General features: G+C 34.2%; 52 protein-coding genes and 1 pseudogene (1 of these 53 only partly in view). 36 read left to right on the top strand and 17 right to left on the bottom strand.

Annotation, left to right across the window (positions count from 1 at the left end; all coding sequences use genetic code 11):
• Positions 1 to 1,188, bottom strand: the start of a protein-coding gene (locus BUA72_RS13185; RefSeq protein ID WP_139259609.1) for an RHS repeat domain-containing protein. Its footprint begins 1,824 nt before the window's first position; the window shows 1,188 of its 3,012 coding nt (coding positions 1-1,188); its start codon is at positions 1,186 to 1,188; its stop codon lies beyond the left edge, outside the window.
• Between the two features lie 5 nt (positions 1,189 to 1,193).
• The gene (locus tag BUA72_RS13180) at positions 1,194 to 2,735 is read right to left on the bottom strand and encodes a T9SS type A sorting domain-containing protein (protein ID WP_072923318.1); all 1,542 of its coding nucleotides are present in this window, start codon (positions 2,733 to 2,735) and stop codon (positions 1,194 to 1,196) included.
• 710 nt (positions 2,736 to 3,445) lie between these two features.
• Here BUA72_RS13180 and BUA72_RS24840 point away from each other — a divergent pair.
• From BUA72_RS24840 to BUA72_RS13155, 6 genes and pseudogenes are all read left to right on the top strand, one after another.
• The gene (locus BUA72_RS24840; RefSeq protein ID WP_410493310.1) at positions 3,446 to 3,622 is read left to right on the top strand and encodes a hypothetical protein; all 177 of its coding nucleotides are present in this window, start codon (positions 3,446 to 3,448) and stop codon (positions 3,620 to 3,622) included.
• The gene (locus BUA72_RS24835) at positions 3,547 to 4,113 is read left to right on the top strand and encodes a helix-turn-helix domain-containing protein (RefSeq protein ID WP_410493327.1); all 567 of its coding nucleotides are present in this window, start codon (positions 3,547 to 3,549) and stop codon (positions 4,111 to 4,113) included. Before BUA72_RS24840 ends, BUA72_RS24835 begins: the two co-directional genes overlap by 76 nt.
• Positions 4,114 to 4,131: 18 nt before the next feature.
• Positions 4,132 to 4,331: pseudogene (locus BUA72_RS24830) on the top strand (integrase core domain-containing protein).
• A 112-nt stretch (positions 4,332 to 4,443) separates the two neighbouring features.
• Positions 4,444 to 5,829, top strand: coding sequence for a pentapeptide repeat-containing protein (locus BUA72_RS13165; protein WP_072923316.1), 1,386 nt, complete (start codon positions 4,444 to 4,446; stop codon positions 5,827 to 5,829).
• Between the two features lie 20 nt (positions 5,830 to 5,849).
• Positions 5,850 to 6,821, top strand: a complete 972-nt coding sequence (locus BUA72_RS13160) for a hypothetical protein (RefSeq protein WP_072923315.1) — start codon at positions 5,850 to 5,852, stop codon at positions 6,819 to 6,821.
• On the top strand, positions 6,811 to 8,697 hold the full coding sequence (locus tag BUA72_RS13155) for a hypothetical protein (RefSeq protein ID WP_072923314.1): 1,887 nt from the start codon (positions 6,811 to 6,813) through the stop codon (positions 8,695 to 8,697). The genes BUA72_RS13160 and BUA72_RS13155 overlap by 11 nt, the downstream gene beginning before the upstream one ends.
• Positions 8,698 to 8,716: 19 nt before the next feature.
• Here the strand turns inward: BUA72_RS13155 and BUA72_RS13150 are convergent, their stop codons facing one another.
• Positions 8,717 to 9,145: a hypothetical protein gene (locus BUA72_RS13150; protein WP_072923313.1), complete on the bottom strand. Its 429-nt coding sequence runs from the start codon at positions 9,143 to 9,145 to the stop codon at positions 8,717 to 8,719.
• An 8-nt stretch (positions 9,146 to 9,153) separates the two neighbouring features.
• The gene (locus BUA72_RS13145) at positions 9,154 to 11,184 is read right to left on the bottom strand and encodes an ATP-binding protein (protein WP_072923312.1); all 2,031 of its coding nucleotides are present in this window, start codon (positions 11,182 to 11,184) and stop codon (positions 9,154 to 9,156) included.
• A gap of 487 nt (positions 11,185 to 11,671) precedes the next feature.
• Between BUA72_RS13145 and BUA72_RS13140 the strand changes: the two genes are divergently transcribed.
• Positions 11,672 to 14,683 (top strand): AAA domain-containing protein, encoded by a 3,012-nt coding sequence (locus tag BUA72_RS13140; protein ID WP_072923311.1) that lies wholly within the window; start codon positions 11,672 to 11,674, stop codon positions 14,681 to 14,683.
• A gap of 114 nt (positions 14,684 to 14,797) precedes the next feature.
• Here the strand turns inward: BUA72_RS13140 and BUA72_RS13135 are convergent, their stop codons facing one another.
• The 5 genes from BUA72_RS13135 to BUA72_RS13110 form a co-directional block, all read right to left on the bottom strand.
• Positions 14,798 to 15,067 (bottom strand): hypothetical protein, encoded by a 270-nt coding sequence (locus tag BUA72_RS13135; RefSeq protein WP_072923310.1) that lies wholly within the window; start codon positions 15,065 to 15,067, stop codon positions 14,798 to 14,800.
• A gap of 78 nt (positions 15,068 to 15,145) precedes the next feature.
• A complete protein-coding gene (locus tag BUA72_RS13130) occupies positions 15,146 to 16,360 on the bottom strand; it encodes a DUF3945 domain-containing protein (RefSeq protein ID WP_175548900.1) in 1,215 nt (404 codons plus the stop codon).
• 760 nt (positions 16,361 to 17,120) lie between these two features.
• On the bottom strand, positions 17,121 to 17,660 hold the full coding sequence (locus BUA72_RS13120) for a hypothetical protein (protein ID WP_072923307.1): 540 nt from the start codon (positions 17,658 to 17,660) through the stop codon (positions 17,121 to 17,123).
• 281 nt (positions 17,661 to 17,941) lie between these two features.
• Entirely contained in the window at positions 17,942 to 18,352 is a 411-nt protein-coding gene (locus tag BUA72_RS13115; protein ID WP_139259608.1) for a hypothetical protein, read from the bottom strand.
• A gap of 538 nt (positions 18,353 to 18,890) precedes the next feature.
• The gene (locus tag BUA72_RS13110) at positions 18,891 to 20,645 is read right to left on the bottom strand and encodes a T9SS type A sorting domain-containing protein (RefSeq protein ID WP_175548899.1); all 1,755 of its coding nucleotides are present in this window, start codon (positions 20,643 to 20,645) and stop codon (positions 18,891 to 18,893) included.
• An 80-nt stretch (positions 20,646 to 20,725) separates the two neighbouring features.
• Between BUA72_RS13110 and BUA72_RS13105 the strand changes: the two genes are divergently transcribed.
• Positions 20,726 to 21,271 carry an NUMOD4 domain-containing protein gene (locus tag BUA72_RS13105; RefSeq protein WP_139259607.1) on the top strand — a complete coding sequence of 182 codons (546 nt, stop codon included), beginning with the start codon at positions 20,726 to 20,728 and terminating at the stop codon, positions 21,269 to 21,271.
• Positions 21,272 to 21,870: 599 nt separating this feature from the next.
• Here the strand turns inward: BUA72_RS13105 and BUA72_RS13100 are convergent.
• Both BUA72_RS13100 and BUA72_RS13095 read right to left on the bottom strand, forming a co-directional pair.
• The gene (locus tag BUA72_RS13100; RefSeq protein ID WP_072923303.1) at positions 21,871 to 22,809 is read right to left on the bottom strand and encodes a glycosyltransferase family 2 protein; all 939 of its coding nucleotides are present in this window, start codon (positions 22,807 to 22,809) and stop codon (positions 21,871 to 21,873) included.
• An 88-nt stretch (positions 22,810 to 22,897) separates the two neighbouring features.
• The gene (locus tag BUA72_RS13095; RefSeq protein ID WP_072923302.1) at positions 22,898 to 23,950 is read right to left on the bottom strand and encodes a threonine aldolase family protein; all 1,053 of its coding nucleotides are present in this window, start codon (positions 23,948 to 23,950) and stop codon (positions 22,898 to 22,900) included.
• A 977-nt stretch (positions 23,951 to 24,927) separates the two neighbouring features.
• Here BUA72_RS13095 and BUA72_RS13090 point away from each other — a divergent pair.
• The 11 genes from BUA72_RS13090 (at position 24,928) to BUA72_RS13040 (ending at position 34,212) form a co-directional block, all read left to right on the top strand.
• Entirely contained in the window at positions 24,928 to 25,221 is a 294-nt protein-coding gene (locus BUA72_RS13090) for a hypothetical protein (RefSeq protein WP_072923301.1), read from the top strand.
• Between the two features lie 11 nt (positions 25,222 to 25,232).
• Complete coding sequence (locus BUA72_RS13085; RefSeq protein ID WP_139259606.1) at positions 25,233 to 26,063, top strand: hypothetical protein; 831 nt, start codon at positions 25,233 to 25,235, stop codon at positions 26,061 to 26,063.
• 2 nt (positions 26,064 to 26,065) lie between these two features.
• Complete coding sequence (locus tag BUA72_RS13080; RefSeq protein ID WP_072923299.1) at positions 26,066 to 26,896, top strand: hypothetical protein; 831 nt, start codon at positions 26,066 to 26,068, stop codon at positions 26,894 to 26,896.
• A gap of 172 nt (positions 26,897 to 27,068) precedes the next feature.
• Positions 27,069 to 27,491 carry a transposase gene (locus BUA72_RS13075; RefSeq protein WP_072923298.1) on the top strand — a complete coding sequence of 141 codons (423 nt, stop codon included), beginning with the start codon at positions 27,069 to 27,071 and terminating at the stop codon, positions 27,489 to 27,491.
• A gap of 29 nt (positions 27,492 to 27,520) precedes the next feature.
• Complete coding sequence (locus BUA72_RS13070) at positions 27,521 to 27,853, top strand: hypothetical protein (RefSeq protein WP_072923297.1); 333 nt, start codon at positions 27,521 to 27,523, stop codon at positions 27,851 to 27,853.
• Positions 27,854 to 27,869: 16 nt separating this feature from the next.
• The gene (locus BUA72_RS13065; protein WP_072923296.1) at positions 27,870 to 28,106 is read left to right on the top strand and encodes a hypothetical protein; all 237 of its coding nucleotides are present in this window, start codon (positions 27,870 to 27,872) and stop codon (positions 28,104 to 28,106) included.
• A 396-nt stretch (positions 28,107 to 28,502) separates the two neighbouring features.
• Complete coding sequence (locus BUA72_RS13060; protein ID WP_072923295.1) at positions 28,503 to 30,335, top strand: zinc-dependent metalloprotease; 1,833 nt, start codon at positions 28,503 to 28,505, stop codon at positions 30,333 to 30,335.
• 162 nt (positions 30,336 to 30,497) lie between these two features.
• Positions 30,498 to 30,755, top strand: a complete 258-nt coding sequence (locus tag BUA72_RS13055; RefSeq protein ID WP_072923294.1) for a hypothetical protein — start codon at positions 30,498 to 30,500, stop codon at positions 30,753 to 30,755.
• A gap of 385 nt (positions 30,756 to 31,140) precedes the next feature.
• Positions 31,141 to 31,935: a LuxR C-terminal-related transcriptional regulator gene (locus BUA72_RS13050; protein ID WP_072923293.1), complete on the top strand. Its 795-nt coding sequence runs from the start codon at positions 31,141 to 31,143 to the stop codon at positions 31,933 to 31,935.
• Between the two features lie 236 nt (positions 31,936 to 32,171).
• Positions 32,172 to 33,512 (top strand): chromate efflux transporter, encoded by a 1,341-nt coding sequence (gene chrA, locus BUA72_RS13045; protein WP_072923292.1) that lies wholly within the window; start codon positions 32,172 to 32,174, stop codon positions 33,510 to 33,512.
• Positions 33,513 to 33,852: 340 nt separating this feature from the next.
• The gene (locus BUA72_RS13040; RefSeq protein WP_072923291.1) at positions 33,853 to 34,212 is read left to right on the top strand and encodes a prevent-host-death protein; all 360 of its coding nucleotides are present in this window, start codon (positions 33,853 to 33,855) and stop codon (positions 34,210 to 34,212) included.
• A 176-nt stretch (positions 34,213 to 34,388) separates the two neighbouring features.
• Here BUA72_RS13040 and BUA72_RS13035 read toward each other — a convergent pair whose 3' ends face one another.
• Complete coding sequence (locus BUA72_RS13035) at positions 34,389 to 34,997, bottom strand: DUF4142 domain-containing protein (protein ID WP_072923290.1); 609 nt, start codon at positions 34,995 to 34,997, stop codon at positions 34,389 to 34,391.
• Positions 34,998 to 35,307: 310 nt separating this feature from the next.
• On the opposite strand from BUA72_RS13035, the gene BUA72_RS13030 reads away from it, so the two are divergent.
• Positions 35,308 to 35,595, top strand: coding sequence for a hypothetical protein (locus tag BUA72_RS13030; RefSeq protein WP_072923289.1), 288 nt, complete (start codon positions 35,308 to 35,310; stop codon positions 35,593 to 35,595).
• Between the two features lie 103 nt (positions 35,596 to 35,698).
• The gene (locus tag BUA72_RS13025) at positions 35,699 to 36,019 is read left to right on the top strand and encodes a hypothetical protein (RefSeq protein WP_072923288.1); all 321 of its coding nucleotides are present in this window, start codon (positions 35,699 to 35,701) and stop codon (positions 36,017 to 36,019) included.
• A 102-nt stretch (positions 36,020 to 36,121) separates the two neighbouring features.
• Here BUA72_RS13025 and BUA72_RS13020 read toward each other — a convergent pair whose 3' ends face one another.
• Entirely contained in the window at positions 36,122 to 36,718 is a 597-nt protein-coding gene (locus BUA72_RS13020; protein ID WP_072923287.1) for a Crp/Fnr family transcriptional regulator, read from the bottom strand.
• Between the two features lie 531 nt (positions 36,719 to 37,249).
• On the opposite strand from BUA72_RS13020, the gene BUA72_RS13015 reads away from it, so the two are divergent.
• Together BUA72_RS13015 and BUA72_RS13010 are read left to right on the top strand one after the other, a co-directional pair.
• Positions 37,250 to 38,668: a DUF3945 domain-containing protein gene (locus BUA72_RS13015; protein ID WP_072923286.1), complete on the top strand. Its 1,419-nt coding sequence runs from the start codon at positions 37,250 to 37,252 to the stop codon at positions 38,666 to 38,668.
• A 49-nt stretch (positions 38,669 to 38,717) separates the two neighbouring features.
• The gene (locus tag BUA72_RS13010) at positions 38,718 to 40,805 is read left to right on the top strand and encodes a type IA DNA topoisomerase (protein ID WP_072923285.1); all 2,088 of its coding nucleotides are present in this window, start codon (positions 38,718 to 38,720) and stop codon (positions 40,803 to 40,805) included.
• Between the two features lie 67 nt (positions 40,806 to 40,872).
• On the opposite strand, the gene mobC is transcribed toward BUA72_RS13010, so the two are convergent.
• Complete coding sequence (mobC, locus tag BUA72_RS13005; protein ID WP_072923284.1) at positions 40,873 to 42,873, bottom strand: conjugal transfer protein MobC; 2,001 nt, start codon at positions 42,871 to 42,873, stop codon at positions 40,873 to 40,875.
• Positions 42,874 to 43,041: 168 nt separating this feature from the next.
• Between mobC and BUA72_RS13000 the strand changes: the two genes are divergently transcribed.
• Positions 43,042 to 44,049 carry a PDDEXK nuclease domain-containing protein gene (locus BUA72_RS13000; protein WP_072923283.1) on the top strand — a complete coding sequence of 336 codons (1,008 nt, stop codon included), beginning with the start codon at positions 43,042 to 43,044 and terminating at the stop codon, positions 44,047 to 44,049.
• Between the two features lie 33 nt (positions 44,050 to 44,082).
• Here BUA72_RS13000 and mobB read toward each other — a convergent pair whose 3' ends face one another.
• Positions 44,083 to 45,363 (bottom strand): conjugal transfer protein MobB, encoded by a 1,281-nt coding sequence (gene mobB / locus BUA72_RS12995; RefSeq protein ID WP_072923282.1) that lies wholly within the window; start codon positions 45,361 to 45,363, stop codon positions 44,083 to 44,085.
• Between the two features lie 7 nt (positions 45,364 to 45,370).
• Complete coding sequence (gene mobA / locus BUA72_RS12990; RefSeq protein WP_072923281.1) at positions 45,371 to 45,802, bottom strand: conjugal transfer protein MobA; 432 nt, start codon at positions 45,800 to 45,802, stop codon at positions 45,371 to 45,373.
• Positions 45,803 to 46,464: 662 nt separating this feature from the next.
• On the opposite strand from mobA, the gene BUA72_RS12980 reads away from it, so the two are divergent.
• The 12 genes from BUA72_RS12980 to traN all read left to right on the top strand — a co-directional run bounded on the left by BUA72_RS12980 (position 46,465) and on the right by traN (position 56,887).
• A complete protein-coding gene (locus BUA72_RS12980) occupies positions 46,465 to 47,232 on the top strand; it encodes a ParA family protein (RefSeq protein WP_072923279.1) in 768 nt (255 codons plus the stop codon).
• Positions 47,233 to 47,244: 12 nt separating this feature from the next.
• A complete protein-coding gene (locus BUA72_RS12975; protein ID WP_072923278.1) occupies positions 47,245 to 47,646 on the top strand; it encodes a DUF3408 domain-containing protein in 402 nt (133 codons plus the stop codon).
• A gap of 3 nt (positions 47,647 to 47,649) precedes the next feature.
• Positions 47,650 to 48,285: a conjugal transfer protein TraD gene (locus tag BUA72_RS12970; protein ID WP_072923277.1), complete on the top strand. Its 636-nt coding sequence runs from the start codon at positions 47,650 to 47,652 to the stop codon at positions 48,283 to 48,285.
• Positions 48,286 to 48,935: 650 nt separating this feature from the next.
• Entirely contained in the window at positions 48,936 to 49,241 is a 306-nt protein-coding gene (locus BUA72_RS12965; RefSeq protein ID WP_072923276.1) for a DUF4134 domain-containing protein, read from the top strand.
• 11 nt (positions 49,242 to 49,252) lie between these two features.
• Positions 49,253 to 49,573 (top strand): DUF4133 domain-containing protein, encoded by a 321-nt coding sequence (locus BUA72_RS12960; RefSeq protein WP_072923275.1) that lies wholly within the window; start codon positions 49,253 to 49,255, stop codon positions 49,571 to 49,573.
• A gap of 12 nt (positions 49,574 to 49,585) precedes the next feature.
• Positions 49,586 to 52,093: a TraG family conjugative transposon ATPase gene (locus BUA72_RS12955; RefSeq protein WP_072923274.1), complete on the top strand. Its 2,508-nt coding sequence runs from the start codon at positions 49,586 to 49,588 to the stop codon at positions 52,091 to 52,093.
• A gap of 49 nt (positions 52,094 to 52,142) precedes the next feature.
• Positions 52,143 to 52,748 carry a DUF4141 domain-containing protein gene (locus tag BUA72_RS12950; protein ID WP_410493326.1) on the top strand — a complete coding sequence of 202 codons (606 nt, stop codon included), beginning with the start codon at positions 52,143 to 52,145 and terminating at the stop codon, positions 52,746 to 52,748.
• 1 nt (position 52,749) lies between these two features.
• Positions 52,750 to 53,742: a conjugative transposon protein TraJ gene (traJ, locus tag BUA72_RS12945; RefSeq protein ID WP_072923272.1), complete on the top strand. Its 993-nt coding sequence runs from the start codon at positions 52,750 to 52,752 to the stop codon at positions 53,740 to 53,742.
• Between the two features lie 16 nt (positions 53,743 to 53,758).
• On the top strand, positions 53,759 to 54,382 hold the full coding sequence (gene traK, locus BUA72_RS12940; protein ID WP_072923271.1) for a conjugative transposon protein TraK: 624 nt from the start codon (positions 53,759 to 53,761) through the stop codon (positions 54,380 to 54,382).
• An 11-nt stretch (positions 54,383 to 54,393) separates the two neighbouring features.
• Entirely contained in the window at positions 54,394 to 54,645 is a 252-nt protein-coding gene (locus BUA72_RS12935; RefSeq protein ID WP_072923270.1) for a hypothetical protein, read from the top strand.
• Between the two features lie 11 nt (positions 54,646 to 54,656).
• The gene (gene traM, locus BUA72_RS12930; protein ID WP_072923269.1) at positions 54,657 to 55,976 is read left to right on the top strand and encodes a conjugative transposon protein TraM; all 1,320 of its coding nucleotides are present in this window, start codon (positions 54,657 to 54,659) and stop codon (positions 55,974 to 55,976) included.
• 17 nt (positions 55,977 to 55,993) lie between these two features.
• Positions 55,994 to 56,887, top strand: coding sequence for a conjugative transposon protein TraN (gene traN, locus BUA72_RS12925; RefSeq protein WP_072923268.1), 894 nt, complete (start codon positions 55,994 to 55,996; stop codon positions 56,885 to 56,887).
• A gap of 233 nt (positions 56,888 to 57,120) precedes the next feature.
• Here traN and BUA72_RS12920 read toward each other — a convergent pair whose 3' ends face one another.
• A complete protein-coding gene (locus BUA72_RS12920; protein ID WP_072923267.1) occupies positions 57,121 to 57,564 on the bottom strand; it encodes a JAB domain-containing protein in 444 nt (147 codons plus the stop codon).
• Between the last annotated feature and the right edge of the window lie 107 nt (positions 57,565 to 57,671).

Genomic DNA, 57,671 nt, shown 5'->3' with positions numbered 1-57,671 from the left:
ATTTAGTTTAAGTCTTTCATTGTTATTTTCTATATAAGCAAATTCAACTTTATCAACAATTGTGTTACTTTTATCAAGCATAACAATTGAATTCAATTTAAACCAATGTAAAGTATTATTATAATTATTTAAATAATTACCATAAGAATTACTCATCACATATTTTAATGTATTTGCAAGTGATCGATTAAATTCAATAGAACCTTCGTCAAATGTTATCCTTTTCAAATATGTTAATTTGACCCTTTCATAAGAAGTATTTGGTTTACAATTCGGACTTATTCCCTCACACCGACTAAAACCATAGTTAACATTAAAATGTTGTATTAGTGTAGTATTGCTATCTGGTTCATATTCATAATTAATAGTAGCTCCATCAGCGTACTTAATTTTAGTCAAATACCAGCTTTTAACAAATTTACTCGTTATAAGTTTTGGATCCAATTCTGAAAAACTATTTGAATCGTTTAATGAACTATCAAATACTTCCAGAGCATTTTCATTTTTACCAAATATATAAACATTTCCATACTTATCTTTTATTTCAAAACCGTAAATGCATCTATCCTTATCAGGGTAAGTATAACCATTATAGACATATGTAAAGTAGTTATTTTTTATCTCATCAGTGATCGAAAGACTTACATCTTCATTTGCTGATACAATCCATTTACCTTTATGATTTTTATAAAATTTCCCACTAATTCCATTTACTTGAAATAAAAAAGTATCTGGTGCATCATTATTGTTATCAATTAATTGATGCCAATTATCATTATCATATGTTGAATAATAATCGTAATTATTTTTATTAAAGCCGTTATTGGGTACAGGTCCTTTAGCTTCATCAATATTTCCATTTACCTCCCTTGTAACTGCCCCTCCTACATTTAGATTCCACCCTAAACCAGTCCATTGAACAGGTATTTCGGGCTTAACAGAATTTAAATTATATGTCAACGATATAACATTCTCTTTTCTTTTTGTTAAAAACCTCAAAAGATTAATATCAATATTAGGACTGCCAGTCGAGAGGTTTATAGGAATTAAACCATAAGTTCCTAATGAAGCAGCGTTTGGGCTTGTAGAAAAATATTCCTGAGCTATCTGATTTTGTGAAGTGATTGCCTGTCCTTCAATTTTTATTATTAAAAATATAAAAATAATTGTTAATATAAATTTTCGCATTTGTATCATCTTTTTATCAATTTTGAACTTGCCGTTTTATTCGTATCCGTCTTTATCGTCACCAAATAAGCCCCTTGAATCAGATTCTGAGTATTAATCTTCGTGACCTTATTCTTCGTCTTCAAACTCTGAAGCTGTCTTCCACCCATATCGTACAAGATAATATCAGCTTCTTTAAAGTCAAAACCTATTTCTACATAAGCATAATCGGATACCGGATTGGGATAAATTTTAATATCTTGTTTTTCGATCAGTTTATTGATCTGACTGTCTCCAAATTTTACAATCTTCCAGTTCTCTTTTCCAAGTTCTTCAGCACTGGTTCCTGCCAAAATGATGGAGCCGTCTCTGTTTAACTTAATATCTGAAAGTCTTTCCTCCTTCTTCCTGGATTCTCCTTTCACATATTTCCTCCACTCTTCATTACCATCTTGGTTGAGATATAGCATCCAGAAAGTCTCGTCGTCCGATTCTATTTTTCCTTCTGCCTGGGTATAGCCTCCCAAAAGAATTCCTTTTGAAGATTTATCATCGGCTGAATGTAGCACGCTCATGCCCATCAGGATATCTCGGTTTTTGAAATTGTAAGACTTCTGCCAGATCTCTTCCCCTCTTTCGTTTAAAGAAATTAACCAAAGGTCTGTTCCTTCTTCAATGCCTACGGTTTTATTTCCCGATCTTTCTGAACGGCTTTCGCCACCGATGATATAGCCAGTCGAAGTTAAAGCCAGTGTTCTCAAATGATCATCTTGTTTACCTCCAAAATCCTTTTCCCATTCAACCTTTCCGTCCTTGTTAAGTTTGATGATATAATAATCTCCTTCGCCAAAGTTTTCGGTTTTCTTTGAACCGCCCAAGTTGCTTCTGGAATAAATTCCCAACAAAGCACCTCCATCCTTAGTTGGAATTATTTTCTCGACTTCATCGAGTCCCTTTCCTCCTAAAATCGATTGAGAAAGCTCTTTTCCATTTTTATCGATTTTTATAATCAAAACATCCTTTGATCCGTAACCTTTAGTTGAGTTTTGAACATTTCCAGCTACAAAAAATCCGAGATCTGTACTTTGAATGACTGTTCTGGCTTCTTCATCAGATGCTGATCCTAGTGTTTTTTGCCAAAGCTCATCTCCAAATTCGTTAAGCCTTATCAACCAAATATCGGATCCTCCTTTGGAATCTTCTTTTTTATCAAGACCCTTTGACGAATACGAAGTACCTGAAATCAAAAACCCTCCATCTTGTGTTGATACTGAAGCTGACAGGTAGTCGTGATTGTTTCCAGAAAAGTACTTTTGCCAGATTTCCTGACCCTGTTGGTTCAGTTTTACTAAATGGAAGTCATACCCATTGTTTTGTCTATTGTTTTGTTGAATTTTATCACTCTGAATTGAGCTTCCTGTAATTAAGTATTGTCCATCTAACGTAGTTGTTACCTGGCTTAGAAAATCCTGAGTACTGGATTTTATATCTTTTTGCCAGACAATCTCCTGTGCTGACACACCTAAAAATGTACATAAAATATATGCACCGAAGTAAAGTTTTTTCATTCTATATTGTCTTTAGAGTAAGTATTAATTCTAATTTTGCTAATTTAACATTTTTTAACATATATTTTGTTTCATATTAATGTGATTTAATATGAATTTTATCACTTACTAGTGTTTTCTGTTTCATTGGTTTTCAACGCTGATTTAATGCTAATATACTAGTGCAAAGCGACAAATTATGTCGCATTTGCTTCAAATAGAGAATCTTTATATAGAATACTGGGAAGCCTTTAAAAAGAGAGAAAAACTTCATATAATACCTTTAGGTACCTATAGAAGGGAAAAAAAATTAAAACAAAAATCCACGGGAATACTTCCCACAAATAGAAAACTTAATGGTGGTTATAGAATGTTTAGAAAATTCTAAACAAAAATTTTTTATATTATATTCTAATCCAAACAGTCTCACAGAGCGAAGCAGCAACTTTGTTAGGACGTAAGGACTTTCAAAGTTGCGAATGAGCTCCTAACTTCTTCATGTAGTTTATTTTTCCCGCAACTACTCCAGCTTACGCTACTAATAAAAACTCATTAAATTACCTGAGAACATGAGGTTCTCACATCTAAAAAATTAAAAGGGGCTTGGTCGCTGTGGCTAAAGAATTAGAAAACCACGCTTCTTTTTCAACCTTGAATAAATTACTAAGGTGTGTGAATACGTCACCCCTTCGTAGACTAATTTAGTAGAAAACTAATATAGTGTTACGAATATGGAAAAGACAAAAGAAATAACAGATTATTTAAATTATCTAAAAAAAGTTCAAGTATTAAAATATGCAAAAGAACAAGGTAAAAATAAAGAAGCGTATGAATTTTTCGGTATAAAAAGAGCACCTTTTATAAGTGGAAAAAAGAATATGAAAAACAGGGTGAAAAAGGTTTATTAAGAAAAAAGCCCATAGCGTATAACTTTCCAAATCAAATAAAGCCTGAAATTGTTGAAAAAGTATTAGAGCTTCGCAAAGAACATAAATTAGGTACTTGGAGAATAAAATGGTATTTAGAGCGCTACCATGATATCATCATTTCAGAATCTAGTGTTTATAGAATTTTAAAAAGAAATAAAGTAGAACGATTAGATAGAAAAACAACTCGGCGCGCTATGCATAGCGTTAGATATGAAAAACAGACCCCTGGACACCATGTTCAAGTAGATGTTAAGTTTCTAATTTTCACAAATGAAGGTGGAATAAAGATAAAAAGGTATCAATATACAGCAATTGATGATGCAACACGCATCAGAACTTTAAAAGTATACGAGAAACATACGCAAGAAAGTTCCATTGATTTTATAAACTGTGTTGTCAAAAAATTTCCTTTCAGAATTAACACCATACAAACAGATAATGGACATGAATTTCAATCTAAGTTTCATTAGCATGTACAGGATCTAGGTATAAAACTTCGATTTATAAAAGTCGGAACGCCTCAATTAAATGGTAAAGTTGAACGTTCGCACTTAAAGATAAAAAAGAATTTTATCAACTTTTAAGTTATACCGACGATGTAGATTTGAATCAAAAATTACAGCAATGGGAAAATTTTTATAATTTCAATAGGCCACATGGATCTTTTAAAGGAAAAACGCCTTATTAAATATTAAAAGCTAAACTAAAATAATTATCTTTAAAGTCTACGAAGCGATGAAGTACAACAAAAATTCGAATTTAATAATTTGTATTTTGCAAATGACATAGAATGCATAAAAATGAAACAAATTAATGATTCAGAATTTCTGAAAATTCTAAACTCAAATAAAGATACAGTTAAAATAATAGGGCTTCATATACATTTAGAAGATATTTTACATATTGATATAAAAGTGCAATCTTTTTATTTTGAAGACTGCGTATTTACAGGAGAAAGAATTGACTTTTCATGTTTTGACCAAAATGAAAATGAGTATCAATCTATTCAATTTATCAATTGTACAATTTCAAATGATTTATTCATTAAAGATTGTAAGCTTCATACGGTAGAATTTAGAAATGTTGATATAACATCACAAAGTTTTCATATTACCACCGCAGATGTAAAATATCTTAGTTTTTCAGGAAGTCCCGATAATCATAATAAGATTAATTCATTAATGTTAAACAATATTAAAAATGAAGCGGGATTAAATGATTTAGATTTTAGATTAAATGATATTAAAACATTTGTAATTCATAACAGTAGTATAAATACTATTACAATAAATGTAAATAAAATCGATAGGTTATCTTTTGACGGTTTAAGTTGTAATAAATCATTACTTTTTTGGAAGAATGTTATAATAAATGATTCGACTATTAAGGATTCAACTATAAATGAGTTTGTAGGAAAAGGCTCAACCTATGGAAATGGATTGAATTTTGAACAAACAATTTTTAATGGAATATGTCGCTTGGAACAAGTGCCAGACAAAATCACTAGCTCATTAAAATTTAAAGAATGTACATTCGATAAAAGTGTTTATTTTGATGAAAGTTATTTTTATGAGCTTTCTATAAGTGGAACTTTTTTTAAAGATATTGTATCTTTTAACTCAACTACAGTAAATATTGTTAAGTTCAAAAGTGTACACTTTGATAAAGTCGCATTTTTTAATAATTTTAGAATTTTGTTGAAAAACTTGGTTGATATTGGCACAATAAGAATTATAAAAAATCAATTGTCTAAAACAGAAAATAAAATTGATTACTTAGATTATAATGTTATTGAACATAATCGTCTATTAAGTGACAAAAATTTAAGTTTAAATGATAGATGGCTATTGAAACTTAATAAAAAGTCAAATAATTTTGGTAGTAGCTGGATAAAAGCAGTATGGTTCACAATTAAAGTAAGTTGGTTTGGTTTTTTATGTTTACTAATTGCTAACTCCTTTTTAAAAAATAGCGGGTACAATTATGAGGTAAATTTTAATATGAAACTTGCATCATTACAGGAAATAATAAAAGAATGGTTAAAGTTTACATTTTCATTTGACTTGAGAAGTTATCAAAATTATGAATCTAATGGTTTTCTTTTACTTATTTTTTTCTTTTTTAAGATTTTTATAGGATATGGCATTTATCAAACTATTGCTGCCTTCCGAAAACACAGTAAATAGAGTAGACAAAAATACAATATATGTTTAGTGAAAAAATAGAGAAAATAATCGAATGTAATATAATTAAGGCTGACGAAGCGTTTGATTATGAATATTCTCCTTACAGCGAAAGATTTGATAAAATTCACAATCTTTTTTGGTCAATTCTAGGTCATGAATCTTATAATTATAATTTAAAAGATTGTTATTTTTTTTTCGCAAATAATTTTTCTGTAAATGCTAAAGCATGCAGGCATAATAATTATAATTTGATTTCAATTAATAGTGGGTTAGTTGTTTGGTTGATTAAAAATATTATCGAAAATGAGAAGCTAGAAGAATATTACAAAAAACAATATGGAATATTTCAAAAAATTCAGTTTTACTCTTTCGAAGAACTTTCCTTTCAGATGAATCTTTTATTCACGTTTTATCATGAGTTTGCTCACCTGCTCCAACAATCTGATTATTTAGAATTAGGACTTGAAGAAGAATCAAAATCTGATTTTTCATTATATAGACATGCATTAGAACTTGACGCAGATACTTTTAGTGGAGTTTTTATAGCCCGCCATCTAATACAATACTATGAAAAGGATTTTTCTGAATTTGGGATTGAATATTTGGAAAGTATAACAGTTATTCTAGGTTCAAATTTATTCTTTTATTTATCATCTTTTAGTGGAGCAAATAAGCAGTTATATTTCAAGGAGAATTCTCATCCTCATCCGTTTATTAGAGTCATTCGAATTCTTTTTACTATAGGTAAATATTTTCAAGATGATTATAAAATTAAAATTGATAAAATTAGAATTGTTTCCAAAATTGTTGATGAAATATTTTTCTTACAGGATACTTACAAAGTGAATAATTTGTCGAGTTTTCGAAATGAAATGATAGATTCAACAATAGATATACACGAATATTTACAGGAACTTTCAGATTACGATAAACTAAAAGTTCAGTCGGCTATAAAAATATATAACCTAAGACAAGAAACAAATGGGAAATAATGAAAAGATTAATTTTTGGGTTGATTTGTGGAGTAGTATTATTGAAAATTTTTTAAAAAAATCTTTTGGGCTTAATCTGTATAGCCCCCACATTTTAATTGAAGATGTAATTACCGAAATTACCGAAAATTCATTTAAAAATCCTGATAACAAAAAATATTTTTATAGTAAATTAAATTATTATTTTGATAATGATAAGGTTATAAAAAAAAAATTCAATTCTTCCTTCAAGCTGTTAAGAAATGTTTTTAATACAGAACGACATGAAATAGTTTTAGAGCTGTCAAAGAATATTAAACAAGAATTTGAGCAGGGCATCTATTTTAACGAAAATATTATATTACTCAAAGAGTTATTATTATCTGATGTTGAAATAGACCGAAAAGTTATTTCGGAAATAAATTATATTTCAGAATGTATCATCGTTGAATACTTAAAAAAAGGTTATGTATTAAAAGAAATAAAAAAATTTCCTAAATATATCCTTGATGACTACAAAATAATTGATAATAGTAATAAAATTATTGTTACAAATTATCCTCATAAAATTCCAAAAGAGGAATGTAATGAAAATTATTTTAACATTCTAAGGCAATTTTTTGATAATTTAACTATTGAAGATAGGATTGACTCTTTAGCATCTTTTTTTTATAAAGAAACAGAAGAAGTATATTATCTTTTTGTTGTAAAAGGTTTAAAGGGAGAAGTTGAATTAACTATTGGAGATGTAACATTTTATTCAACTAATAAAAAAAGATTTGTTAAGGAGGATTTTCATGATGAGGAAGATTTGCAAAATTCATATGATAATTCTAAAGAAAAATTTATTCAAGCAGCAGTTAGAATTAACTCTCTTTCTCCAATTTCATCGTTAGATAATGCTATAAATATTCTAGAAAATACAATCGATTTAATACGTTGTTACTTCAATGTAAAAACAAGAGTGGAAATTGAAACATCAAATTATATTGTTTGTAAAAATGGTAAAAATATTAATTCTTCATGGGGTACAAATTTTAATGATGAATTTTGGCAATTACAAGAGTCACTAGATTTAAAAAGATTTGAATCTGATTTAATAGAGCTTAATAATTATAATTTTATTTTCTTAGAAAGCAAAAATGAAAAAAATGCTACATCAAAAATAGCTTATGCAGTTCATTGGTTCAGTAAAGCAGAAAATTCAGTTAAACAAGAAGATAAGATGTTAAATTATTGGATTGCTATTGAAAATCTTTTTAATTTAGAATATGACATTTTAGATGATATTCTTACAAAGAAGCATAAGAAAAAGATTGATTTGATACAAGAAATAATATCTTCTATCGAAGTAAAATATTTCTTTTACGAATATGGATGGGAGATGTTTAATCACTATAAACTTTTAGCAAAGAATGATATAGTAAACAAGAGTACAATCAATTTGCCGTCCGAAATTATTGAAAAAGCAAATCTTATTGTTAGGACAGGAGAGAAAATTTACTTGAAGAAATTTATTGATTCAGTAAATGATATAATAAAATATGAGACGAATCCATTTTTTATTGAAAAATTAAAGGATGTGTCGCAATTTTATAATAATAAAGATTATGCTACTCAAAAAATAAATGAACAAATGGAAAATATTCAAAATGACATTTTGATGATTTATAGATTTAGAAATCTTATAGTACATAATGCACATTTTGACAATTCTCTTCTTCCGTATTATGTTTGGAAGATTAAGTCATATTCAAATTCACTAATAAGAAAGTTAACGTATGATTATAAAAAAAATGAAAAAGAATTATCAAAATTGATGTTAAATATTTTTATTGAAAAAGAACTTTTTTTAAATGAATTGAATTCTGGAAGTACAGATTTTTGGAAAGATTAAAGGGAATAAAACCAATTATTTAGATATCTGAAAGTGGCTTAAAATTAAAATGATTTGTAAAAATCAAATCTTTTGTTCCAGGAAGGTAAATGTTAATATCTGTTCCTTCGGAATACTTATTACTATCAAGAATAATATCGTTTGGCCTATATTCCCATGAAATTTGTGTGGAATTTATTTTTTTTAAGTAAATATCTCCCCAACCCACACGGCAATTTGTTCCCCCATAATACAAAAGTATTTTATTATCATCAGATTCTACCCATCGGCTATATATCGTATTTTTTAGCTGATTTGACTGGAACGTATCATTTTGAGTATTTTGAAGAGTAATTCCTAATGAATTTTTTATAATGTACCTAACAGATAATACGTCTTTGTAATATTTATACTGGGGGGGGGATGAATATTTATTGGTGCTTTCATTAATTATTGGATTATTTTTCATTAAAAAACTTATATTACTTTTCTGACCAATTCTTGCGGATTATTTTTCACAGATTCTATTTCGTTTATGAAGTCATCTTTGTATCCTATTTTATCAAGAAGAAATTGATGCCGATGATCAAAAATCTTCACAATATCATCCCAAGTGTAAGCATATATTTCATAATTTTTTACCGCTTGAACTAAAAATTTTTTGCCTTTATTCTTATGTGATTCATACTGATCTTTTATATAATCATCAACATCTTTACCAATCAAAATCAGTTTCCATTTACGTAAATCGCTATTGAATTTCGGTTCTTTTACAATAAATCTGATGTAATTTTCTAATTGGTCATACTGAACTTTCGTCAATATTACACTTGGTCGTTTTAGTTCTACAATGATATTCTCTTCCTCATCTAAAAACCCTGAAGAAGCATTTTTCCTGCAAATAAATATATCTGGCCTTTTTAATTTTTCCTTAGACTCAATAACTGTTCTTTTCCTTTCGTTCTTATTTTTCTGTAGAACCTCATAATCCTCTTCATCTTTATCAAACTTAATTTTTTCTTCTTGCTCTAAGAAGTATAAATAATTGTTTAATGTTTTCTCAAAATTATCGTCAGCAGAAACAAGATGATATTGCTCACCAAACAACCAGTAGTTATTTTCTACTAAAACCTGAATGTGATCGCGTTCGTTTGTAAACTTTTCCAAATCAAAAACTAACCGTTGAATAGTATTGATTGTATTTTTCCTTTTTTCGAGCAATTGTACTAATGCAGTTATATTGCTAATTTTAGTTTTAGAAAGTACTCTTGCCAATTCCTCTCTTTCTTCTTCCGATATTTCAACAATATTTTCTAAAATTTGTAAAATATTTTCACGCTGCTCAGAGTCTAACAATAAATTCAAAAACCCAACTAATGTTTTTTGCTGAGGAATTCTTAGATTTTGAAAAATTTTAGGATTGATACAGTAAAGTTCTTTAACGACAACTTCCAAATCTCTTTTGCGAAGATTGTCATACTGATTACTTCGAAACTTAGGAAAAATATTATTCTTTCTATAATCTTCAATAAGCTTTTCCGCTTTCTTATTCCTAATAAAATTTTTCTCTTCATCAGAAACTATTTTATTTAAAAATATTAAGAGCTTTTTGTAAACAGAATCACTCTGGTTCTTTTCAAAACCTAAAGAAGTTCCTTCATTTTCCGTCCTACTAAATTTGTCAAAATAATCTGATATTACGTAAACTGAGTGACAAAAATCTTGAGTTTTATTATTGAACTTTGTATGTTCTCGACCTTTTTCATCTAGTTCATTATTTAGAAAGTAGTAATAATATCTCTCATTGATTTTGTTTTTCCATAAGATGAAAGAAATATCGAAGGCTTTGCCTTCAATTTCAATTGGGTATTCTGTAATTTTTTCAACTACATTATTATAATCAATTGGAACTTTATTAACATTAATAGCAAAATTCCTGTTTTTATTCAAATATAAAAACCAACCAAATTCTGACTCTAGAAAGCTAGTGAATTCTGAAGAATCTAATAAATCCCCAGTTAAATTTGTGAATGATCCAAAATGAACAGTTGTTCCGCAGCCTTCATTTGTAATTATTGAATCTGACGTTTTGTAATCATCAAGATTAGAACTTACTATTTCGATATTATAACTTAGAAATTTTTGATTATCAGTATCATAATATGTAGTCTTCCACATTGCTTCATCACAAAACTGTTGGAAAGAAAATCTACCTTTTCCTTTCTTACCTTTAATAAATCTATTGTTGTCAAAAGATTTTGCTTTATTAGAATCTAGGAAATATCCAAAAGTTTCATCAATTGTTTTAAATGATATCCCCTTACCGTTATCTTTTATTGAAAATTCAGACAAAGTACCAACTTCATTGGCGCTAAAGAAAATGTCTATAACAGAAGCTTCTGCATCAAAACCATTCCAGATATATTCTGAAATTGATTTTCGAAAATCACTTGGTAAACCGCTTTGTACAATACTTTTAGATGTTATTTGAGTTTTATTTTTTTTCATATTCTCTATTTGTGATCAAAAATGAGCTAGATGGTATTAGTTCTAAGAATTAAGCTGACTACAATCCTTCTAAAATTATCATAATTTTTCCAACTCTAAAAATATGAAACTTTTAATGACTTAAGAAAAATAATGGGTAATAAGATTACACTAGTGATAAGCACCGTACTAAATTAGTAAGTCTAATCTTTGCAAATCTTCAACGAATTGTTTCGAGATTTGTTCATCTTGGGCTACTTAATATAATAAAAATGATTCAACACATCTTCGTTTTTAGGTAAAAATTGAAATAGCACTGGCTTAATTTTATTATTAACACTTATTAAAAACGTAATCTAACATTGCCTTACTCTTTAACAAATATAATAAATGTTAATTTATACAAGAGAAATTATATATCAGGCTTTTTTACGGCATCCCATAAAACCATTTAATATAATTGTTTTAATTTAGTTGGATATGATTATTAATAACCAACCCATCACAAATGAATCAGGAATATATTAAATGGCTCACCTACTGGAAAAAGAATTTATCAGACTCTCTTAATACCCATATTGAAATTGAAGGTTCTCAGCATTTTGAAATTGAGAATTTTAAAATAGAACAAGAATCTATTACTGATCTTCAAAAAGTCAATGCACTCATTGATTTCGAAGAAAAAAGAATCAATGAAAAGAAGGGCATCAAAAGTAAAGAAGATGAGCAGTGGATAGCTATAAATCATGTATTCGTGGTAATTGCTCCTTTCAAACTTAAACCTGCATCCGATCATCTGGTCCATTTAAAAGATAATAAGCCTAAATTTCCTTTTTGGTTTTCCGTATACCTGGACAGAAATGGTAAGCTGTACATTCCTGATGAAATGTTTCCGTTATTTCAAAGAAAATACCTTGAACCCCTTGCTGATGAAAGAACTGAATTTATATTTGGTGCTGTTGAAGATGTTGATCAGGCAACAACTTTAGGAAAGGAGAATTATACAAAATATGCTAAGTACATCCATTACGTAAAAGATATATTTAAAAGCGTCGTCCATCAGGAACTCTCCCAATACCGCGCAGAATCCTATGAAACGATTCTTAATGCCATCGTACTTCTTCCACAAGACGAAATGAATGCAGCTATGGGAATTATAGAACTCTATGAGAAAATTCTAAATCAAAAGAATATTCCACAGCTTTTAGAATCGCTTATTACCTTAAAAAACAATCATCAAAAGCCACCTGTTGCAGTTCTTGATTTAATTGACTCCAATGAGCTCCATCTCGGGCAGATGGGCTTTGATTTCCCGATCTCAATTTCACAAAGAAAAAGTCTCAATACCCTCTTAACTACCAATGATACAATTTTTGCAGTCAATGGCCCGCCAGGCACAGGAAAAACAACCTTACTGCAAAGCATTGTTGCCAATAAAATGGTTGAAAGTGCGCTGCAAGGAAAAGAAGCTCCGGTTATTCTTGCCTGTTCTACCAACAACCAGGCGGTCACCAATATTATAGACAGCTTTTCCCGGTCCAATACCAGAGAAGGAAAACTTCAGGGCAGATGGATTCCGGATGTTGATGGCTATGCTACTTATCTGCCTTCCACAAGAAAAAAGGAAGCTGAATTAAAAGGAATCAATTACAAAAAGTTAAGCGGAGGCGGCCTTTTTGATGATATAGAGAATGTAGAGTTTCTGCAAAAGGCTAAAGACTATTTTTTGGAAAAAAGCAAGGCCTACTTTAATTCTTCTATCCTTAACATCAGTACTGTAACACAGAAACTACGATCAGAGATTTCTGCTATTGAACAGAGCCTTAAGGAGGCTGCAATTAAGTGGAAAGCCTACTTACAATCTGAAAATGTTTTTACATTCGACTATCTTCTCAGTAACCCAAAGCTTTCAAATTACTATAAGGAAGGGATATTAAATGACGATATCCTCAAAAATGATATTCAGGATCTTATGAAAGATGAACAGGACATTATTTCATACTTTGACAATGAACCCTTCTTTAGAAAATTCTTTTGCTTTTTGGGAATAAAATCTGCATTAAAAAGCAGGTCTTCTGAGATAAAAATAATTTTGAGAGATTCTCTTATTGTACTCCCTGAAGCATTTGTCTTCAAGAAAAACTTACTTCTTGAAAAAATAGATTCTAAAATTAATATGGCTAAGAGTATTGTCAGCTCCATCGAGAATTGGAAAGAATGGAAAAACAAAAATCGGATTAAAGGTAACCCTCCAAGAACAGAAGAGGAATACTGGGATTTTGAGTTCTTAAAAATAAACGAAAAAGTAATTGCCAACTGCTTTTATGATGAACTCGATGTTTCACTTCGTCATAAAGCCTTTCAGCTGGCTTTGCATTATTGGGAGGGAAGATATCTTTTGGAACTTGAAAGCAGTCTTTTAGACTCATCATTTGAGGGAAAAGGGAAAGATCCTATGATGATGAGATGGCAAAGACATGCCATGCTTACCCCTTGTTTTGTTAGTACCTTTTACATGGCCCCAAAGTTTTTCAGTTTCTATAAATTTTTCAAAAAAGCCGATGATGGTAAGAACGTATATGATAATCCCCCACTTTTTGACTTTATTGACCTTTTAATTGTCGATGAAGCAGGCCAGGTTTCTCCTGAAGTAGGTATTGCAACATTTGCGTTAGCCAAACAGGCTGTTATTGTAGGAGATGTAAAGCAGATCGAGCCCGTATGGAATGTAACTCATAAAATTGATATTGGCAACCTTAAAAAGAGCGGAATTATACAGGATTATGATGATACCATCTATGAGAAAGAATTTGATCCTAAGGGCTTTCTTTCTTCAACTGGAAGTATTATGAAAATGGCTCAAAATGCCTCTGGATTTAAGGAACCTAATTTACATGAAAAAGGAGTTCTTCTAACTGAACATAGAAGATGCTATGATGAAATCATTAACTACTGCAATGTACTGGCTTATGACGGGCAGCTCATACCTCTGAGAGGCAAAGCAAAAAAAGATCTGCTATTTCCCCCTATGTATTGCATTCATGTAGATGGCCAGTCTACAAAAAATGAAAATGGCAGCAGATATAACAACAATGAAGTCAAAGAAATCGTCGAATGGTTGGTAAAAAATAAACAAGATATTGAAGGAAAGTATGGTCCTATTGAAGAAGCTGTTGGCATTATAACTCCATTTACCGGACAGAAAAACAATTTAAAAGCTGCATTAAAACAGGCAGGATTTAAAACAGATGATTTTAAAATTGGGACTGTTCATGCTTTACAGGGCGCGGAAAGACCTCTCGTACTATTTTCAATGGTATATGGAGATGAGGATAAAGGCACCATGTTTTTTGATCGAGATAACAAACCCAATATGCTTAATGTAGCTGTTTCAAGAGCAAAGGATAATTTCATCGTCTTTGCAAATACCGGGATACTCAATAATAAAGCTAAAACACCTTCGGGAATACTTTCAAAATTTCTTGTGTATGATCATAAAATTCAAACCAGCAGTTCTTAAACTACCCATACAAGAAATATCCTTAATAATGAATTTTTAGTATACTTTTACAGAGTTGAATTTTACTTCAACTATTTATGTTTTAGAGCTTATTTATCCACAGATAGGCTCTTTTTATTTAATATATGGTGAGTTTACTTCAGTGGCCTGATCACAGAATAAGTGGGTAAAATATGATTTAACCTCTGTCTTAGGGTCTATAAATATTTCTGATTCAAGGCGTATTTTAAATTCCCAAATATCCCATTTACGAAGTCCTTGTTGATACGGATTGAATGTACAATGCAACTCGAAATGCCGTTTATTTTCATCCCCATGAAATTCTACAATAACCCTTTTATCATCAGAATGAATTTCTTCCCTTATAGTAGCTTTAAGTTTCATAATCTATTTTTTCAAAGCTATAATGGTAATGCGACAGAATGTGTCGTAAAATAAAATATAAATTGAAAAGTTTCCCCCTCACAATTTCTTCCCTTTCGATTTACTGAAAACCTTCTTAGGGTCCTTCTCCTCCTTCCAAACATTCCTAAACGAAAACTCAAACTTCCCTATCGCTCTATCAAACCTCAAATACCCCTGATATTTCTTCCCATTCTTATCCACCAGCCCATCAACATACGCCGTCTCCCCTGCTTTTAACTTCTCCATCTGCCAGATCTTAAGCTTCTTCCCTCTAAACATCCCAGGAACCTCTGCCTTAAATCTGCTCTTTAATTCTCCTACCCTAAGACTCTTAATATTCTTCTTAAACAAAAACTCCACATATCGCTTATCCGCATTATATTGAACTGAAGCATTAAAAAGCGTCCCTCTTCTAGAAAGCATATTTTCAATGAACAGAGCTCTTCCTTCCCTAAGAACCTTTTTTTGCTCCTCATTCAAAGTCACTCCCTTAATGACCAGCGGAATTCTCATTTCATTTGTTCTTACTGCAATCAAATCATTAGTCAGCCTGTCTCTGGAGATCAGTGACGGAATCTTTTCTCCTGTAATGGGATATACCAAATCCACTAGCCGTCCCATATTCCCGCTCTCCATCAGGTTTCTTTGATCTTCCCAGGTAAACTCATGTCCTAAAAAAGTCTTTGTAAAATCAGGATCTTTTCTTACCGGATAAAACCTGACTTCCAAATTCCCTGCATGAGTCACCCGAAGTGAAAGTCTGGCCTCCATCTGAGTCACCACTGAGCCTATCTTAAATTCAACAGGAACGAGCATAGGTGTTTTATATCCTTTGAGCATCGGCTCCAAAGCACCCATCTCCCTGAGCTTATCTATACTCAAACCAACCTTCATCATCATCTTCCAGTCCACCTGTTCAGGATTGTATAGGTAGCGATCTTCTACCCTATAGTCCGTAACCTTATTTCCGTCCGAAAGACCTCTATGAGCCTCTACAGCATCAATAGAAACTTCATACTCCTTAAGCAATTCTTTCTCCTCCTCTGAAGCCTGATCCACATACTGCTGCAAGTCTACAGCTGTCTGCTGAGCTTCATACTCAGTTACCTTAAAAAATGAAAAATCAGCAGGGTCTTTCAGCTGATGATAGAATTCACTAAACATTTGAGCAAAGGACCTGTCCTCTGTATCCAAATGAAGTATCTGATCAGAACTTATCTCTTTAAAACCGTTGTCTTTCAATTCTCCATTCTGATCTACCCCTTGAACCATTCCAATAGTACTGCTGCTTCGATGTAGTACGAGTAGTGTACTACCAATTTTTTCTACTGCGCTCAGTTCACTATTATTTTCCTTTTCCATAACTATACGTATAAGCAAACCAAGTTATAGAGCAGTAGTCATCCATCGATTATTCGGTACGCTAGGGCATTACTTGACAACGATCGGCGTTATCATTTTTCAGAAAACTTAAACTAATGCGCAGGATGTAATCTATAATAAAAGAAAATATGTTTCCTGTAATAAAAATATAACACAACTTAGTCTTACTATGTAAACATATAATTATAAGCTGTCCAATTTCCCAATACGTTTCACCAATATAGTATTGATGTTTTTATAAATTTGGGAATAATTTAGCTATGGAAATGTATAGCTGTTGATTGAATTTTCGCATTCTTTCTGACATTTAAAAAATTATTATCATTTTCTGAGATTATTTACTTTATTCAGTTTCCATTTTAGCAATGTATTTTTCTTCAAAGTCAGAATAACTGTGATAATAATTCATATTTGATATATCTATTCGAAGCAATTCTTTAGGATTCGTTTTTTTATTAGGAATTAACATAAATTGATCATCACTTTCGTCGATTTTCAGACTTTCAATCGATTCAATTATTACCTCCCCTCCAATATTGCCAAAATAACTTCGTCTATTGGCATAAACCATTCACTTTCATGAAATCCAACAAAAGTTGATCAATTTCTGACTTAGAAAAATAAAATCTGCCATTGTGCGAACCCACTTTTATATGCCGTTTTTTTCATGTCCATATTCTTTCATAAAATCATCACGAAGTTTATTACACCATTTTTCAATTATCGAGGTCAATTTCAAGAATTTAATTTCATTCTTACTTTGAAATAGATTTTTGTCAAGTATATCAACTGTCATATTTAAACTAAAATATCCATTTTTATGATTGATGTTATATGTCGTTTCATTGCGATCAGAAATTCCAAACATATTTTTGCCGTTGTAATAGTTTTCTTTTAGTTTAAGATCACTTTCAAAAAAATCATAGAGTATTTCCCGGACTTTGTAGGGTAATTTTGATTTTAAGTTTAAAAAAATTCTTGCTGATTTATTGGATGTAGAAAAATCTTTTAGATTTTTCTCGTGAAAAAATAAGAATAATTCATAGTCATAATTTTTATCAATATACAAATCTATGGAGCAAAGTTTGTCATAGAATCCTGGTGAAAAACTATATGAAAGCAAATACTTTTCTTTGAGTTTTCTATTTTTATTTTCAGTAGTGTAATTTTTATTAAGCTTGTGAATCATTCTCTGATAAGTGTTGTTTTTTAAAATGGTAAATAACTTAAATATACGGTTAAACTTCCCTGTTTCTTGGAAAAATTAAATTTAATAATTTAATTTGTTTTGACCTTTCCCACTTAATCAATCTATTTATTCCCGATGTTCCTACTTCCACACCTTTTTCATACTTAGAAAAATAAGCTATAAATAAGATAATTTTACAATTATTGCGTCAATATAAAGCTTCTTTTTATTCATAAAATATTGATTTTATAAGATTGTTATTTGGTCCGATAGGAATTTCTTTATTTTATTTCATCTTCAAACTCTAAAAAATCTTCATGAAGACCTTGGATCACCTGTCCTGTAGATTGAAAATTTTCATCGGTCTTCATCAGTGTCCAGCTTATTTTATCTCGATCCGCTTCCTGGTTTCCTTCATCTAACAGTCCAACGACATTGTAAATAATACCTTTAGAGTATGAAGTTAGAAAACTTAATAATTTTTCCTCTCCAACGATGTCTTTTATGGCATCATATTTTTCCTCAACTTCATCATCAAAGTCAGAGGCCATAGTGATATTGTCGTATGTAGATTTTGCGATATCGAATAGAGACTTAAGGATGAGAAATCTAGCAAACTGTGGTATTCCTTCAGTGACTTCGCTGGAAGCCCAACTAGAAGGATTTTTGGCACCTGCGTTGCGCAGTCTCATGACTAAGCTTTCATATTCTTCTTTTTGTAGGTCTGTTAATGTAGATCTCATAGGTTCTTTAAATTTTTTATCAGCAGCATGATGCTGAATATATTCTATTCTTTAATTAAGTACAACCCAAATTGGTGGGTAAATAGATACTGCTTTTCTTTTAAAATGAATGAGCATTTTAATTAACAGTAATGGCGGTCATGTTTACAATCGTTTTTTGAGATTGTCTTTTATTATGTATTCTCATCATCTCCCTCTTAAAAACATTTAAAAGTACCGCTTTTTCCTGCAGCAAACTGTAGACCTTTGCCGAAGTTAGCTCATGTTACTCGCAATACCAAGGACTTCTTGGCTAAAATCATCAATGATACTTAGACTTCAGATGCTTCTGACACATTGCGAAATATTATAAATAGGATTCATGCTCTAGATAATTTTCTCATTCTTGCCAAATAAAAGTTTACAAGGTTTCTTTATAAAAAAGCAACTCACTAAATAGTAAGCTGCTCTTTATGATTATTAAATTCAATTTAAATGATTAAGACTATTATTTTTTGATGATTTTTTTGCTAAAACTTTTTAGAGATCCAGTTACGGTAATAGTATACATCCCTACTTTTAAATTAGTCATATCTAAATCTGTAGAATTTCCGGTCACATTTTTTGTAAGTAACAAACGTCCATCTATATCGAAAACTTTTACATCAAGAATCTCTGATTCAGAATTAATAAAAATCTTATCACTGGTAGGATTAGGGTAGATTCTAATTTTTTCAGCAGTAGCAATATCATCGGTTTTTAGAAATCCGTTTTTATTTAGCTTAATAGTAAATCCATCATAGCCATCAACATTTTCATTGGTTATTGTTGGAAAGAAATTAACCTTATCAGAATATTTTCCGCCTAAAATGATATCATCATTTTTATCAATTCTTACGGCATACGGATAATCATGAAGAACGCCTCCGTAGCTTTTTGCCCAGAGAAACGAACCATTGGTATCTAATGATATCAGATAAATATCATAATTCCCTCCATTAGAATTAATAATAAATTGCTGGTTTGCTGCCGGATTGCAATCCATACTTGTAAGGAAATATCCTGTAAAATAAACACGATCTCCTTTCACAGCAATATCATAAGGCCTTGTCTCCGAAGGAAATAGCTGACCCATCGCATCAAATTGCTTTACCCAAATGAATTCACCTAAAGTGTTTAGTTTTAAAAGATACATACTATAGCCAGTGCCAAGAGCAGTCATTGGGTAAGTGGAATTAGGACTAAAATCAAAATCTACTGTTCCCCTATAGTGTCCGGAGGTGTATACATTTCCTGAATTATCTACCTGAATAGCGTATCCTACATCATAACCATTTCCTGATCCTAATGTCTTTGCCCATTGCAAACCGCCATCCGACAAATTATATTTTGCTATATATGCATCCTCAGAATTGCTTTCAGACTGCAAATTATAGACGCCACTTTGAGGATCAAAATCCACAAGCCCCCTGTAAGAACCTGTAATATATAGACTTTGCCCATCAATAGCGATCTTTTTTACAATATCATCTACACCGGGGTTACCTATTTTTCTTGCCCATGCAAAGTCTCCGTTGGTAGTGATCTTCATAAAAACAATATCATATTTGTTATCTGAAGTAAGATTAAAAGTGCCTGGCCCAGGATCGAAATCTACTGTATTCCAAAAATGCCCAGCTAAGTATATATTACCAGCTGTATCGACTTTCATATTATTGAAGACACTTCCCAAAATATTTTCATCTCCCACTCTTTTAGCCCAAACGAAATCTCCATCAGTGGTATATTTTCCAAGGAAACGAGTCGTAGCACTAGTTGATGAGAGAAGAGGCAGAAAAAATGATCCGGAAGAGCTGGGATCAAGATCCATACGATAATCAAATAGTCCGGTAATATACAAATAGCCATTACCATCTAAAGCAATTTTAGGATGAAGATATTCTGCATTGACAGGATGTACACTCACACCCCGATCACCCCCTATCTGCTTTGCCCATATAAGATTACCTTCGGAACTGTACTTTACACAAAATAGATTCCCTTTTTCTTGCGTAAAATTATTAAGATTATAAATTCCCGGCCCGGGATCAAAATCTACTCCATCAAGAAACCTTCCCACTGCATAAACATTTCCTTCGGCATCTGTAGCTAAATCTGAAACATAATCTTCCGAAATACTTTTAATACGGGCAGCCCAGCTGGGTACCTGAGCCATTAAAGAAGCCTGTATAAAAAAACACATCAATAAATATAAATACCTCATATACATGTTGTTTATTAATTTTCCGCGAAACTAAGATAATATATTAACAAGTGAAAAATATTGAGTCAAAATTTTAGTAAGTGAATTGGCTAAAGTTTTCTTTTACTAAAGCACTTAATCCAGACCCTATGCTTAACCATTCTCTGTGGGAAAAGTTAGGTAAGCCTCTCATTGATAAAGACAATCCTCCTGCATGTCTGAATCTCTCACTCAAAAATCTTCCGGAGGAACATTGGAAGCCCACACCTGAATTTGAACATCGGTATATGATTTCCGATAAAGGAAGAATAAAACTATTGAGTGGCTGGACTTCTGATCATAACATTTTTTACGGTGAAGAACAGATAATGCCTCTTAATTTAATGGGCAAAGGTGATACCCAGTATCTTTATATACGGCTCAACCAAAAGGAGAAAAGAACCCTGCTAATGATTTCCCGTTTGCTTTATTATTGTTTTGTAGAGAAATTTGATATGAATGACAAAACGCTGGTTATTGATAACCACAATGAAATGTTATGGGATATCGATCTTTCAAAACTCTCATTATGTTCCTTCAGTTCATTAGTTAATCGAAAAAAGGAGCATAAAAACCGATCAAAGGAGATGGTACTGAAAAAAGGCTAATAATACGATCTTGTTTTGTCCTCAATGTCCTAATCAAAACTAATATTTCAGTAAGCTAGGACATCATTTGGCAGTGATTGGCTTTAACTCCGGAAATCACTAACCTTATAACATAACTTATTTCTTTCTAGTGCGCTTAAAGAACGTCATAATCTATTTTTTATCCTGCTATAAATATCCATTTATTATCTTTTCTGCACTTTAGATTTCTATAATAAAGTATATTTTGGAAAATTCAGTAAATGCTGGTTTTAGAAAAAAAAATCAATTTAATAGAAGACTTTGCCTTACTTTCGTCCTGTGCTTTAATCCAAATTCAATTAAAGCATTGATAACAGGAAGGGGTTCCTTTGCGTGATCAGTCAGTTTATAGTATACCATTATAGGCTTTGTATTAAGTGTTTTCAGTAATAAGCCTAAACAGTTTCTTAACTTTTTTTTTCCAGATATAAAATTACGACAATAATTATGCAGAAATTATGACCGTTACATCAATAAAAACAAGGACTTAATTATTCCATACCATTGAAGCCGATTACTAAACAACATCCATAGAGTAAACAAATTTATCCAAACGTACAATTTATAAATTGATGAGTTTAAAATAAACTATATCTAAAATTAATATTATAAAGCCCTGACCGTATACTTGGATAATCGGTAAAAAGATACCGTATAATCATTCCCCACTTTTGCAATACAGGTGCTTTTGCAATTTCAAAACTTCTATGCATTCTTTTGACATGAGTTCTTATATCTTCTGAAACCTCCTTCTCGCTCTGCAGCCAGTTGCTCACCTCTCTCCAGAGTATAGCTCTTGATATTGCCGGATTTATTTCTCTGTTATCCACTTTTGTGATTCTGTTACTTTCATGTACACCTCTTATAGCAACAGCCTCATCAATAATCCCGGGATACAGATCGAGATAAAATGACAAACGGAAAAGAAATTCAGTATCTTCATGAAGCTGTAACTCTGGCTTAAACAAAGTCTCCATTTTTAAAAGAGCCTCTTTTCGAACGGTAAGAGTGTCAATACTGAAAAGACCAAAGGTTCCCAACATATTAAGCTGTCCTTTAAAAATATCTTTCGGTTCATATTTTTTATAAACCGTTGTAAGCCTTTCTCCAAATAACCTGTAATACTGTTTTTTCGCTTTCTCAGAATAATAATGTACACCAAGAGCACCATACACTCCCTCAATTTTCACATTCTTAAAAAGCTCTTTTTCAGCAGCAAATCGATTGGGTAGAAAGTAATCATCAGCATCCAGAAAAGCAATAAAATCCCCGGTTGATTCTTCAATCCCCAGATTTCTGCTTGCTCCTGCCCCATGATTTTTATGATCAGTATGCTGAAAAACTTTTACTCTTTCATGTTTTTCAGCTAATTCAATGCAAATTTGAAGTGCATTATCTGGTGATCCGTCTTCAATAAGGATAACTTCATAAACTTCTTTAAATTGTAATGCGGAACGTACGGCATTCGTGACATATTTTTCTGCATTGTATACAGGAATAATGACGGAAATTTTCATTCGATTAATTATAATTTGTGTTAGGGGCATTAATAAATTCATCAAAAACATCAGATGAAATAGAAAATGAAGCTATACTTCAAGTTGATCATATTTTAAAGATCCTGCTGGTATTATACAATTTTAATCTGCTTTCAAGTACATCTAAATGAGAATCTGTAAAATCCTGATGGGTCACAAAGCGTACCAGATTTTTTCCAAAAGGTGAACATAATATATTATTTTCCTTCATTTTAGCAACAAAGGTTACTGCCTCTATATTTTCCGGAAGAACTCCTATCACAATATTAGTCTCAACGGGATATAAGCTGATAATATCTGTATAGGTCATTAATAATTCCCCCACTTTATTTGCCCTGAAATGGTCATTTTTAAGCAGGGAAATATGATGGTCAAGAGCATAAATACCTGCTGCTGCCAATCCTCCGGCCTGTCTCCAGCCTCCTCCCATTGCTTTTCTTGCTCTTCTTGCCTGTTTAATAAACTCAGAGGAACCAATAAGCACAGATCCTACAGGACATCCCAATCCTTTTGACAGGCAAATGGATATGCTGTCAAATACTTCTCCATAGTCCTTAGGGGTTTCTGAAGTTTCAGTTAAAGCATTAAATAGCCTGGCTCCATCTAAATGCAAAATAAGCCCATGATCTTTACATATTGTTTTGATTTTTTTGATCTCATCAAAATTATAAATACTTCCACCTCCTTTGTTTGTTGTGTTTTCCAATACGACAAGTCTGGTTATGGGTTGATGAATATCATTCGGATTATTAATAGCATCTCTGACCATAGTTGCACTTAATTTTCCATAATCTCCAGCCAATGTCCGAACCGAGGAAAAAGCATTCATGGCAATTCCTCCTCCCTCATACAGATAAACATGGGAAAGCTGATCACAAATCACTTCATCCCCGGGTTTTGTATGAACTTTAATCGCCAATTGATTGGTCATAGTTCCGGTAGGACAAAAAAGAGCAGCTTCCCTACCGAACATTGCTGCTACTTTTTCTTCCAGTTGATTCACCGTAGGATCTTCATGGTACACGTCATCACCTAATACTGCATTGTTCATCGCATGTTTCATTTCCGGTGTTGGTAAGGTCAAGGTGTCACTTCTTAAATCTATTACTTCATTTTCCATATTATAAAAAAAATTAAATATCTGTATTGATTATTTTGATTTGTCTGGATTAATGTTCAGGCACTACCCCATTTCTATAAAAAGTTATTGCACGATAGGTACTATAAATGGTTTTATGGTAATTGTATGTGAAACTTCAAAGAACCATCACGGTGCAGTCACTGAATTTCTCAGAGAGATCATTTTCTCACTTATCACTGATGCAGAGGGTTATTATTTTAGTATTTTTTCGACAAAAGTTTATCGGATTACCCGATTCGTATTTACTTTTCCAAGGCAATAATACAAACAAAATTAACTTGTATTATCATTATAGCAATCAGACAGGCCTAAAATGATAGATATCTACTATATGTTTTAGTTTTTAGATATACCTATTTGCCGCAGGTTCAAAATACAGAAGATTCTTAACCGAACAAGTTTGTAATCACGCGAAAAAGAACCATTTAGATGATGTCCGATTATATGACCTACATTGTGAGTTTATTTTTAATCCGTTACTATCATATTGAATCTCAATTACTCTGTTCATCACAGTCTGTTCAATATGTTTCTGATAAACAAATCCCTAGCTATACTTTATTATCAATATAATAACAACATACACCTGCAATAAAAAACAGGAATGTACCAATCATCAAATAGGATTTGTATTGTTAAAACAAACGTAGTATGCCTATCCTTATTTAAAAATCATTTTATTAATTTTATAATTATTCACCACATGTTGAATCCAAAACACCGACCTACAGATCATTTCAAGTTGATTAAAACAAAAAAAAATTGCTTTCATTAATATAATAATAAATTAAAAAAGTAAAAATGATAGATATCTACTATATGTTTTGATTTTCAAGCCTACTAACTTTGCCCTCAAGACAATACCGATATCATTCGGTAAAAAAAACACAAATAACCTATGAACCTAAACAAGCCCTGAGGCTCGTTTAGGATTTGTAATGATACAATTGAAAAAAATGAAAAAAACATTAATTTTGACAGGTGCAATCTTATGCACCTCACATGCATTCGGGCAGGTCGGTATCAATTCTGAGACTCCGCATCCATCAAGCAACCTTACTGTAGCTCCAACAAATTTAGAAGGTAAATACAAAGGTACCCTTTTAAGTCCTATGACAACCAACCAGATCAACAGCATACCCCGCCCCGCCAATGGTTTACTGGCGTATGATACTGAAAAAAAATGTTTAAAATTGAATAAGGGCAATTCCACTCAACCTCAATGGGTATGTATCAACACAAAACAATAAAAATACATTGTATGAAAAAAAATCAATTAAATGCCGCAGTATTACTGATTGTAGGTGTAATGTTAGCAAAAGGACAAGTTGGAGTAGGCACATCAAGCCCGGATCCTTCTACTAATTTACATGTAGCCCCGAGAAACAACTCAAACCAAAACCTAGGAACCTTGTTAGGAACCATGACTACACAAAACAGAAATTCTATTGCTCAGCCGGCAACAGGTCTGATGATATACAATACTACTGATAATTGTTTGCAGATTAATAATGGTACGCCAGGGAGTCCTGATTGGAATTGTCTAAGTGACCAGCCTGATTCTTTCCAAAATATGGTATATGGATATTATAAACCTGTATATCCCGGGATGTTAAGCTCTAATCTTCCTCGTAATTCACAAAGCCCGCCACCGTATAGCCCTACCAGTCCTCAACTCTATGGGTCTAATACAGCAAACGGAAATTTTGCATCAAACAGTATATTTCGTCTGGAAATGTCACAAATAACTGGAGCAACTGCAGGTACCTATGCAGCAATTCTTTATAACCTTTCAGGGGAAGTGATAAGGGTTCATTGTAATACAACTGCAGCATATCAGCCAGTAATTAAGTATAATGCACTTCTTAATAATGGAGCAGGAATGTTCGTCGATGGTAATTATGCGGCTTATTATACCGAGCAACAGAATGTTTATGTGACGATTGCTTACCCACTTAAATGGGAAGGAAGAAGATTTTTATTGGGATGGAATACATTTAAAGAAGATTATGCAACTGTTATGGCTCAGGGAGGAAGTGGAACCGGAAAGCAAAACCAATCTATGATCAGTTATATTATTGAATTAAAATAATTATGAAAACATATCAAATAAATGGAGCAGTATTTCTGATAGCAGGCATAATGCTGGTAAAAGGACAAGTTGGAATAGGCATTTCAAGCCCGGATCCCTCTGCCAATTTACATGTAGCCCCTAGAAACAGCTTGAACCAGAACAAAGGAACATTATTGGGAACCATGACTACCCAAAACAGAAATTCTATTGCTCAGCCCGCAACAGGTCTGATGATATATAATACTACTGATAAATGTTTGCAGATTAATAATGGTACGCCAGGGAGTCCTGATTGGAATTGTCTAAGTAACCAGCCTGATTCCTTCCAAAATATGGTTTATGGATATTATAAACCTGTATATCCCGGAATGTTAAGCTCTAATCTCCCTTCTGATTCACAAAGACCGCAACAGTATAGCCCTACCAGTCCTCAACTGTATGGGTCTAATACAGCAAACGGAAATTTTGCATCAAACAGTATATTTCGGCTGGAAATGTCACAAATAACTGGAGCAACTGCAGGAACCTATGCAGCAATTCTTTATAATGTTTCAGGGGAAACTTTAATTGTTAGTTATAGTACTACTGCAGCTTTTCAACCAGTAATTAGAAACAATCAACTTCTTGGTAATGGAACAGGAGTGTTCGTCGATGGTAATTATGCGGCTTATTATACCGAGCAGCAGAATGTATATGCAACGATTATTTCTCCAAGTAAATGGCAAGGAAGAAAATTTTTAATAGGATGGAATATATTTAAAGAAGATTATGCAGATGTTATGACTCAGGGAGGAAGTGGAACCGGAAAGCAAAACCAATCTATGATCAGTTATATTATTGAATTAAAATAATTATGATCTGAATTATTATTCATATTAAGAAAACACAATCTATATATATTTATTTGATTACAAGTCAATACGGGCTTGTAATCAAATAAAAACAACAAAGACTATACAGAACTAGACACTCATTACCATACAGTTTATCCTGCTGAGTATTTCATAATTTAAATCAAGAATAATGGATTTTAAAAACATACATATCGGTCAGCTCATTCAGAAAAGAGTATTGGAATGTGAAATTGATATCGTTCGTATCTGTAATTTTCTTAAATGTTCAGAAGATGAAATCGATACCATGTATACATTAAAAAGCCTTGATTCTGAACTCCTATTAAGATGGAGTAAACTTTTAGAATATGATTTTTTCAGGATATACAACCAGCATTTGATTTTATACGCTCCGCAAACACCAATAAATCAATCTCATGTAAAAAAAGAATCTGAATTGCCGAAATTCAAAAAAAACATTTACACCAAGGAAATTATTGATTTTATTGTAAACCTTATAGAAAGTGGAGAAAAAACAAGAGCGCAGGTTATTGAAGAGTACAGAATTCCGAAAACTACATTATACAAGTGGCTTGAAAAATACAAATCATAAGAATAAATTCCCTTAAACACAAAATACTCATGGAAGGTAGAGAACCTAATTATGTGAAAATTTTCTCAGATATCATATCGAAAAAATTTCCAAAAAAAATTTCCAGCTGTACGTATTTCCTCGAAAAGGAAAAGCTATCCTCATTGGATGTTATCACTCTTAACCATATTTTATTCCATGACGGTGAAGCAAGTAATGAGCACAAATCTTATGATGATGAAAGCATTGCCAAAATATTGGAATATCAAAGAAAAAATAAGATGACCAACACAGCCATTGCATCCGTATTTAAATTAAGCCGGAATACTTTGGCGGCCTGGAAAAAAAATGCATCGAAAAAAGTAAAAAGAATTCACAAATAACAAACCACTGATCCGTATGAGAGATAAAAAATATTATTTTTCTGATAAGAATCAGAACATCATATCAGAAGATCAGTTGGTTGGAAAAAAGATAGACGATCTCGAATATTTTTTTACTGATTATCAGATCAAAAAATCAGATGCCAACGAGCGTATTTTTATTATGAAAAAATCACTTTTAGGGTTGTTTAAACTAAAACTGCATTTATATCTTACTGAAGATACAGTATATGATTATGCTATTCAAATTTAATCGTCAATTAAAATTATAAAACACTGCATCGGTATATTTTTTTTATTCATCCTTTCATAGCTAAGTGTTGCGACTTAATTTCTTTATATCATATTGTTTGGGATACCGATGCTTTGTTTTATTTAAGACAATAATGGAACAGATCTCTCATCCTGGACTATGGGTTGGGACGTGAGATCAAATCCAAACTCAATTATAGATGCAATCGGTAACAGATTCTCTGGTAAAAAATCATTGTAAATCTGGATATGCATTGAAGGTAATCATTGCCATATTGATATTTCAAGATTTCTAAAAATTAAAGACGACAATCCCTTTTATTATTTGGGTATCAGGCCTTCATGCAAAAAAGGTTTCGGACATATCTATTTTCTTATTATTTAAAAAAAAATCACAATGAAAAAAATTTTAACTATTATTTTATCGTTAGGCACAATAATGATATTTGGGCAGGAATCTTGCGCCTTTGAACGGGTTCAGCAGGAACTAGAAAGAAAAGATCCGGAAGTACGGAAATCAAGAGAAGAGGCAGAAGCACGTCTCTTGAAGATGAATGCAAAGGAATATCTTAATAAAATTGGGGCTACCTCAAAAAACGGGTTGTACACAGGACAAGTCTATGAAATTCCTGTTGTGATACACGTTATAGAGTCCTCTGATCCATCCAACGCTTCTCTTGTACGGACTGATGCACAAATCCAGGAATGGGTAGACAACAGCAACAAGGTATTCGCAACTACGTATGGCAACGGCTATTATCCGGAAGGCCCGGGAAATGATGGTGGAAATGTCATCCCTTTTAAACTTGTGCTGGCCAAAAGAACCCCTCAATGTGCTAGCACTAACGGAATTATAAGGTATAACGGGAGCAGCATTCAGGGGTATGATACCTATGGTGTGAGATCATCTGGACCCAGCGGACCTAATGGACCTAATGAAAACACAATAAAAAATATGGTACCTCATTGGCCTGAGAGCTCTTATTTCAATATATACCTGGTTATTGGTATTGATGGAGATAAAGGGTACAATGGGATTTTAGGCTGGGCATATTATCCTTCAAATCCCAATTCTGCCTATGATAGTTTTATGAAAGTAAGCGGTATTGGTAATCCCTATGTTTTTACACATGAATTAGGGCATGCATTTGGACTGGATCATGTATTTTCCGGAACTTCTGCCATTTCGTCTTCCCCGCAGGCCTCACATTGTCCGGATAACTCTGACTGCACTGTCAATAATGATAAAGTATGTGATACAGAACCTACTGCTAATCTTTTATACGTTTCGCCGTTTCCATCCAACACAAACATTAATCCATGTACAGGATCACCTTATCAGGGGATTCAGTATAATGTCATGAATTATACGGCCAGGCCAAGGAAATTTACTGCGGGGCAGAGGGAGCGTGCTATTGCTATGTTTATGCAGCACCGGTCTAATCTAACAAGATCTTTGGCAGGAACGGCTATTACTCCAGCTTCTCCTGTACCCACATTAACGGCCTCTGCATGTAATCCTACCGGTATAACAAATCCGTCAAATCAATCCATGGGACCAACGCGAGTTCAACTCGGCAACATAGATAATGCATCTGATGCATTTTGGACGTATTCCAATGGACATTATTATGCGGATTACAGTTTACAAAACTGCTTTAGAAGAGAAGTTTTTACAGATATCAGCGTCAATTCCAATCAGCTAAAGATAAGTTTTGGGGGCTCTCCACAATATATAAAGGCCTGGATTGATTATAATAATAACGGCATTTTTGAAGATTCAGAATTGATTGGTGCTTCACCTAACAGACTCAATGCCGGACAATCACCCTATGTGATCAATTTTACGCCTCCCGTTACAGCAACAAGAGACACCTATTTGAGGATGAGAGTAATAGCGGACAGGAATCAGAAAACTCCCTGCGAAAACTTAACGAATGGTCAAACGGAAGATTATTCAGTACGAATTCCGGGAGCCTCATTAAGTACTATTGAGAACGACAAAGCAACTGATGCCGTTCATTATTCGCCAGAGCATAATTCGTTGATTTTAGTCAATAGTGGTTCTAAAAAATTTGGCAGCTACGAAATTTATGATATGAGTGGAAAAATGATTCAAAAAGGCAAGTCCGAAACCAGCTCAATTATATTGAATTTCTATCATAAAGGGACTTATGTTTTAACATTTGTAGAAAACGGTCGGAAAGTTTCTAAAAAATTCATTCAATAAATCGGTATCCAATAATGGGTTCAGAAACGGAACTGGAAAGGAAGACCAATCCCTGCTCAAAAAAAACACATCATTATATATATTTTTTCATGTTACACGCCTTTAACAAGGCCTGTAACATGAAAAATAAAAGACTTTGCAAATAATAAAATTTTTCTAAGGATGAAAAATAAAAAATTTTATTTCAATAAAAAATATTACTTCTATGATAAGCATCAAAACATTCTGCTGCGGGAAGATCAGCTGGTTGGAAAAAAAATGGATGATCTGGATTTCTTTTTCATTGATTATAAGGTACAAAAATTACACACCCAAGAATGTGTTTTTGTTTTGAAGAAATCATTTTTGGGACTGTTTAAATTGAAACTGCATTTATATCTTGATGAAGATACAGTGTATGATTATACGATTAAACAATAATAGGGCATCGGTATGATTCTTTTATCTTTAATTGCTTTACTTTTAAATTTCATTCTATCATTTCTGGATATACCGGTGCTTTTTATCTAAATTTTCTAATTTAAGAGTTGTCAGGATTTAAGGACCAACAAATACTTACAACAATCTCAAACAATATCTTTCTAAATTACGACACCTGACATGCCTTTTGATGGCCTACCGTGTCTCCGCAACCATCCTAAAATGGTTCAATCCAGCTAAAAGCTCTCTTACAAAAAACCATGTTATTACTCATAAAACAGGCATCAAGAAATTGTATGCAGTAAAAGCTATTGATTCGACTCAGTGGCTGCTGGTATAATTTTCGCAATAAAAAAGTAGACTTATATTAATTAGTGAGAATGTTATGAAAAAAAAGATCAATCCAATGGATGAAAAGCAGTTTAATGACTATTTCAATAAAAAAGATGGTCAATTGGCTGCGAATTATTTCGACTTTTTTGAGGACTCAATTGAAAATGCTAAAAAGTTTTCTCTGGGACCCTTCTTTTGGTTTATTGTCAATTCGACAAATATGGAAATAGAACGAACCAGTGAAAATATTGAACAATTTACTCCTTTTAGCAAAGAAGATTGGATGGGATCAAGTACTGAATTTTTCATTAATTTATTTCATCCGCAAGATAGACAATACGTCATGGCAGCATTCGTATTTTCCGCCAATGTACGTTTGCAATTTTTAAGAGAGGGAAAAACCGATGTTGGGTTTAATCATTACGGCAGAATGATTACCCGGGATGGAGATTATCGATGGATATTACTTCAGTCACCCTTTCAAATTATTAGTAACTACGAAATAAAAGCATCTATAGTCATTATTTACGATCTATCCCATTTCAGGATTCAAAATCTGCCACTCCTTTCCATAATGGATTTTAGTGATAATGAAGTCCAGTATTTTAAGCATATCGATCAGGAATTACTTCAAATAGACACAGAAAAGCCTAATATAACCAATCGTGAGAAAGATATCTTAAGCCTTATGGCACAAGGCTTCAACAGTCCAGAAATCGCAGAAAAACTTTTTATCTCTTATAGTACGGTAGAAAATCATAAAAGTAATCTTAGGAAAAAAACAAACACTAAAACTTCTGTAGAACTGATTGCTTACACAATGAATCACAGTTTACTAATACTTTAAATAAAGAGAGGATAATGAAGGGCTCCTCTTAAAAGAGTTCGTGTTATAAAACGAAACCTAAATTGAGCCTGTTTCAAACATTTCTTACGAATTGAAAGATTCGGATTTTTAGTAAGATTAAAATATTATTACATGACCTACAAACCCTATCCAAAACCTTCTATAAGTCTCTGAAATCCTTATATTTGAGTTCATCGATTTTCCAATCATTATCATGCTCCCTAAATATAGAATAAATGCGGCAAACGATAAACGAAAAAAAAGTTCCAAAACCATCATTTTCAGAAGCTGTAAAGTTTTGGTTCATCTTGGGGTGGATCAGCTTTGGAGGAACAACCGGTCATATTACCATCATGCATTCTTTTTTAGTTGATAAAAAGAAATGGATCAGTACCAGCAAATTTTATCATGCCCTTAATGCCTGTATGATCTTACCCGGTCCGGAAGCACATCAGCTATCTATTTACATCGGCTGGAAGCTCCATGGTATAAAAGGTGGTATAATAGCTGGTTTATTCTTTATACTTCCTTCAATGTGTATTTTACTGGGGCTGAGTTTAATTTATGCGCTCTATGGAAATACACCTCTGTTAACATCTATATTTAATGGGTTAAAACCCGCTGTTCTGGCTATCATTTTATTTGCAACATGGAAAGTGAGCCAAAAATCCCTTCTTACTCCTCTGCATTTTTTTGCTGCAGCAATGGCTTTTTCATTGTCGTATTTTGGTCATATTTCAATGCCATATATCTTAATTGGTATTATCATCTTAGGAATTGCTGTCAACCTGATTTTCCCCAAGCTTCTAATCTCAAGAGCCAGAAATAACGAAAAAGAGAATCTCATTCATGAAGATTTATATTTTGTAAATTCCAATCAAAGCAGTTCTACAACATCGTTAAAGAAAATAGCCTTGCAGCTCCTAGTGTTTGTAACCTTGTGGTTAGTCCCGTTTTTATATGTATCTAATTTCATGATAGACCCTGCATTTTGGCAGGATTCATCCTTACTATTTACCAAAGCTGCTTTTTTAACCATTGGTGGCTCATACACCGTTATTCCTTATGCTGCCAACTTAGTAACCAATAAATTGATGTGGTTAAGTAAGGCACAGATGATCGATGGTTTTGCTTTGGCTGAAACTACACCGGGCCCCTTGGTTATTGTACTGTCCTACATTGGATTTATGGCTAGCTACAACCACTTTGGAGGTTCTTTGGTCATGGGCTCTATCGGATTGCTTATAGCTTCATATTTTACTTTTCTGCCAAATTTTATTCTGATTTTCATGGGAGCTCCATTGATTGAAAAAACGCAGAAAAATAGAATGATACAAAGCGTGTTATCATTAATAACGGCAGCAGTGGTCGGTGTTATTGTCAACTTAGCATTTTATCTGGGTGAGGAAATCTTATTCAACAGCCGGCCTATCACCCTATACAATATAAACTGGATTTCACTGCTCTGGGTAATTATTTCACTTGTACTTCTTTACAGGTATAAACTTAATATGATCTATCTTATTCTGATCAGTTTACTGTTTGGTTTATTGAAATACTTTTTGCATTTCATATAAATAAAACCTTAGAATTAAACACCAAATCATAGCAGATTAAGCAGTATTATTGAAGAAAAAATCAATCTTTATTTCTGCTGTGAACACACAAGATATGGCAGACCTACTACTCTATTATTTTTTATAAAAGGGTAACTGATAATCTGGAATACTTGACATAAGCCTCACTAGTTTTTTTAAAACTATAGTACGGGTTATAACTCGGGCATCATTTTCAGAACATCGATTGCTGTTAAAATTCAATACCTACATATAATTCGGACACTAGAAGGAAATAATGAACATCGCCTTATTTTGATTTTTTTTAGATTGTTAATACATTTGTATAAAAAATAAAGTCATGAATTATACACTTGAGCTTAAGACTCAGGAATCTTACTCTAATATTATTTTCAACACGATCGTTTTTGATTCATTTAAGGTGAATATAGTTGAAAGATATACAGGCCGGATGAATTTCAATCCAAAATTATCTTATGCTTTATTTAAAGTCCGAACTCCAGATAATACTATCATTCAAACAAAAGATAACAATGGAAGGCTTAAAATTAAAGGAAATAACTTTGATACTTACACCAAATTGACCGATGTTCTGAAATCTTATGATTACAAAAACAGATTAATTAATAGACAGGAAGCACAAAAAGATTATGTTCATTTCATTTTAAGTTTAGTCATTGGGAATTATGAACTTAATTAATAGTTTCTTGTAGATATTACCCTAAGTAAACATCTGTTTATATAATAAAAACTCTCCTAAAACTAGGAGAGTAGATAATACGAATGCAAATAGTAATGTATAAATCCAGTTCAAAATTATTGGATATACCATTTTCAGTTTATGATTGAGATCATAAAGGCTATATTTTAAGAATATTATTTAACACTAGTCTTCGCTTTTTCAGATTCCATTAAGTGGTGTTCTAAAGTGGGAAGTGTTTTGTTGGCAAAAGACTTTAAGGATGTTTCCTTACCCTCGGAACCTTCTTTTTTAAATTCTTCAATGTCTTTTTTGTGATCGCTAACCATCAGATCAGTGTACATACGGTCAAACTCCACTCCCTTTTTTGCTTTTAGCTCATCATACTTTTTTTGTTTTTCAGCATCCAAACGATCTGGCAGCGTATAGCCAGCTGCTGAGGCCCATTTTTTTAGTTCTTCATTGGCTTTACTGTGATCTTTGACCATCATCTCTCCCAGAGTTTTTACTGTAGCGCCGGCAGCATTAGCAGCTGCTAACTGCCCCATCATAACTTCCATCAGTCCTCCTTTCGCGGCAGCATCAGCAAATTTTTTATCCTGATCACTGAGAACATTCGTAGACGGGGAATTTGTAATTTTTGTAGAATCGTTACCTGTGGTAGAAGAATCGACATGAGCGGATATTGTTGCACTGTCTGTAGGCTGAACTACCCTTGTTGTTTCTGTTTTTTTGCAGGCCATTAATGCAATGAAAGCAAAAATTGTTAAAGCAGAATTTTTCATATTAATACATTTTAAATGGTGATTTGTGAATCAGTTTCAATATTAAAACAATAAATGAACTTTAAAAGAACTTTGGCTTAATTACAAACTAAACATACCTTATTCCAATGAGCTTAATGGCTATAAACAAACTGTACTAGTACATCAGTAATTCAGATTGTATCTTCTAATAAGTATGACAAAAATAAATTTTAAGTCATTAAGAAATTATGATCTCGCTCATATAGGTTGGATCGTTAAATGTTTAATTTTGAATCATCAAAGGATTCCATCAATACATTAATACACTAATTCATTAATAAAATATAGTATGAAAAACTTACTCTTACCTATCTTTGCAATAAGCCTTTTAGTTGCAGCTTGTAAAAAAAAGGAGACAAACACTGGTACTGCATATGCTGATTCTACCCAAACACAAAGAAGCTATTCTGATACAGCAACTTCAAAACCAAGGGTTTCAAAAGACAGTTTAGGAAGCAGTGACAGCATCAATACAAAAACTCATATAGGCGGTAGAAAAACCAGCAATAACAATACAGGTAACGGCACTGGTAATATTAATGCCGCCGTTTCAGACAGTGCAAGGCCAGCGAGATAAAGTCAACCTCTCTCATAGAGTTCCTTAATACATATCTATTACCTGATCATTTTTTCCAGCTGGGTAAATTGTTGTTCTTTGTTTATCAATAAAAATTAAAATTATGAATAATAGAGTAAAAATAGCATTCGGCTTATTAGCAGGCGGGTCTTTATTCTTTCTGGCATTAAAAAAGAAAACGAAGAAAGGCAAAATATTTCCAGCTCCTGACGGCAATATGTATGCAGAAAATCAAACCTATATCACCTACGATAACAGAATGTATAAAAACGGCCAAGAGATCCGTCTTAAAACACCTGAATCAGAAGTAAATCATGTTATTACACCAAAAAGTTATGAAGTATATAATGAAAGCTTCTCCAAAAATTACCAATTAACTGGAAGGAATGTAAAGTATCATCAAAAAGGAATAAGACATCAATAACGTTTTAATCTCTAGCAAAAATTTATATTTAAGGAACATCCTGTTTTCAAATGAAAACAGGATGTTCCTATTATTTTTAAAAGGCTATCTACTTTACGATCCCTAATAATAAATCTTTTTGTTCTGTTTTTTTATTATCCTTTGCTTTTCCATTTTATTAAATGCTCTAATAACCGTTTCTACCCGAAGACCTGTTAAAGTAGCCAATTGATGTCTTGTATAAGGAACCTCAAAGCTATATGGAATGGTAAAACCAAAATACATCTTTAAATGATTAAGAAGTATCTCAAGTTTTGTGATTGGATCTCCAATAGAAAGTAAGGTAGAGATTAAGTATCTAAAGTGAAGCCGATCCGCAGTATAGCGATTGATTTCAAAATGAAGTACTGTATTTTTAGACAGTAATTCACAAAATACATTTTTTTCCAATTTGATAATTTCGCATGGGGATACAGCGACCGCATTAACAGCATAGCAATGATCTGTAAATAAATAACTTTCTCCTATACAATGTCCTTCAAAAGGAAATCCATGAACGAATTCTTTCCCATCTTCAAGGAAATTATTAAGTTTAACTGATCCTGATTTTATTTGGAAATAAAATTTAGGTTTTGCTCCTTCTTGAAATATAAATTCATCAGTTTGATATAATTCTGTTTTCGCTCCATGAGCGAACAAAATAGCTTCAGAAATGACCATTAAATTTGATTATTAGCACCATAAAATTAATCATTATCAATGGACATGCCAATACCACACATATTATCTATCTCATTTTAAAAACAGATCATACAGCCTTTGAATCATTAAATTAATCAATCTTGAGTTTGAAAAAATCACTAACTGCGCCGTTAGGAACCTCAGCTGTTCCTGCAGTGATTTACCTTTCCGGTTATGGCTATATTTTTGACATCATTGGTATCAATTTAAAAATAAACCTTTTATTCCGGATTTTTGCTAGCCTCTATATTTTGTGTTATATTTTCTAAACTATTATCATAGAAATTTTTATATGCTTTCCGGACTTAATCCAAACGTTTTCGGTGTTATATACATATTTCGGCCCTTTTTTCAGTCTCATCCTATGATCCAATTATTATATTCTGTTAAATCTTCCACATTTTCGAAGCCCCTAATGACAAATCATGACAAATAGCACCAACAAAAGCCATAGTCACGATTTTCTAATTCCATACATTAATTTCATCATCCAATTTAAATTCTATGACTATGGATGAGAGTAAAAAAACATTACAAGAATTAGAACAGCTTTCTGATATCTTACTGGTACTTGACAAAGCCAAGATGAAAATTCAGGCAGTTATCGGTATCGGAGAAAACGGAGAATTAAAGACCATTAATCCAACCAAAAAAAATCAAAACCAGTTTATGCGGGTAGATAAGTCCGGTGATCTATTTTCCAATTTCTTTTCCAATTTTTTCAGCCAATTGAAAGACCCTACCCGATTTTCATTTTTTAAAGTTCCCTCCCTTGTGGCTATACAAAAGGCTAAAGAAATACAACAACATATTAGCCATCCTACAGAAGAGGGAAAGGTCCTGATAGACACCTTTGAAGTAAAACCAGAAAATACTATTAAATCAGAAAATAAAATCGATATGGAAACAACACAGCCAACCACAGAACCCAGTGACTACCGTTACCAACCTCAACAATTAGATTGGGAGACGCTATCAAATCTTGGACTCAGCAAGGAAAGACTTGAGAAACTGAATGTATTGGAACCTTTATTAAAGGGATATAAGACCAATGAACTTATTCCTATCAGCCTTAATCTGGGTACTGCCATTACAAAACTGGATGCCCGTTTATCATTACAACCTAACGATCAGGGACAAATCGTAGTTGCTATTCACGGAATAAGAAAAGAGCCTCAACTCAATTATCCTTTTTTCGGACATGAGTTTACCAAGGAAGATAAAGAGAATCTTTTAGCTACAGGAAATATGGGCAGAATAGTCGATCTCACCCATCCTAAATCCGGAGAAACAATACCTTCCATTATTAGTATAGACAGACTCACCAATGAACTGATTGCTTTAAAAACTGATTATATCAAAATTCCAAATGAGATTAAAGGCGTGAAACTGGACGATCATCAAAAACAAACTTTACTGGAAGGCAAATCTCTGTATATCGAAGGGATGATCTCTAAAAACGGAGAGCCTTTCAATGCTTCTTTACAGTTTAATGCAGATAAGAAATATGTAGAATTCCTGTTTGAGAGAGGAGGAAATAGCCAAACACAAAGTATTCCACCAGGCCAGTCCTCAGAGATTCCAAGAACGTTTAGAGGAAAAGAACTGGATGAGGAGCAGTACGCTCAATTTAAAGCGGGACAAACAGTTTACATTGATGATCTTACCGATAAGAAAGGCCAGAAATACCAGGGGTATATTACATTGAATGAGGATACTGGTAAAATAGACTTCTCTTTCCAAAATCCAAACAAACTTAAAGCACAGATAAAGCCTGCAGAAGCTCATACAACGCAGATCGCTGTTAACTCAGAAGGTAAAACGAATGAAGCCTCTAAGAATATCAAAAAACCACTCCAATCGCGGCAACATACACCTAAGCAGGAACAGCAGAAAGTACCTGTTAAATCAGGAGGACGGAAAATATAGCCTATCCCTTGTTATTTGATAGAATATTAACCATCCACAAAAGTTACCCATGAAATTAATACTAACAGAAAAACCAAGCGTAGCAAGAGAAATTGCCCATGTGCTGGGCGTAACTGAGAAAAAAGAAGGCTACCTGTCAGGTAATACTTGTTGTGTTACCTGGGCATTCGGGCATCTGGTTGGCTTAGGCATGCCAGAAGACTATGGGATTTCAGGATTTGAAAAAGCAGCTCTTCCCATACTTCCCCAACCCTTTCTACTGACTGTCAGAAAGGTCAAAAAAGAAAAAGGATTTGCTCCTGATAAGGGCGCATTGAAGCAGCTTAAGGTGATTGAACAACTTTTCAATCGCTGTGAAAGCATTATTGTCGCTACGGACGCAGGAAGAGAAGGAGAACTTATTTTCAGGTACATTTACCAATACCTGAAATGTACAAAACCTTTTGAGCGGTTATGGATAAGCTCCCTTACCGAAAAAGCCATTAAGCAAGGATTTGAAAACTTAAGATGTGGGAATGATTTTGATGGGCTGTATCAGGCAGCTCAGAGCAGAAGCCGTGCCGACTGGCTGCTGGGAATCAATTCTACGCAAGCATTAAGTATAGCTGCAGGAAATGGTATCTATTCATTGGGAAGGGTACAGACCCCGACACTGGCTTTGATATGCAGGCGCTATCTGGAAAACAAACAATTTTCCGTACAGAAATACTGGCAGATAGAATTATTACACACCAGAAATTTTATTGACTTTAAAAGTCTCTCCCAGACTCACCTTAGTGATAAAAAACAGGCAGAGGATCTGCTGAAATCCATTGAAAGGAACGGGAATACAGCAACAGTTACTTCTGTAAATACCAAAAACATAACCGAGCAGCCTCCTTTATTATTTGACCTGACCGGTTTACAGAAGGAAGCCAATAATAAACTTAACCTGTCGGCTGAAGAAACGCTGAATATCGCACAGAGTCTGTACGAACAGAAATTTATCACATATCCCCGTACAGGAAGTAAATATATTCCTGAAGATGTATGGACAGAAATTCCCCAACTCATAAGAGCTTTGCAGGAAAAGGAAAATTGTATGTTAGCAGTAAGTCAAATCAAATGGGGTCATTTCAACAAGCGTATCGTCAATGATCTAAGAGTAACGGATCACCATGGATTGCTTATCACAGAAAAAATTCCCTCGGCACTGCCGCCTAAAGAAAATGCAGTCTATGATTTAATTGCTTTTCGACTGTTGGAAGCTTTGTCACCACCGTGCATAAAAGAAGCTACTGATATTTCTTTACAGTCTCTCCATTATGATTTTATCATAAAAGGCTGTAAGATTCTGGAAGAAGGATGGCGCTCCATCCATGGCAGTTTTTCTGATGGCACGGAGCCTATACAGGAACTTCCTGAACTCAGAGAGGGCAATGAACTTAAAATTAAATCTGCCGGCATTCTGGAAAAGAAAACCAAAGCGCCTGTACTTTATACTGAAGCAGGTCTTCTTTCAGCCATGGAAAATGCAGGAATGCAGATCGAAAATGTGGAGGAAAAGAAAGCGTTAAAAAATATTGGAATCGGTACTCCAGCTACCAGAGCTTCCATTATTGAAACCTTATTTACCCGAAATTATATTCAAAGAAGCAATAAATCATTAATCCCCACTGAAAAAGGATTACAGGTTTATGAGCTCACTAAAGACAAGAAAATTGCTGATGTAGCCATGACTGCGGAGTGGGAACTGGCGATGCAGAAAATCGAAAGCAATGGGCTCAATTCCGTGGATTTTCAACATGAAATTGAGACCTATACAAAATCTGTTACGGATGAATTGCTTCAAACCACCATCGCACAGCCTAATCTTCCAAAACTCATTTGCCCCCAATGCAAGACCCACCAGCTAATAATACGGGATACCATTATCAAATGTCCTGACAAGGCCTGTAACTGGATGCAATTCCGCAGTGTTTGCGGAGTGCAAATCAGCATAGCCAACATCGAAAATCTCATTAACAAAGGCAAAACATCCTTAATAAAAGGGATGAAAAGCAAAAGCGGAAATAAGTTTAATGCTTACATAGTACTCAACGAGGATTATACAACCTCTTTTGAATTTGAAAATAATAAACAACCGCAACGAAAATAACTACCGTACTTTAGGTATTGAAAAAAAATGAGGCTGATGGTTAATCGCCTCATTTTTTATTTTCCCATTATTCCGGCTGTACTAAATGCTGCAAATCCGGGTCATTTTTAATGCGTTCCAATTCTTTTTCAATAATCTGAACAACATCCTGTTTTATCTCTCTATAATTGGCATCAATTACCTGTTTCATAGTATCCTCACCATGGTCATTTACAAATGACAAAATCTCCGGTATCTTCTGGTAATCTTTAGTTTCAGAAGCTACTTTTTCATTATCTACTACAATTTCAGCATGAAAAATTTTCTGTTCAATTCTCTCATCAAAATTATCTGATACAGCCCCCACAAAAATCCCCTGTGTCAGGGTAGAAATTTTAGAAGCCGGTATTAAGCTGTCTAACTGAGTGGAAATGGATGTTGATGTATCGTTTCTGTTAATGGTCATACTCTGACGTTTTTGTAAGACCTTACCGAAACGCTCAGAAAGGCTTTTAGCCGTCTCTCCCACTACCTGGCCACTGAAAATATTCCCTACCGTATTTTGTATGACTTTACTTTCCTTATCACCATAATCCCGTGTCAATTGCGAAAAATCCTGAAATCCAAGACAAACGGCTACCTTATTACTTCTTGCAGTAGCTATGAGATTATCCAATCCTCTAAAGTAAATAGTGGGAAGCTCATCGATAATGACTGAGCTCTTGAGTTGTCCTTTTTTATTAATCAGCTTGACAATACGTGAATTATACAACCCGAGCGCTGCAGAGTAGATATTCTGGCGGTCCGGATTATTTCCTACACATAATATTTTCGGTTCTTTAGGATTGTTGATATCCAGGGAAAAATCATCACCGGTCATTACCCAATATAGACTTGGAGAGATCATTCGGGACAAAGGTATTTTTGCTGATGCAATCTGACCCTGCAATTGGTCCTGTGCCCCACCCTGCCATGCATCCATGAAAGGGGAAAGATAATTTTCCAAATCCGGATAGGAAGTCAGAATGGTGAATACATCCGAATATTTTTTATTGAGTAGCTCAATAGCATGGGGAAATGTACAGTATTTCCCGTTATCATATATTTTCAAAAACCAAATGATCGCTGCCAGCAGGATAATGGGTGATTCTACAAAGAAATCTCCCTGCTTTTGTATCCAGCTTCTGTTCAGATTCAGCATTATGGTGTAAGCTGCTTCGTAGGCATCTGAAATATCCGTCATAAAATCCGGATTTAAGGGATTACAACGATGACTTTTTCTTGGATCATCAAAATTGATAACATAGAATTTTGGTTGTACTTTGTATTTGTGTTGATTCTTCAGCAAGTGATTATAAGCAATCATAGAGAGATCATCAAACTTAAAGTCGTAGATGTACATTGAAAAACCCTTTTCAATCTGCTGCTTGATATAATTATTGATGATGGCATAGGATTTTCCTGATCCCGGTGTTCCTAATACAATGGTTGCCCTAAACGGATTGACAATATTGATCCAACCATTATTCCATTTTCCTTTATAATAAAACTTGGTGGGTAGATTGACCGAATATTCATTTTCCATTAGAGATGTTTCCTGCATAAAACTTTCATTCTCATTGTTAAAAACATCTTCCATCAGATGATGAGTGAGTAGCCGATGCATCCATAGTCCACCCATCATCAATACAATATATCCAAAAGCCAACGTCAGAATATAAAAGAAATTCCCAATCCAGGGAGCCATCAGCAATAATGGTGTATTTAAGAAGTATAATACAAACCCGAAGAATAGAGCCAGGTTAATTTTCAGCCATGTGATCTTCTCATTTTTCACTCCTTTAGTACCCAGACAGCTTAAAGCCAGGAGTACCAAAGCAAATACTTTGGTATAGACCGGGTAAGAAAAAAGGTTGACTGTTTTCTGGAAATTATGTAAAACCTTGTTAATGACCTCCAGGGTCCATCCTCTTTCTAAAAAGAAACCATAACAATACCAGTATAGGTGCATTAATACGATAAGAATACTTACCGCTCTCATCAATGTCATGATCTTCGCCAGACCTCTTAAATCGTCTTCTCCCTGCATTTCTATAATATTTAATGTTAGAAGTCGAATATAAATCCCTCCAAAAATCATTTTTATAAAGTGGCAGGTAATGGCTGTATTTGGCATAAATCAACAGGATATTTTGCTGTTGATGATGCATAATGCTTGGCTGAGAATGTTTAAATTTGTTTGTTTAAGAAAAGTACGATGATACCTATACAAGCAAAATACACTGAACTTCTGGATACTATCGGGTCAACCATTGAAACAGCCCGGCAAAATGCCGTCAAAGCGGTTAATACTGAGCTGGTAAAAGCAAATTGGGAAATTGGCAGACATATCGTGGAATATGAGCAGCATGGACAGGAACGCGCAGAATACGGAAGTGGCTTATTATCAATACTTTCTAAAGACTTAAAACAAAGATATGGCAAAGGATTTGGCAGGCGGAATATTCTAGATATGCGAAGGTTTTATCTTGCCTATCAAAAATGGCAGGCAGTGCCTGCCCAATTAAGCTGGACTCATATCGTTACCTTACTTGGGGTTTCAGATGATACTGCCAGACAGTTCTATGAAAAACAGACGATATTGGAGAATTGGGGTTACCGTGAGCTTGAACGACAGATTAACTCTTCCCTATTTGAACGCCTGGCACTGAGTAAAGATAAAAAAGGAGTACTACAATTGGCAGAAAAAGGACATCTTATCACTGATTCATCCGAAGCCATAAAAGATCCTTATGTACTGGATTTTCTTAAAATCCCTCAAAGCCACAGAGTGACAGAAAAAGCTTTGGAACAGAAAATCATCGATAACCTTCAAATGTTCCTTCTTGAACTGGGAAAAGGCTTTGCTTTTGTAGGAAGGCAATATAAAATATCGCTTCGTAACAGACATTTTTATATTGATCTTGTTTTTTACCATCGTATCTTAAAATGTTTTGTCCTGATTGACTTAAAAATAAAACAGGTAGAACATTATGATATCGGACAAATGAATCTTTATCTGAATTACTTCAAATCGGAGGAAAACGTTGAAGATGACAATGAGCCTATCGGCATTATTCTCTCTGCTGAAAAAGATGAAGTATTGGTAGAATATGCAACCGGTGGAATTTCCAATAAGATCTTTGTTTCCAAATACCAGCTCTACCTGCCTGATAAAAAAGAACTGCAAAACAAGGTGCAAGCCATTCTGGAAAAAGAAGGCTAGAGAGGAATTGAGTAAGAGCAACCATCCTGTTTTTCAACGTGTTCGTTTCTTCTTTCTCTTTTTCATGCGATAAGCAAAATCCTGCTCATACCGATCTTCTCCATTGGTAAAAGAGAGCAGCCCGCCCAATGCATTAATTAAAACTTCTTCAGACTGATCAGAGATTTGCCCGTTATCAAAGATATAATGTTGTTTCTCTAAAGAAAAATGCTCTACGTCATCTAGAACTCTTAGTTTTTGATCAATAGGTATTTCTTTCTCTGGTCTTATATTCTTTGTCCATCGTTCACTAAAGGAATTGGAAGAAAATTCTTTTCCCAGGCCTGAACCGTTCCATACTGTTTTGGAATGATGATCAATAAAGGTGATTCCGTACATAAGTCCTGTATCATTTCTTCGGATTACGGTATTGATTCCCTGCTTTGTTAACTTATTTTTAAAGTCTTTTTCATTATGTGTAGATTGCATCGCACCAGCAATGGCTGTTTTGATATTCACCTTTGATTCACTATTCTTTAAAGCTTCCCTACACTGCATACAATATGATTCCAAAGCTGGAAGACCACTACTTTTACCAAATAAAGAAGCTTTAAAAGAATGTCCAAGTCTCTTCCCATCTGTATTCAACGGAAAATATAATAAACCACGCTGCATTTTTCCATGAAGTTCACCCTCAACTGTTTCAGCACTTATATTAAAAAGTGAAAGCAGCGCATTGTATTCACCCAAAGTCCTGAACCTATAATATTTGGGAAGATATCTTATTACAGAAGCAATCTGGCTTTTAACATTCCCTGCCTTATAATCAACCGGCTGAAAAATCATTTCCCCTTTCTGATCCTTATTCCCGACTGCGGGATGAAGTCCATATTTTTGTTCAAGTTCCCTGCATATATTCATCGACTTTTTTCTTTCAAATTCATCCGTTATTTTTTTCCCTTCTTCATCCACACATACTGAAACAATATGAATATGAGTACGATTGATATCCATATGCTTAAATACTACGTAGGGCTGTTCTCCATAGCCCATTTCCCGCATATAATCTTCTGCCATCTTCACAAAACGTTCATCACCAACCTCATCTTTCGGATCAGGATTAAGCGAAATATGCAGCGTATGCTTTTCAGTATTTCTATTAGCTGCCAAATAGGGATTAAAAGATTCAGCCAATTGTGAAACAGTATACTTCCCATCAGGCGTTTCAATTATTCTGTTGGTTAGCAAGATTTTCCCATTTTCCTGTTCAACTTTCACATTATTATATGCCAATGCTCCATATAAATTACTCCCTCTTCCAATTTTTGCAATCATTTTCTTCTTATTTTTCCAAATGATTTCTATTAAACTCCTCAGTTATCTTAATAATCTTCTGACATAACAAGGCCATTTCAGCAGTTTGCTTTTCCAATTTATACAGAAATACAGTGGCGTTCTTCTCCGAAAAATGAGTGTATAACAAATTAACAAACTGGTTATAATTCACTCCAATTGCACGAAACTGACTGTAAAAAGAGGTTAACCTCATGTAAAAATCCACAGATCCTTTATCAATTATAACGGTTCTTATCTCCCTGGCAAATAATAAAGAAGTAATAAATTTGGCTTTGTTCATCATTCCTGATGATTCAAAAAGTGACATTAACTTGTCATTTTCCTCATCCGTCAATCTAAATACATGGCGGTGAATACTTGGATTAGTTTTAGGCTTCCTACCTCCTTTCTTTCTGTAATTATATTTTTTATCACCCATTAGACATCCATTTTTAATTACTCAATAAAACCTCGACTTCGGAGTGTGTTTTTTAGGCTCCCTGCGGGGCAAGTTGTTTTGAGGCACTCAAAACACAACTTGCCGTGTTCTGGTGAACACTATAATCCCTCTCATCAGATACATTCGATAAATATGAAAAGCCATAAGCTTTTCACCTTCTCATATCTTCCACTCTATTTTTCTCACACAACATTTGTATACCTCCAAACAACAACTCAACTACAAATTAAAGTTCTATTTCACAAACCATTGGTATTTAAAACATGGTCAAATACTGCCCGCCAATGTCAAGATCTACCAGAGATCATTCCTCATACCGATCAATCACTTTCTTTACCCTAAAGTTGTAATACAGTACGTAAAAAGGGTGCTCTGGTAAGAAATAAAAAAGGAAAGATATACGGCTCATTTGTTATAAAAGCATACAATTTTAAAAGCATAAAAGCGGTAAAGCCTTTTACCTCTTGTCCGACCTCCACCTTTCCAAAGAATATAGTTAACCCAGCAAGCAGAAAAACACATCTATTTGAAAATAGCCCACCCCAAATATTCACAGAAATACAAAAAGGAAGAACAATGTAAAAACATATACCTCCACTGCTTTGCAACATAGAAATAAGACAATTATAAATTTTTAAATAATGGAAACAATAAAGAAAACTTTAAAAATCAGTTTCTCCACCCAAAAAGGAGGTGTTGGTAAATCTACCATGACCATCTTACTTGCCAGTATTTTGCATTACCGTTTAGGTTTCAATGTGCTGATTATGGATTGTGATTTTCCCCAGCATAGTGTAAGCAATATGCGGGAAAGGGATAAGAAGACCATTATGGAAAATGACTATCATAAGAAAGCAGCTATGAAGCAGTTCCAATCTATCAACAAGAAAGCCTACCCTATTATCAAATGTAAATCTGAAAATGCATTGGAACAAGCATTGGAATACATACAGCAATCCACAGCTATCCCTGAGGTTATATTTTTTGATCTGCCCGGAACAGCCAATACAAAGGGTGTTTTGACCACATTAAAAGCAATGGACTTTATCTTTTCGCCCATCACTGCTGACCGCCTTGTGGTAGAAAGTACATTAGGATTCACCAAGGCTTTTCTCGGACTTCCGCAAAGCCGTGAAGACAGTCACAATCAAAATCTTTGGTTGTTTTGGAATCAGGTAGATGGAAGAGAAAAAACAGGTCTGTATAATGGCTATGAACAGGTCATTCATGAACTTCAGCTGCCTATCATGAAAACAAGAATCATGGACAGTAAACGTTTCAGAAAAGAATCCGATGACAGCAGTAATTATGTGTTCAGGTCTAGTTTGCTGCCTGCTGAACCTCATCTTATGAAAGCAACGCGAATGGATTTATTCGTCGAGGAATTTTTAAGCATTGTTCATCTTTAAAAACATCTGAATATGGCTAAGGACAACAAAGAAAACAATTTTGAGAAACCCCATGTGGATGAGGAATATTTGATGAATATCATCAGTGGTGCAGAACCTAATTCTACCCTTTCTGATACCCAACAAGATCTTCCAAAAGAAAATAAACCTAAAGAAAAGATCAGAAGCAATTCATCAAAAAAGGTAGATTATGAGGAAACATTTCTAATTAATAGATTTCCATCGGTGCGTAACGGCAAAGTCGTCTACATACGTCCCGAATATCACGAAAGGCTGCTTAGGCTTGTACAGTTAACAAGAGATGAAAAAACAACCCTCTACTCTTATATAGACAATATTCTGGAATATCATTTCAGAGAGTTTGGGGATGATATTACCCACTATTTCAATCAGCGTTTCAAACCAATTTTATAAGCAATGGAAATACTTATTATCACTTGCCTGCTGATCATTATAATCCTGCTCTTGCAGGATAAGATAACACTCAACGCATGGCCTGATAAAACTAAAATATCAAAAAGAAATACTCCGAAATTTCCTGAGATTATAGGGTCACCAAAAACTACAGGAAGACATCATGAGCAAGAGACTTCCTCAAAATGCCAAATTCACGAACCAAAAATAAATTCTGATAATTTAGACGTAGAATATGACATTCATGAAAATCTCAGAATTCAGTCTTCTCATAAAGAACAGGACCCGATTTTAATGACTAGCCCTGATTATGATGAGGAGGAAGAAGAATGGAAAAAATACAGAATATCCGGTAAGGATAACGGTTTTGCCCAAGGGGTTACCTTTGAAGAACTAAGCTCCGTGGAGACGATGCTGCAAAGAAATCATTTGGAGCCATGCCAAAAGGAAACAGCAGCGACTATTGTTCAGAAAATACATGGAACCGAATTATTCAATCTACTGGAAAATTCTATGGAAAGTGCTTCCCGTCAAATCGCTGAGCTATTGGACGGGAGCCTTTCTTCAGAAAATAATTCTAATTCTTCCTTTTTACAAAATAACAATCCTGATGGATTTGATATTGGAGATTTTACTTGACAACTAATGCTTAAAACTATTTTTAACACTTTATAACTATAATTATAATTTCTTTAGCTTTTTCAGGCACCTTTATTGCTTCAAACAGAAGCGATTCTCATGTTTAATTTGAGTTTTCATGGTTATTAGTTTTTACCTAGCTTCGGCTAGGTTTTTTTTTTGAAATATCCTTTAGATTTATACTACTAAAAATATATTTTCTTTTTCTAAACGCAGATCAGGTCGATCAAGGGGAGTAAAGATGTAATACTTTATAAGTTTTGGATTCTTTTCAAGAGCTTTTTAAAAGAATCTTCTAATGGGTCAAGCTGTTTATCTCCAATTGAACTAAAATACTTTGCCTGCCAGCTATCTTCATCCTCATTATTTAAAATGCACTGTGATTCTACTCCTCCATCGGGAGCTGCGACTCTTATAATTTTTTTCGATTTGAAATTTCTTCTGTTCTAGCAATTTGACAAACCAGTTCTTAAACTCTCTTAATAGAGATTTTCATGTAAAAATATAAAATTTCACCCTCGCAAACTTCCACTTATTGCCAAACAAACTCACCTAAAGCCAGACTGTAATTCCATTTCACTTAACCAATCATCTTTGTCTCCAAAGCCCGTAGACTGCGGGTAATGCTAACAATTTAATCTGCTTACATTATGGAAAAACAAAGAAAAAAGCTTGTGATTTCAGCATTGGCTTTGCTGACAACCATCCATTTGTCAGCTCAGGGAAACGGCACTGCCGGAATCACTGAAGCCACCCAAATGGTCACCTCTTATTTTGATCCTGCCACAAAACTCATCTATGCCATCGGCGCTGTGGTTGGCCTCATTGGAGGAGTCAAGGTTTATAATAAATTCAGCAGTGGTGATCCGGACACCTCAAAGACTGCTGCCAGCTGGTTTGGCGCCTGTATCTTTCTGATTGTCGCGGCAACGATTCTTCGCTCATTTTTCCTTTAAACGTATTGATTATGAATACCTATCACATCAATAAAGGAATTGGAAGAACCGTTGAGTTCAAAGGACTCAAAGCACAGTACCTGTTCATTTTTGCAGGCGGTTTACTAGCAGTACTTGTACTGGTAATGATCCTGTATATGACAGGAGTCAGTAACTACATCTGCCTCTTTACAGCAGGATCAGCAAGCAGTCTTTTGATTTGGCAGACATTCTCAATGAACAGAAAATATGGAGTATACGGACTCATGAAGCTGGGTGCTAAGAAAAAGCATCCTCGATACATCATCAGCCGTAAGAATCTATTGAGGTATATCAAAATAAATAATCCCTAAAAGCCAGGCCGTATGAGAAACACTTCCAAAGCAGCAACACTGGAGAGTAAATTCCCCTTACTCGCCGTTGAAGATCACTGTATTATTTCAAAAGACGCTGATATTACGGTTTGTTTTAAAGTTAGATTACCGGAACTCTTTACCGTTGCTTCTGCTGAATATGATGCAATACATTCTGCATGGTTCAAAGCCATCAAGACACTCCCTGACTACACGGTTGTTCACAAACAGGATTGGTTTATTAAAGAAAATTATGTTCCTGACTTGTCAGCAGAAGATCAGAGTTTTCTTTCAAAATCTTTTGAAAGGCACTTTAATGAGAGAGCTTTTCTCAATCACTACTGTTATCTGTTTATTACCCAAACCAGTAAAGAACGAATGAAAACGAAAAGCAATTTCTCATCGCTTTGCAGGGGTATTCTCATCCCCAAGGATATAAGAGATAAAGAAAACGTTACCCGTTTTATGGAGGCAGTAGATCAGTTCGAAAGAATCATCAATGACAGTGGCTATATTCATCTGGAGAAAATGACGTCAGATGAAATCACAGGAACTCAAGACCAATCAGGTTTACTGGAACAATACCTAACCTTATCAAGAGAATCGGGAGCCTCACTTCAGGATCTTCAACTTGGTGCTGAGGAAATGCGAATTGGAAACAACCGCATCAGCATGCATACTTTATCTGATACTGATGACCTTCCGGGAATGGTGTCTTCACATAGCCGATATGAAAAACTGAGTACGGACAGAAGTGACTGTCTCCTGTCGTTTGCTTCTCCAGTTGGTCTTTTATTGAGCTGTAATCATATGTACAATCAATATCTGTTTATTGATAACAGCGATGAAAACCTCAGTAAATTTGAAAAGTCTGCCCGCAATATGCATTCACTTGCAAGGTACAGCAGAGCCAATCAGATCAACAAAGAATGGATTGAAAAATACCTCAATGAAGCCCATTCATTCGGACTGCAGTCTATTCGGGCCCATTTCAATGTGATGTCATGGTCTGATGATCCAACTCAGCTCAAACAGATTAAGAACGACACAGGAAGTGCCCTGGCACTGATGGAATGTAAGCCTCGTCATAATACCACTGACACTGCCACTTTATATTGGGCAGGAATTCCCGGTAATGCGGGAGATTTTCCAAGCGAAGAAAGCTTTTACACCTTTATCGAACCTGCGCTGTGTTTTTTCACCGGGGAAACCAACTACCAACATTCACCATCCCCATTTGGTATTAAGATGGCAGACCGGCTTACCGGTAAACCCATTCATTTGGATATTTCTGATCTTCCTATGAAACAGGGGATTATTACCAACCGTAATAAATTTATACTGGGACCATCAGGAAGCGGAAAATCATTTTTTACCAACCATATGGTACGTCAGTATTATGAACAGGGAGCCCATGTTCTTCTGGTAGATACCGGAAATTCTTATCAGGGCTTATGTGAACTGATTAAAGGAAAGACTAAAGGTGAAGATGGCGTTTACTTTACCTACACTGAAGAAAATCCGATTGCATTCAATCCTTTTTATACGGATGATGGTGTATTTGATATCGAAAAACGGGAAAGCATCAAAACGTTGATCCTTACTCTTTGGAAAAGAGATGATGAACCTCCTGCCCGTTCTGAACAAGTTGCCTTGTCTAATGCAGTCAGCGGTTATATAGAAAAAATTAAGCTGAGTGACACCTCCCGTTCTTTCAATGGATTTTATGAATATGTGAGAGATGACTACCGAAAGATCCTAAACGAAAAACAGGTTAGAGAAAAAGACTTTGACATCGCTAATTTCCTCAATGTACTGGAACCTTACTATAAGGGAGGAGAATATGACTATTTACTCAATTCAGATAAGCAGTTAGATCTTCTCTCTAAGCGTTTTATTGTATTTGAGATAGATGCCATCAAAGATCATAAGATCCTGTTCCCTATAGTGACGATTATTATCATGGAAGTTTTCATCAACAAAATGCGGAGACTGAAAGGAATCAGGAAGCTCATTCTTATTGAAGAAGCCTGGAAAGCCATTGCCAAGGAAGGCATGGCAGAATACATTAAATACCTTTTTAAAACCGTACGAAAATTCTTTGGGGAAGCCATTGTGGTTACTCAGGAAGTCGATGACATCATCCAATCTCCTATTGTCAAGGAAAGCATTATTAATAATTCTGACTGTAAGATCCTGCTTGACCAGCGTAAGTACATGAATAAATTCGATGACATTCAGGCCATGCTTGGTCTTACGGATAAAGAAAAATCTCAGGTGCTGTCGATCAATATGAACAATGATCCAAAGAGACTTTATAAAGAAGTATGGATTGGACTGGGAGGCACTCATTCAGCGGTGTATGCAACGGAAGTTTCCAATGAAGAATATCTCGCCTACACGACTGAAGAAACTGAGAAAATGGAAGTGATGAACCTGGCCTCGGAACTCAACGGAAATGTTGAGCAGGCCATTAAGAGACTCTCTCTTAAGAAGATTAAAACAAATAAAGACCATTAAATCATTTAAAAAATTTACGACAATGAAAAATCTAATCATTAAAACCCTAATGGCAGCAGTTCTTGCTACAACGACGTTAACCAAAGCACAGTTTGTGGTCACAGATCCCGCCAATCTTGCCTCCGGTATCCTTAACTCAGCCAATGAAATTGTTCAAACCTCAAATACGGTAAGTAATGTGGTGAAGAACTTCAATGAAGTCAAGAAAGTATATGAACAGGGTAAAGAATACTATGACAAGCTGAAAGCAGTCAATAATCTGGTTAAAGACGCCCGGAAAGTTCAGCAGACTGTTTTACTCGTTGGCGATGTTTCAGAAATGTATGTGAAGAATTTCGGAAAGATGCTTAATGATCCCAATTTCAATGCGCAGGAACTGACAGCCATTGCCAATGGATACTCTACCCTATTAACAGAGAGCACCGAACTTCTTAAAGAGCTCAAGCAAATCGTAACCTCTACCCAACTTTCACTCAATGATAAAGAACGTATGGATGTGATTGACAAGGTGTATAAAGAGGTCAAAGATTATCATAATCTGGTAAGATACTATACCAACAAAAACATTTCTGTCAGCTACTTAAGAGCAAAGAAACAGAACAATACCCAAAGGGTTTTGGACCTTTACGGAACCTCTAATCAAAAATACTGGTAGTATGGAATCTGGTAACCTACACGAGGTACTCCGTTCAGTGTATGAGGAGATGCTGCCTTTATGTGCTGATATGGCAGCAGTGGCAAAGGGTGTTGCAGGACTAGGAGCATTATTTTATGTTTCTCTAAAGGTCTGGCAGGCACTAAGCCGCGCGGAACCCATTGACCTGTTTCCGATGTTACGGCCTTTTGCTGTTGGAATCTGCATTATGTTTTTTTCAACGATTGTGCTGGGAAGTATCAATGGCGTCCTGAGTCCTGTTGTACAGGGAAGCCATTCCATGCTTGAAGGTCAGGTTCTTGATCTCAATGAACTGCAGAAAAAAAAGGATGTATTGGAAAGAGAGGCCATGCTCAGAAATCCAGAGATGGCTTACCTGATCTCTGATGAGGAATTTGACAAGAAACTGGAAGAGCTTGGTTGGTCTCCTTCAGATCTGGTTACGATGTCAGGAATGTATATGGAGCGGGAAATGTTTGCGATCAAAAAAGATATACGTGATGGCTTTCGTGAGTTTTTGGAGATTCTTTTTCAGGCAGCAGCACTCGTTATTGATACCATAAGAACATTCTTTCTCATTGTACTATCCATACTCGGACCTATAGCTTTCGCCATTTCTGTATGGGATGGTTTTCAAACGACACTCACCCAGTGGCTGACCCGATACATCAGCGTTTATCTTTGGCTTCCGGTTGCGGATATATTCAGTGCAATACTGGCGAAGATTCAGTCTCTTATTCTGGAAAGGGATATTGAAATGTTGTCTGATCCTGATTTCATCCCCGATACTTCCAACACGGTATATATCATTTATATGATTATTGGAATCATAGGATATTTTACCGTTCCAACGGTCACAGGCTGGGTTATTCAGGCAGGAGGAGCAGGAAACTTTACACGCAATGTCAATCAGACTGCTGAGAAATCCGGAAATATTGCAGGAGCGGCGGCAGGATCAGCAACAGGTAATATATCCGGAAAACTACTGAAATAATTAAAATCAAACCCTAATGGAATTTAAAACCTTAAGAAATATTGAAAACAGTTTTAAGCAGATCAGGTTATTCACTTTTGTTTTTGCCCTGTTATGCTTTGGTGTTGTAGGACTGGTTGTCTATCAATCCTATGACTTCGCTGAAGAGCAAAGAAAAAAGATCTATGTTTTGGATAATGGAAAATCTCTCATGGTAGCATTATCCCAGGATATGTCGATCAACCGTCCTGTAGAAGCAAGGGAGCATGTCAGACGTTTTCACGAACTGCTTTTCACTATTGCTCCTGATAAAAATGCAATTGAAAGCAATGTCAAAAGAGCTTTTAATATGGCTGATCAGTCAGCATTTGATTACTACAAAGACCTTTCTGAAAAAGGATATTATAACAGAATTATTTCCGGAAATATTCAGCAAAGAATTGAAGTGGATAGTGTGGTTGCCAGTTTCAGCAACTACCCTTATGGGGTGAAGACCTTCGCCAGGCAGTTCATTATACGGTCAAGTAATCTAACCATAAGAAGTCTGGTGACCAACTGCTCACTGGTTAACTCAGTAAGATCTGACAGCAATCCCCAGGGATTTACCATAGAAAAATTTAATGTCGTTGAGAACAAGGATATTGAAACTGTTGACCGATAAAACCGAGTATCATGAAAAAGATAAGAAAAACCATAGATAGTTATATCGATCAGGCAGAGCAAAAGTGGAAAGCCCTGCCTGATAATAAACAGCGTATGTTTATAAAGATCTTTTTTGCTACCTATCTGCTGTTAAGTGTTTTTGCATTTCTACAGATCAGATCAAAACCAGCAAATACTCAAAAGATTATTCCAGGAACATATATTAAAGGCGTTCCTTCAGTGCCTGATCGTAAGAAAAATCCTGGACTCAATTCGCATTAAAAAACATTACAATGAAAGATTCAGTCAAGAGTAAAATAAGAATTACAGAAGGATCTTCTGGATCCCCAAGTAAAGAAGAATTTCAAGATATCAGAAAGTGGCAACGGGAAAAATTTAAAAAACCTCTCATCTTTTTTTTAATGGCAATTGCTTGTGCCGGCTGTTTATACCTGATCTTTAAACCGAATAAAGATCAGGTCATTGCTGAGAATGCAGGATTTAATGCGGTCGTTCCCCAGGCAGCTGATGATCAACTTCAGTCTGATAAACAGAAAGCTTATGAACAACATTTGTTTGACCAGAAAAATGAAGAAAAAAAGAAAGCCTTTGCCACCCTATCTGATTATTGGAATGATTCAAATTCGTCGAATAATTTGAATGATAAAGTATTCAATCTCAATTCAACTACCCCTTCTAAAGATATTGGTGCAGCAAATCAGAATGCTATCAACAGCTATCAAAACACACAGCAGGCACTTAGTTCCTTTTATAGCCGGGATCAGCATGAAGTTGATAATCTGAGGCGGGAAATTAGTAGTCTAAAGAACGAGGCATCTCAAAAAGAATTGCAGCCCAAGGGTGTTGGAATCAATGATCAGCTTGAACTGATGGAAAAATCATATCAGATGGCTGCAAAATATCTTCCGATGCCAGCACAACAGGAAAAAGTTGGAGTGAAAGAAACCTCCGAAGAAGTCTCGGGTCATCACAAAGGAGATATTACATCAGTAAGGCAAGTTAGAGGCAGCATTGTTTCCAGTTTATATCGTGAACCTTCTGACAGTTTATTTTTAGAAAGACTTCATCAGAACAGATTTACAGGAATTCAAAATGAAAAGTCAATCAATTTTGAAAATAGGAATAGTATCCGCGCGGTAATTCATGAAACAAAATTGATGACTGCTGAAAGCACGCTCTCTTTAAGACTGCTGGAACCCATAATCATTGGGAAAGTTAAAATTCCCCCGGGAACACTTTTAAAAGCTATGGGCAAATTTCAGGGTGGAAGATTACAACTGAAAATATCTGTCATAGAATATAATGGATTTATCCAACCTGTTGAAATCAACGTTCATGATAATGACGGACAGTTGGGACTGTATATTACCTACTCCCCTGAACAAAGTGCAATAACTGATATCGTAGGTAATATGGGTCAGAATTCGGGAACAAATATCATGATGACCCAATCTGCAGGACAGCAGGTTGCCGCTGATCTCACTCGTGGAATTGTCCAAGGTATATCGGGCTATTTTCAGAAAAAAGTCAGATTACCAAAAGTTACCATACAAGCAGGACATCAGGTCTTTCTAGTTTCAAAGAATAATTAATCAATAATAAAAAAACAATGAAATTTGTACTCAATAAATGGCTGTTGTCAGCCCTGATTATTTTTTCAGCATATAAAATAAGTGCTCAGGAAAAAACAGGTTTTACCTCCCTCAATCAGGCGAGATTAGAACCTTACAAAATGGAAATCACGTACAATAAAACGACCCATCTCTTATTTCCTTCTCCGATCCGCTATGTGGATTTAGGAAGTAATGATCTAATTGCCAGCAAAGCGGATGAAATTGGAAATGTCCTTAGAATAAAATCTTCAGTAAAAGATTTTGATGAAGAAACAAACTTTTCGGTGATTACTCAGGATGGAAAATTCTACACCTTTGATGTTTTATACAGTTCTTATCCCGAGACACTTAATTATGACCTTTTGAAGCTACAAAGGACTACTGAAAAGGGATATTCTACCGACGTGCTGTTTGAAGAACTCGCAGGAGGCTCATCGTCGCTTACCGAAGACATGATGAGAATACTGTATAAAAATACTAAGCGTCCTACTAAACATATCAGCACAAAAAGTTTTGGGATTCAGTTTTTATTAAATTCTCTGTATGTAGATGACGGAAAATTTTATTTTATCATTCAGGTAAAAAACACAAGTAATATCAATTATAATGTTGATTTTATCAATTTCAAAATAGCTGATAAAAAAAGACTGAAACGCACAGTTGTTCAGGATAAAGTTCTAACACCACTGCGTTCATATGAACCAATTACTGTTGTCAATCATCAGAGTGAAATAAAGGCTATTTATCTTTTGGATCAATTTACCTTGCTGGATGGTCAGGTATTGGAAATTGAAATATTCGAAAGAAATGGTGGCCGTCATCAGAAAATCAGGATTAAAAATAAAGATCTGATTAATGCTAAAATTGCTGAGGATGTCCATTTAAAATGAAGTAAAACACGTTTATAACAACATCAATAAGTGTCTATAACACAGGATTAATCAAGAAAAATCTATCATTAATATTTCATTATTGAAGTCCATACCCAAAAAGGTATTCTTCTAATTAGCAGCGAAAACACACTTCCGATCAAAGAGAGGAACTGGTCTTTTCGCCCAAAAATTCTCCAAAGAGAACGGCAATTTTAATCGCCGTTCTCTTTATTATATATTCTTAAAAACACCTACAACAGTCCTTCATCTGCAAATGACATATATTCGGTAGAAGTTAGAATACAATGATCAAGCAATTGTATTTTTAGAAATTTTGATGCCTCTTTTATTTGCTGGGTCATTTTTACATCTTCAGCCGAAGCTTTTAAGTTACCTGAAGGATGATTATGCGCAATAATAATGCATGATGCATTACATAAAAGAGCAGCCTGCATGATAATCCTAACATCTACAATAGTTGAGGAAATTCCGGATTCAGAAATTTTCTTTATTCCTAAAACTTTATTCGCCTGACTTAGATAGAGCGTGTAAAATGATTCTCTATAATCAATTTCACCACTGTCAAAATGTTCTCTAAATACATCAACAGCATCTCTTGAATCCGTTATTAACCTTTCACAGTTCCCTTCTCTGGAATAACTTAATTTGATTTCATTAACTACATTAAATCTCATCTTTTTTGCTCTGAGTACGGCAGAGACTGATATTTCCCGCACTTAATTAATGCCTTTATTCTTCCACCTTTTCTCCTTCCCTTGCTAAAACCTCAATAAGGCTTCTG

This window comes from Chryseobacterium sp. OV279, assembly GCF_900128945.1.
In the GTDB taxonomy this organism is placed as follows: domain Bacteria; phylum Bacteroidota; class Bacteroidia; order Flavobacteriales; family Weeksellaceae; genus Chryseobacterium.
Note: the sequence above shows the minus strand (reverse complement) of the source record. Positions and strands in the feature narration are given on the sequence as shown.

Excerpts from the sequence above, each read along its gene's own strand:
- BUA72_RS13135 (WP_072923310.1), bottom strand. The coding sequence starts at position 15,067 with ATGAAACTTAAAGCTACTATAAGGGAAGAAATTCATTCTGATGATAAA.
- BUA72_RS13080 (WP_072923299.1), top strand. The coding sequence starts at position 26,066 with ATGAAAACATATCAAATAAATGGAGCAGTATTTCTGATAGCAGGCATA.
- mobA (WP_072923281.1), bottom strand. The coding sequence starts at position 45,802 with ATGGGTGATAAAAAATATAATTACAGAAAGAAAGGAGGTAGGAAGCCT.
- BUA72_RS13020 (WP_072923287.1), bottom strand. The coding sequence starts at position 36,718 with ATGGTCATTTCTGAAGCTATTTTGTTCGCTCATGGAGCGAAAACAGAA.
- BUA72_RS13055 (WP_072923294.1), top strand. The coding sequence starts at position 30,498 with ATGAAAAATAAAAAATTTTATTTCAATAAAAAATATTACTTCTATGAT.
- mobC (WP_072923284.1), bottom strand. The coding sequence starts at position 42,873 with ATGCAGGGAGAAGACGATTTAAGAGGTCTGGCGAAGATCATGACATTG.
- BUA72_RS13015 (WP_072923286.1), top strand. The coding sequence starts at position 37,250 with ATGGATGAGAGTAAAAAAACATTACAAGAATTAGAACAGCTTTCTGAT.
- BUA72_RS13010 (WP_072923285.1), top strand. The coding sequence starts at position 38,718 with ATGAAATTAATACTAACAGAAAAACCAAGCGTAGCAAGAGAAATTGCC.
- BUA72_RS13050 (WP_072923293.1), top strand. The coding sequence starts at position 31,141 with ATGAAAAAAAAGATCAATCCAATGGATGAAAAGCAGTTTAATGACTAT.
- chrA (WP_072923292.1), top strand. The coding sequence starts at position 32,172 with ATGCGGCAAACGATAAACGAAAAAAAAGTTCCAAAACCATCATTTTCA.
- BUA72_RS13040 (WP_072923291.1), top strand. The coding sequence starts at position 33,853 with ATGAATTATACACTTGAGCTTAAGACTCAGGAATCTTACTCTAATATT.
- BUA72_RS12955 (WP_072923274.1), top strand. The coding sequence starts at position 49,586 with ATGAGAAACACTTCCAAAGCAGCAACACTGGAGAGTAAATTCCCCTTA.
- BUA72_RS13070 (WP_072923297.1), top strand. The coding sequence starts at position 27,521 with ATGGAAGGTAGAGAACCTAATTATGTGAAAATTTTCTCAGATATCATA.
- BUA72_RS12960 (WP_072923275.1), top strand. The coding sequence starts at position 49,253 with ATGAATACCTATCACATCAATAAAGGAATTGGAAGAACCGTTGAGTTC.
- BUA72_RS13115 (WP_139259608.1), bottom strand. The coding sequence starts at position 18,352 with ATGAGACTGCGCAACGCAGGTGCCAAAAATCCTTCTAGTTGGGCTTCC.
- BUA72_RS13025 (WP_072923288.1), top strand. The coding sequence starts at position 35,699 with ATGAATAATAGAGTAAAAATAGCATTCGGCTTATTAGCAGGCGGGTCT.
- traK (WP_072923271.1), top strand. The coding sequence starts at position 53,759 with ATGGAATTTAAAACCTTAAGAAATATTGAAAACAGTTTTAAGCAGATC.
- BUA72_RS13180 (WP_072923318.1), bottom strand. The coding sequence starts at position 2,735 with ATGAAAAAACTTTACTTCGGTGCATATATTTTATGTACATTTTTAGGT.
- BUA72_RS13145 (WP_072923312.1), bottom strand. The coding sequence starts at position 11,184 with ATGAAAAAAAATAAAACTCAAATAACATCTAAAAGTATTGTACAAAGC.
- BUA72_RS13060 (WP_072923295.1), top strand. The coding sequence starts at position 28,503 with ATGAAAAAAATTTTAACTATTATTTTATCGTTAGGCACAATAATGATA.
- BUA72_RS13130 (WP_175548900.1), bottom strand. The coding sequence starts at position 16,360 with ATGGTTCAAGGGGTAGATCAGAATGGAGAATTGAAAGACAACGGTTTT.
- BUA72_RS12935 (WP_072923270.1), top strand. The coding sequence starts at position 54,394 with ATGAAAAAGATAAGAAAAACCATAGATAGTTATATCGATCAGGCAGAG.
- BUA72_RS12950 (WP_410493326.1), top strand. The coding sequence starts at position 52,143 with ATGGCAGCAGTTCTTGCTACAACGACGTTAACCAAAGCACAGTTTGTG.
- BUA72_RS13155 (WP_072923314.1), top strand. The coding sequence starts at position 6,811 with ATGGGAAATAATGAAAAGATTAATTTTTGGGTTGATTTGTGGAGTAGT.
- BUA72_RS13110 (WP_175548899.1), bottom strand. The coding sequence starts at position 20,645 with ATGAGGTATTTATATTTATTGATGTGTTTTTTTATACAGGCTTCTTTA.
- BUA72_RS13095 (WP_072923302.1), bottom strand. The coding sequence starts at position 23,950 with ATGGAAAATGAAGTAATAGATTTAAGAAGTGACACCTTGACCTTACCA.
- BUA72_RS13140 (WP_072923311.1), top strand. The coding sequence starts at position 11,672 with ATGAATCAGGAATATATTAAATGGCTCACCTACTGGAAAAAGAATTTA.
- BUA72_RS24840 (WP_410493310.1), top strand. The coding sequence starts at position 3,446 with ATGGAAAAGACAAAAGAAATAACAGATTATTTAAATTATCTAAAAAAA.
- BUA72_RS12980 (WP_072923279.1), top strand. The coding sequence starts at position 46,465 with ATGGAAACAATAAAGAAAACTTTAAAAATCAGTTTCTCCACCCAAAAA.
- BUA72_RS13030 (WP_072923289.1), top strand. The coding sequence starts at position 35,308 with ATGAAAAACTTACTCTTACCTATCTTTGCAATAAGCCTTTTAGTTGCA.
- BUA72_RS13075 (WP_072923298.1), top strand. The coding sequence starts at position 27,069 with ATGGATTTTAAAAACATACATATCGGTCAGCTCATTCAGAAAAGAGTA.
- mobB (WP_072923282.1), bottom strand. The coding sequence starts at position 45,363 with ATGATTGCAAAAATTGGAAGAGGGAGTAATTTATATGGAGCATTGGCA.
- BUA72_RS12965 (WP_072923276.1), top strand. The coding sequence starts at position 48,936 with ATGGAAAAACAAAGAAAAAAGCTTGTGATTTCAGCATTGGCTTTGCTG.
- BUA72_RS13065 (WP_072923296.1), top strand. The coding sequence starts at position 27,870 with ATGAGAGATAAAAAATATTATTTTTCTGATAAGAATCAGAACATCATA.
- BUA72_RS13035 (WP_072923290.1), bottom strand. The coding sequence starts at position 34,997 with ATGAAAAATTCTGCTTTAACAATTTTTGCTTTCATTGCATTAATGGCC.
- BUA72_RS13090 (WP_072923301.1), top strand. The coding sequence starts at position 24,928 with ATGAAAAAAACATTAATTTTGACAGGTGCAATCTTATGCACCTCACAT.
- traJ (WP_072923272.1), top strand. The coding sequence starts at position 52,750 with ATGGAATCTGGTAACCTACACGAGGTACTCCGTTCAGTGTATGAGGAG.
- BUA72_RS13085 (WP_139259606.1), top strand. The coding sequence starts at position 25,233 with ATGAAAAAAAATCAATTAAATGCCGCAGTATTACTGATTGTAGGTGTA.
- traN (WP_072923268.1), top strand. The coding sequence starts at position 55,994 with ATGAAATTTGTACTCAATAAATGGCTGTTGTCAGCCCTGATTATTTTT.
- traM (WP_072923269.1), top strand. The coding sequence starts at position 54,657 with ATGAAAGATTCAGTCAAGAGTAAAATAAGAATTACAGAAGGATCTTCT.
- BUA72_RS13100 (WP_072923303.1), bottom strand. The coding sequence starts at position 22,809 with ATGAAAATTTCCGTCATTATTCCTGTATACAATGCAGAAAAATATGTC.
- BUA72_RS13000 (WP_072923283.1), top strand. The coding sequence starts at position 43,042 with ATGATACCTATACAAGCAAAATACACTGAACTTCTGGATACTATCGGG.
- BUA72_RS12920 (WP_072923267.1), bottom strand. The coding sequence starts at position 57,564 with ATGAGATTTAATGTAGTTAATGAAATCAAATTAAGTTATTCCAGAGAA.
- BUA72_RS12975 (WP_072923278.1), top strand. The coding sequence starts at position 47,245 with ATGGCTAAGGACAACAAAGAAAACAATTTTGAGAAACCCCATGTGGAT.
- BUA72_RS13150 (WP_072923313.1), bottom strand. The coding sequence starts at position 9,145 with ATGAAAAATAATCCAATAATTAATGAAAGCACCAATAAATATTCATCC.
- BUA72_RS12970 (WP_072923277.1), top strand. The coding sequence starts at position 47,650 with ATGGAAATACTTATTATCACTTGCCTGCTGATCATTATAATCCTGCTC.
- BUA72_RS13165 (WP_072923316.1), top strand. The coding sequence starts at position 4,444 with ATGAAACAAATTAATGATTCAGAATTTCTGAAAATTCTAAACTCAAAT.
- BUA72_RS13160 (WP_072923315.1), top strand. The coding sequence starts at position 5,850 with ATGTTTAGTGAAAAAATAGAGAAAATAATCGAATGTAATATAATTAAG.
- BUA72_RS13120 (WP_072923307.1), bottom strand. The coding sequence starts at position 17,660 with ATGATTCACAAGCTTAATAAAAATTACACTACTGAAAATAAAAATAGA.